Genomic DNA, 52831 nt, shown 5'->3' with positions numbered 1-52831 from the left:
CAAAACTTTGCTAAAATACGCTCAGTCATTGATACAACTATAAAAAATGGCCTAAATGTATTGGAAGCATTGGTAATAATAGCTAAATTTGAGTTTGAATTATAAACTGATTAGTTACAAAAAATTATAGATTTTAAAGAAATCATAGACGTTTCACTTTTGCATAGCTACAACCCAAAACTGAAGGAAGAACAATCAAAACAAAATCTGTGACCCGAGCGATAGCGAATAGGCGAAGCAATCAGTGGCAAAAAAAAAAGTCCCGATTACTCGGGACTCTCTATATTCAAAACGATTAAAAGATTATTTCTTTTTCTCGTTTTTTTCCATTTTGGCTTTCAAACCAGCAAGAATATCATTGGCATCACCAAGAGTCGAAGCTGGAGCATTTGTATTTGCCGCAACTGCTTCTGCAACAGCTTTCACTGCTTTTTCTTCTTCTTCACGGAAGATAGCGGTATGAGATGCTACAACTCTTTTGAATTCTTTGTTGAATTCGATTACTTTGAAATCAGCAGTTTCGCCTTTTTTCAATTTTTTACCGTCTTCTTTTTCAAGGTGACGAGTAGGAATGAAAGCAACGATATCTTCACCAAATTCTACAGTAGCTCCTTTGTCAACAATTTCAGAGATTTCACCTGAGTGGATAGTTCCCACTGCGAATGAATCTTCGTATTGATCCCAAGGATTAGCAGTAGTTTGTTTGTGACCTAAAGATAATTTACGTCCATCAACATCTAATTCTAATACCACTACGTCAAGTTTTTCACCAACATTTACAAATTCAGATGGGTGTTTGATTTTCTTAGTCCAAGAAAGGTCAGAGATATAAATCAATCCGTCGATTCCTTCTTCTAATTCTACGAAAATTCCAAAGTTTGTAAAGTTTCTTACGATACCTACATGTTTAGAACCTACTGGGTATTTAGAAGTAATATCAGTCCAAGGATCTTGCGACAATTGTTTGATACCTAATGACATTTTACGATCATCTCTATCTAAAGTTAAGATTTGAGCCTCAACAATATCACCCACTTTTACGAAATCTTGAGCAGAACGTAAATGAGTTGACCATGACATTTCAGAAACGTGGATCAAACCTTCAACACCTTCAGCAACTTCGATAAATGCACCGTAATCAGCGATAACTACTACTTTACCTTTTACTTTATCACCAATAGTTAAATTAGCATCAAGAGCATCCCAAGGGTGAGCATTCAATTGTTTCAATCCTAATTGGATTCTTGTTTTCTCATCATCAAAATCAAGGATAACCACATTCAGCACTTGGTCTAATTCAAGAACTTCAGATGGGTGGTTGATTCTTGACCAAGAAAGGTCAGTAATGTGGATCAATCCATCAACACCACCAAGGTCAATAAACACACCGTAAGAAGTAATGTTTTTAACAACACCTTCTAATACTTGTCCTTTTTGTAATTTTCCGATGATTTCTTTTTTCTGTACTTCAATATCCGCTTCGATAAGCGCTTTATGAGATACAACAACATTTTTGAATTCGTGGTTGATTTTTACCACTTTGAATTCCATGTTTTTATTTACATATACATCGTAGTCTCTAATTGGTTTAACATCAATTTGAGAACCTGGAAGGAAAGCTTCAATTCCGAAAACGTCCACAATCATACCACCTTTAGTTCTGCATTTTACAAAACCAGTAACGATTTCTCCTGTTTCGTTAGCCGAAATAACTCTATCCCATGATTTGATAGTACGTGCTTTTCTGTGAGATAATACCAATTGACCTGTTTTATCCTCACGGATATCAATCAATACTTCTACTTTGTCACCTACTTTAAGTGCTGGATTGTAACGGAATTCGTTCAATGAAATAACACCTTCCGATTTTGCGTTGATATCAACGATAACGTCTCTATCTGTAATTCTAACAACGATACCTTCTACTACTTCTTCTTGATCTGTCGCGATAAAAGTTTTTGAAACTAGGTCTTCGAATTCTTGTAAGTTTTTCTCATCTACGGCATCAATACCTTCTTCAAAGTTGTGCCAGTTAAAATTTGCTAAAAACTCTTCTTGTAATTTTAATTGTTCAGACATGCTGATTAAAAATTTGTATTCTGCATTTTCTCGAGTTTCATAACGTGCTAGAAAACAACAGAAGTTGTTTGTATAATTAGTTTTTACCTAAAGGAAACTCTTATTCACCAAAAGGTGTGCAAAAGTAATTCTTTTATTTTGAACTGCAAAATAATTTTCCAGAGATAATCTATTGATTTTTAGGAGCAAGACTTTTTGTGGTTTTTATGAGCTCTGCTCCCGCTTTACGTTGCAATCTTGTCATTGCGAGCTTGCGCGGCAATCTCACTATAACAAGGATTTCCTCTGCAATCGGGGCTATTTATGACTTATAGGATTTCAACACCTTAGCTAAAGTATAAAATTTAAGCAAAGGTTCTTTTCATTAAAACCGATTCTCGATATATTTTTTGTTCAGTTATAATCCGCAAAAAACACTCAAATTGTCGTTTTTAATAATTACACCCAATTAGTTATTTTATTAATGAATTTTGTAATGATTTATCCTTACTTTAGGCAAATAAATTTCAGTAACTAGAATAAGGCAAAGTCAGCTAATTCGATTGGAGTTTAGCGTTAACGAGAAAAATATATTTTTAAGTAATTGACAAAGAAAAAAACGCAACATTACAATAAAAGATGAACGAAATTGCAACAAAAATAACTTGGTTAAACCTGCCAATTGACAATCCAAAACGAATTGAAATTGACTTGCAATTTACAGAAAAGCTGTTTTCTAAATTGACAAATGGACTTATTCCAAATCAAATGGAAGACAAATGGTTTATCTATTGCGAAAACAATTGGCTACACTTTCATCGTTCTTGGACAGGTTTTGGGATTTACAAAGCACCCTTAATAAAACAGAAAAATGGTTATGCTATTAAAGAATTTTGGGCTGAAAGAAATCAGGACAAGTACAATAACAAAGAGGACAAAACCGACATTGAACAGATTTCATTTTTAATTGCAAGAGGCCTTTTAGGAATAGATGCAAATGAAATATTCGTCAACCAAAATATCAAATCCGAATCGGATATAATCCAAGGTTGGAGCACTTTTGGCAATATGCTTTTCACCAATCAAGGAGTAGATTATACAAACAAAATTAAATCTGTTCTTTTTGGAGTGGCTGTTGGCGACGCACTTGGAGTGCCCGTTGAGTTTAAAAATAGACAAACTATAAGTGCTAATCCAGTAAAAGATATGATGGGTTACGGAACTTACAATTTGCCAGCAGGAACTTGGTCAGATGACAGTTCACTAAGCTTTTGCCTTGCAGAAGCTTTGACAAAAGACTTTGACTTGAACACTATCGGACAAAATTTTATAAACTGGTATTACAACAACTATTGGACACCTAGAGGAAATGTTTTTGATATTGGTATTGCAACAAGACAAGCAATTGACCGCCTTGCAAAAGGCGAACAACCAGAATTAGCTGGAGGTTTCGAAGCTTCATCAAACGGCAACGGTTCATTAATGAGAATTTTACCTTTGCTATTTTATTTGTTAGACAAACCCATTAATGAGCGATATGAAATAATAAAACAAGTTTCTTCCATCACGCACGGTCACATTCGTTCCGTAATTGCTTGCTTTTATTATCTTGAATTTGCTTTACACCTTTTAGATGGAAAAGATAAATTTGAAGCTTACAAAAAACTTCAAACAGAAATCACAAATCACCTACAGTCTCTTTCAATTAATCCAACTGAGGTAAATTTTTTTGATCGTTTGCTACAACAAAACATTCACGAACTGTCAGAAGAAAATATTTTTAGCAGCGGCTATGTGTTGCATACACTTGAAGCCAGTATTTGGTGTTTACTGACTACTGAAAACTACAAAGATGCAGTTTTGAAAGCTGTAAACTTAGGCGAAGATACGGATACAACAGGCGCAGTAACAGGTGGGCTTGCAGGATTGTGTTATGGACTTGATACTATCCCACCAAACTGGTTAAAACAACTCGCACGATATGACGACATCGAAAACTTGGCAGAACGATTGGGAAAGAATATTGCAAACCACTAATTATTGTTGCTCATCAGATTTAATACATAAACGAGATAATGAAATATAAAAACATAAGAGAAGAAGAACTTAAAAACAAAGTGGGTGCCGATTGGTTCAAGCAATTTGACACTACCGAAATCATTGGAAATATAGACTTTACCGTTTTTCCAAAACAAGACAACTTATTTGGAAGAACACCGCTTCTTTGGGCGGAAGCCAAAACTGGAAATTTTGACATTCCAACAATGTTTGTGCAACTGATTCTAACCATTGGAAAAGCAAGAACCTTTGACAAAACTTTACCTCCTGCTTTTTTAGGCGCTTTTGACTTTAAAAAAATTGCTTTTGTACCTTATATCAATGTTCAAGACATATTTTATTTGAACGACTTTAATTGGAATGTAGCACCAAGTAATCACGAAACCAAAGAGTTTAAACTCATTAAAGAACGAATTGAAACTATACTAAAACGAAATACTTATGTATATGATTTCGTAAAAGAGGATAAAGACCTTGTAACTTTCATCAAAAACAATGTAGCTAAAGCTACTACAACAAGTAAATTAAAAATTGACAAAAATAATTTCATTCCCATTTACTTACGTTGGCTCGAAATAGTAAAACCAAACATTGATGTCAATTGGGATGACTTAAAAAAGGCAAACATCTTCGATAATGACTTTTATCTTGCTGACCTTTTTGTGGACGACCGTGATACACAAAATATTGATGACGACCTTACCATAAGAGATAGTTTATTTGTGGTGTTTCAAAATCAAGGCTACAAAATAGCAAAAGAAAACATCAGGCAAATGTTTGATGCGACCATCAATTTAAAAAACAAAGAAACTTATCTGCAATTTTGGAAACGATACAAACGACCACCCATAAAAGAATTTCAAGACTACATAATCGAACGTCGAGATTTACTCGTTCAGCAAGATATTAGAGAACGAAAAGGAGCTTTTTTCACCCCTCGACAATGGGTTGAACTTTCACAAAAATACCTCACCGATTATTTAGGCGAAAACTGGCAAGACGACTATTACATTTGGGATTGTGCTGCCGGAACTGGAAATCTTTTGGCGGGTTTAACCAATAAGTATCACATTTACGCCAGTACATTAGACCAAGCAGACATCAATGTAATGCACGAACGTATCGACCACGGAGCCAATCTTTTGAAAAACCATGTGTTTCAATTTGACTTCCTGAATGACGATTTTACTAAACTTCCTCAAGGTTTGCAAGACATTATTAATGACGAAGAAAAACGAAAAAAATTAGTAATTTACATTAATCCGCCGTATGCGGAGGCCACATCATCAAAAACGGTAACTGGCACAGGAGAAAACAAAAGTGGTGTAACAACAAATTTTAAAATAAATGACCAACTAAAACCTAAAATTGGAAATGCTTCCAACGAAATTTTTGCCTTGTTTATGGCAAACATTTATGAAAAAATGCCAGGTTGCATCTTAGGTCAATTTTCAAAATTGAAATTTGTAAACGGTTCTAATTTTAAAAAATTTAAAGACTATTTTTTAGCGGATTATGTAAGTGGATTTATTGTTCCTGCCGAAACATTTGACAATGTAAAAGGCAAATTCCCTATTGGTTTCACTATTTGGAACACTAGCAAAAAATCAAAAATAGATATTATCGAAACAGATGTTTTTGATAAGAATGGAAATTTCAAGGGAACTAAAAATTTTTATGGAGATTTACCACATAGTATTAATAAATGGTTTGTTCAATTTCAAATTAAAACAAAAGAAAATATAGGTTTATTATCAAATTATCCTCCTGATTTTCAAAACCAAGCCAAGGTTTTTATAAAAATTAATCAAATGGCAAGAAGTGGTTCAATAAATATTGTAGCTACCAATATAATTCCGATTTCAATATATTTTTCAGTCCGTCTTTGCCTTGAAGCTACTTGGCTCAATGACCGAGACCAATTTTCATTCCCAAATGATGGTTGGAAAACTGATGCAGAATTTCAAAACGATTGTTTAGCTTTTGCACTTTTTTATGGTCAAAATAGAATTTCCAGTAGCGAAGGAATTAACCATTGGATTCCGTTTACTGAACAAGAAGTACATGCCAAAGAAAAATTTGCCAGTAATTTTATGACCAACTTTATCAATGGTAAACTAAAAGTGGAGCAAAAAACGGAACATTCTTTATTCGAAAATGAAGTACAAGTTGGGGTTTATGACAACCAACCAAAAGAATTTTCAGAAGAAGCTACAGCTGTATTCAATGCTGGGCGTGAATTATGGAACTATTATCATTCACAAAAAGAAGTAAACGTCAACGCAAGTTTGTATGATATAAGAGAGTATTTTCAAGGCAGAAACGATAAAGGCAGAATGAATGCAAGAAGTGATGATTCCAAGTATACTGAATTAATAAGTGAATTAAGAAGCAAGCTAAACATTTTGGCAGACAAAATTAAGCCCAAAATTTACGAGTATGAATTTTTGAAGGAGTAGTTGTCCAAGCTGGCTCAAGCAAAGCGAACAGGCGATGCAAATCAAATAATTTGCGCACGTTTGTTGAGATTCTTCCTTCGTCAGAATGACAAATAGCGCTTAACTTAATGACAGTGGCTGCACGAATCCTTACGTGTGGTAGTTCAAACAAAACTTAAGACTATGAAATTGAAAAATAAATATTACTCCATAATTTTTATCCCCCCGCTGCCGCACGAATCCTTTCGTGTGGTAGTTCAATCAAAACTTACCACTATGAAATTGAAAAGTAAATTATCAGCAATACTTTTTATCGTATTAGTTGCTTTTACAGCGAACGCACAGGACAAAATAAGAGTATATGTTCCTGCTGATACAATTCTTTATGCCCAAATTGAATCCATGGATAAAGTATTTTTTGATGCTTATAATAGCTGCGATTTAAAAAAACAAGAATCGATTTATTCCGATACCATTGAATTTTTTTACGACAAAGCCGGATTAATAAATTCAAAGTCTGAAATTATCTTAGGAACTAAAAATAATATTTGTGGTAAAGTAACTCGATATATAATTCCTGGAAGCATTGAAGTGTATCCTATACACAACTACGGTGCGGTAGAAATCGGATTTCATAGATTTTATAATAATCAAGAACCTGACGCAGCATCAAAACCAAGTAAGTTTTTTATCGTTTGGAAAAAAGAAAATGAAAACTGGACAATTACAAAAGTGGTTAGTCTGCATTAACAACAAGCCCGCTAGGCAATTCTGATGGCTATCGGAATTTCGGAGCAGAAGCCAATAGAAAAAAACTGTTCGCCAAATTTGACCAAGCAACCAAACCCCGCACGAGATGAATAACCTTTTAGGATCCAATCCAGACAAGCAAAAGTATGCTGAAAAGGCAGAAGACTTATTCAAAAGCCTACTCGAATGGTTACGAAAAAATAAGTCTTCTCATATAGAAGGTGTTGAAAAGAGAAAATCAATCTAAACAAGAAATACTAGCTTGATTTACATCCATTTTAGGAAAGTCCAATACTAGAAAGTCTCTATAAGACCTAACAAATCAAAAAAAACTGTAATAATCTCTACATAAGATTGTTACAGATTATTTATTATCACAAACCACAACTTCTAACATTTCGGGCTTCGTACATCGTCAATCGTCAATCGTACTTCCATCTTCCAACTATCATCTTACCACCTCTCACTTCGTACCTCGTACCTCGTATATCGTAAATCGTAACTCGTACCTCCTTCTTCCATCTTCCAACTCAAAACGTAAACCCTATCGACGTTATCACACCCCAGTCATTCAAAGGCTTGGCATCTTTAGAGGGCTGGCTATCGTAATTCTCATAAATTTGGAGATTGAGGTAGAAATCTTTGAAGAGTTCATATTTTGCTGCTAAATCATATTCGAGCCGGATTCGTCCCAAGTTGGTTACAGAAGGATACAATTCGACTCCAGAGGTAACATCTACTTTTGGGCTGCGGTATTTGAACCATTTGACTTGTGCGCCCAATAAGGCTTCTAAATTTTCGGAAGTTGTTGCGGTAGCAATAGTTTTTTCTTGATTGGCAACCAAGCCCCCCATTACATTAAACCGAACCGAATTCGTTCTCGAAACATCATACCCCATAGAGTAGCCAGCTTGAACCCTATAATCGAGGTCCAATTGCGTATTTTGTTGGCCTTGCACAAAGATATTACTTTGCCATTTATTGGGTAAATAATGACTCACTGCAAATCCAAGTGTATTATTTTTAGACATTGATGTTCCATCATCGGTCTGCAGACTTTCAAATTTAAGTTGAGTCGCATAGTATGTCGTTCTGTAAGTAACCTTTGTGTTCAAACTGTATTGAAAGACATTACTAGCTTTGGTGTAGGTCAACCCTAAATCAAAAGAGCCATCAATTTTTTGAAAAAAGGAACGTTTGATAGGGACAATCAAAACAATATCCCACAAACGTTTAGAAACAGTGTCCGTTACACTAATGATATCTACAGTCGACATCACATTTGATTTTTTCAAGCGACCAAAATACTTTTGCCCTGAATTAAGACGTATTTCGAAATACTTTGAAGAATGAATCGAATTGATTCTATCAAATTGAATACTGACGGTTTTCATCGCATCTGTACTCAAATTAAGCAACCCATATTCAAATTTCTTTAGCTCACCAGTTATTCTATCTCCATTTCTCATATAGATAGTATCATTCTTCTGCGCCTGAACGCTCAGAAAAGTGAAGCAAAAAAAAGAAAAATAAATAATAAAATTCTTTAACATTTACGAATAGCTGGATAAAAAAGCATTTCTCACTGCTTTGCTTGGATTAAATAAAATGTAAAATAACAAAAATATTATCAATATGTTGGAACATACATTTTACTTTTTACAAATGCACTTATATCATCTGGTCGATCAACAGTAGCCAACCCGCTATCAAAAATCAATGTGGCAACTTTTATGGCAACATTGACAGATACTTCTAAAATATTTTTCACACTGGGGTAAATCAATCCCATTTCAAAGTCTTTTTGACTAACTTGTTCGGCCACTGCTTCGGCTGCCGTAATAAACATCAAATCGGTGACTCTTTTAGCTTCGGTCGCAAATATGGCCAATCCCATTGCGGGAAAAATAAATACATTGTTTCCCTGACCTGGCGTAAAGGTTTTCCCTTCAAACTCGACAGCGGCAAATGGGCTTCCGCTAGCAAAAATAGCTTTTCCCTTACTCCAAACGTAAGCTTGTTCTGCTGTACATTCGGAATGCGAAGTCGGATTAGAATACGGAAAAATGATTGGTCTTTCATTGACCAAACTCATATTTTCGATAACTTGTTGGTTGAAGGCGCCACCCACAGTACTCACACCAATAATCGCCGTAGGTTTCACTTGAAGAATGGCTGTTGCCAAATCATTTGTTGGTTCTCCTTGATGAGAAAATTGTTTTTGATAATCGGCTAAATCGGTTCTGGATTGCACTAACAATCCGTTGATGTCAAACATCCAAATACGCTCTAAAGCCTCTTCCCTGCTCAATCCGTCTTTTTGGAATTTTTGAACTAACAAATCGGCGATTCCAAAAGCTGCAGCTCCTGCTCCAAAAAAGAGAAATTTCTGATTCTTGAAAGGTTTCCCCATCAAGCGGCTAATCGAAATAAATCCTGCTGTAGCAATCGCTGCCGTACCCTGAATATCATCATTATAGGTACATACTTTGTCTTTAAATTTATTAAGAATTCGGATGGCATCAACCCCTTTAAAATCTTCCCATTGGATGCAAATCTTTGGAAAAACTTCGTTAATGGCCACCACAAAGGCTTCGATAAAATCATCATATTCTTTGCCTGTGATTCGCTTTTGTTTCAAACCCGGATAGAGAGGATCGTTTAAAAAGTCTTCATTATTGGTGCCAACATCCAAAATTATAGGAAGTGTATGCTGTGGAGGAACACCAGCACAAGCGGTATACAACGCCAATTTACCGATGGGAATTCCCAATCCGCAAACACCTAGGTCACCCAATCCCAATATACGTCCTCCATCCGTTACAACCGTAAATCGAATATCTTCTTCGTGCCAATTTCTGAGAATTTCCTTGATCCGATCTTTTTGATGGATTGAAATAAATACGCCACGCACTCTTCTGGTAATATGTCCGAATTTTTCGCAAGCTTCGCCCACAGTTGGTGTATAAACTAATGGCAAAAATTTAGCTGGATCATTGCTAACCAAATTAAAAAACAAAGTTTCATTAGTTTCTAATAAATTAGATAAATAAATGTATTTATTGATGGGAGCGACAATCTGTTCCAATTGCTCATTGACGCGGAACATTTGCGTTTCAATCGTTTCGATTTGGTCTGGCAACAAACCCTCTAAACCGTATTGTTTTCTTTCTTCTAAAGTAAATGCCGTCCCTTTATTAAATCTAGGATCACGCATCATCAAATAACCTTTTAAATCTTTCATCTTAAAAAATTTATAGTAAAACACTACCCTTAACCAGTTGGGTGTAATCAGTTTATGATGATAATTTTTCGTCAGTTCGAGTGGTTTTCGTCAGAAAATTGTCCTTCGACTAGCTCAGGATGACAGAACAAGAAAAATTTCGTTAAAAACGATTCTCGATACACGTCACTTCGAGTAGCGAAGCGTATCGAGAAGTTTCGTTCATCCCGATAGCTATCGGGATCTCACAAAAAGCACTCGAACTGACGTTTTTAATAATTACACCCAACGGGTTAACCTTAAATATTTTTATTAAAGCCAAGATACAAATAGTATCCATAAAACAATCAATAATGGACCAAGAATTCCAACTAATACTCCGCCTTTCCTAAAATCCTTGATATCAAGCATACCTGTGCTATAGGCAATCGCATTGGGTGGTGTTGAAACAGGAAGAAACAAGGCTGTTGAAGCTGCTAAACCAATGATAAGAGCAACCTCAGTTTGAGCATTTACTAAAATAGCCATTCCTAAAGGAATCAACACTGTACTAGTTGCAGTGTGACTCATTACATTAGATAAAATCATCGTCATGAACGCAAACAAAAGCAAAAGAATGATTTCTTGAACCTCCATTTGTTTGATATAACCGGCATAATAATCTAATAAACCCGAATGCAGCAAGGCCAAGCCGAGTGATAACCCTCCTGCTACCAATAAAAGTGTATCCCAAGGAAGTCCTTGTACATCTTTGTTTTTTAGAATACCAAATAATGGAAAGAAAACCAAAGGGATTGCTGACACTGCTCCCACTTTTAAGCCGTGGAATGAAGTGGTCAACCACAGAAAAATCGTAATTGATATGATAACAATTACTGCAAATCGTTCTGTTTTTACTTGATTGGTTAACACCTCTTGTTGAACTTGAAGAAAATCAAGCGAAATGGCTTTGGTGTCTTTGATATAAACCAAAATCAATACAAAGCAACTTATAGCCGTCAAAACAAAAGCAAGTGGCAAACCATAAATCATCCAATCAAGGAATGAAACCTCGATACCAACATTTTCTAATGCACCAATAGCGATCAGATTGGGTGGACTTCCGATAATGGTTCCCATTCCACCTGTGGTTGCAGCAATAGGTACACCTAATAGAAAGGCTTTGGTCAGGGAAGATTCTTTTCCCAGGGAATTCAAAAGTGGCATAATCGAGGCAATAACCATAGCAGTTGTGGCTGTATTTGACATTAGCATCGAAGCTACCATCGTGGTCAACATCAGTCCAATGAGCAGATTTCTTGGATTGGAACCTGACATTCTCAAGGTAAATCGAAACAATGCTTCATCTAGTTTCGTCTTGGTCATAGCAGCAGCCATAAAAAAACCGCCAAGCATAAGCCATATTATACTACTGGAAAAAGTGGTGACATATTTTTCGATGTTCTCAGGTGCGGAGTTGAAATTTTCATTTCCCAGCGTAAAAACCAGATAGGCTATAATGAAAATGCTCACTGAAAATGCAGGAACAGCTTCGGTAAACCATAATCCTAAAGCAAAGAATAGTAGAAACAGAACATAGATTTGCGAATCATTAAATTCGGGTTCTTGGAGCAACCAAGTCAATCCTAGTGCAATACCCAATGATATTAGGAACAAATAAACGGATTTGTAGTTTTCCCAATTTCCGTTTTTAATTTTTTCTTGCATAACTGCAGATTTTTAGATGAATAATTTCATTTCAAAAGGACAATAATTCCGATTTTAAAGTATAAAATTAGCCAACTTTAAATAAAAAAACCAGAAGCAATTATTCTTAAGAGAACAATTAATGATACTAATTAAAATCAAAAAATGTTTACTTTCTTAAAAACCACTTCTGGCCTAACCAAACTAACCAAAATCCTTTCTTTTATTAAAATATGCCCAATGGTGCTATAAAACCAACTGAAATACGAGCGGTATTGTAATCCGCTACACCAAATCGAGTTGAAGCATAATCAGAATAATCATAGATACGACCTACAACATTGACAAAAAACTTCAAATTCAAATCTTTCCAAGGATAATATTCCACCGAAGGAATATATCCCCAAGCGGTTCGAATATGATTGTCTGTTTTCAAAGGATCTAAGTCATCATTTTGCCAATTTGCAATATCCATCATCCCAATCAAGGATAAATTAATTTTATCATTTAATCGATAATGAATGTGCATCCAATGCCCAATATACTCTGTATCTACTAATGCCCAAGGATAAAGCGAATCCGGAACTGTAGCGCTTACTATTCCAGTTCTGTCCAAGTCTTCAACACTCAACTTGAAATCATAAGCAACTACCAATTTGCCAAGGGTTAGTTCTTGACCCAACGCTATATAATTCATAAAGGTATTTTTCGCTTCGGTATGCAATGCATAGCCCCACATTGTTTTCAACTTTCCGTCAAAAAGACTTCCAGTCCAGTTGGCCACAAAAGCCAGTGGTGCTTTTGACTCCGTAAAATAGGGTTGTTCGCCATACAATTCTTCAAAAGTTTTGGTTCTAGAGTCCAATACTTGTAGGGTAAAGGAATTGTTTTTATTCACCTGATAGGTGGCTCCAACTCCTGTTAGAAAGTTATCGGCTTGCTCAATAATATCTGAATACTCATAAATTTCTATGGGATTATAATCGAACTCAAATCCGCCCCAAGCGGCACACATCTTACCAAGAGTAAAACTCAATTTCTTGGAGGCATCCACACGGATAAAAGCCAAATCAACGGAACGACTTAAATTATCAATAGATTCCGAAGTTTGTGCACGAGTATAGCGGTCACGGAAACGGAAATAGACTTTTTCGTGAACTTGCCCTTTAAACTCCAACCGAAACTGATTCATTTTAAATTTAGAAGCCGAATAATCACCATCTACAAACTCATTTTGCTCTGAAAATTGCATATTGGCAATCATACTCATATTTTTTAGCAAACCTTGCTTGGCAGCAGGAATTAAGGTTTTATAGGTGATTGTATCGCCCTCCTGCGTTTGTGCCTTTAGAGCTACTGGAAGCAAAACAACCGCTATTGCAAATAGCAAACTATAGATTTTTTTCATAACATTCTTATTTAGTTAGTACTCAATAAATAGTTTTTGTAAATCGTCTCTGCTTCTATTTTTTGATAAAGCCAACATTAGCAGTATTCTTGCTTTTTGAGGATTCAACTCATCCGAAGACACACTTCCGTAATCAGTATCAACAACTTCCCCTTTAATCAAAACGGCACCGATCGGAACTCGTGTTGCTCTTACTACTGGAATTCCTGCCTTCGTTGCTCTCTTCATTGCTTCTAAAGTTCCCGCATTCATATTACCATCACCAACACCTGCAATCACAATTCCTTTGGCACCAGCTTTAACCATGATATCAATCAAATCTGTGGACATATCGGCACAACCGTAAACAATATCAACTCTTGGCAATGATTTCAATCCATCAACTGAAAACTCACTATTGGTAGTATGACGACCAGATGGTTTGTGGAAGAATAAAACTTCACCAAAAATTACGGTTCCTATCAATCCTTCTTGTGGAGACTGAAAGGTGTGTACGGGTGTTGAAAACATCTTTTTCACATCTCTAGCAGCGTGAATGTCATCATTCATAACAACCATTACACCATATCCTTTGGCATTTGGATTAGCAGCCAATGCCACAGCATTATACATATTCAAAGGACCATCAGCGCTCAAAGCGGTGGAAGGACGCATAGAACCAGTTAATACCACAGGTTTGTCACTTTTTACAACCAAATTCAAAAAATAAGCAGTTTCCTCTTGAGTATCGGTTCCGTGAGTAATTACGATACCGTCAACAGCTGCACTTTTCAAAAGTTCATTGATTCGATTGGCCAAATCCAGCCAAACTTTCACACTCATATCTTGTGAACCGACATTGGCAGTTTGTTCCCCTCTTAAATTGGCTAATTTCCTGATATTAGGCACCGCATCTATCATAGCTTCAATTTTAACTTGACCAAAAGTATAAGCCGATCCAGTCGAACTTGCTCCTGCTCCTGCAATAGTTCCGCCAGTAGCAAGTATCACAATATTAGGGAGTTTGGCTTGTCCAAATCCCAAAATGCTTGCACAAAGCATTACAGCGATGAGTACGTTTCTAAAATTAAATTTCATTGTTTTCATAGTTTTAGTTTTTAATTAATGTATTAATAAATTTATTGTGGACTGGTCATTTTAATTGGATCCATAAAATCTTTAATCTGTTCTTCGGTGAGTAATTTTTTCTCGCGAATCAGTTCCAGAATTCCTTTATTGGTTTCCAAAGCTTCTTTGGCCAATTCCGTAGTTTTTTCATATCCCAAAATGGGGTTCAAAGCGGTTACAGTTCCCACACTACGTTCCATATAACGTTTCAAAGTGGCTTCGTTTACAGTGATTCCATCGATACAATTGGTGCGGAACAAAGGCATAGTTTTAAACAACAACGCTTGAGATTCGAAAATAGCCACAGCCACAACGGGTTCATACGCATTTAGTTGAAGCAACCCATCTCGTGAAGCGATGGTAACAGTGGCATCATTCCCTACAATTTTATAGCAAATTTGATTCATTAATTCGAGCATCACCGGATTTACTTTTCCGGGCATAATAGAAGAGCCGGGTTGCAAAGCGGGTAAATTAATTTCGAAAATACCAGTTCGTGGTCCAGAAGCTAAAAAGATGAGGTCACTACTAATTTTGGATAAAGTGACAGCGAAATTTTTCAAAGCCGAAGAATACATCACAAAACCTTGCATACTGGAAGTTGCTGCTATCAAATCGGAACTCAATTTCATTGGTTTTCCGGTAATTTTAGCCAATTGAACAGCACATTTCTCGGCATAACCTGGTGAGGCAGTAATACCAGTTCCAATAGCAGTTGCCCCCATATTTTCTTCATACAGATAGGATTCAGAATGAACCAACGCTTCAATAGCAGCGTCTAATTGGTGCCCAAAACCATGAAACTCCTGACCTACTGTCATTGGCACAGCATCCTGACCTTCGGTACGACCCATTTTGAGTACTTTGCTGTATTGATCTCCTTTTTTGTGAAATGCTGCCGCCAATGCTTTGGCTTCTTTGACTACTTTGTCATTATGAAGCAGAATAGCCACGTGAATAGCCGTTGGATACACATCATTGGTAGATTGTCCCATATTCAAGTCATCGTGAGGTTCAAGGTATTTGTATTCTCCTTTTTTATGACCTGTGAGTTCTAAACCTATATTGGCCAAAACCTCATTGGCGTTCATATTGGCTGAGGTTCCAGCACCACCTTGATAAAGGTCGGTCAGAAACTGGTCGTGATATTTGCCATCCATAACCGCTTTACAGGCTTTTTCAATGGCATCAAATCGGTCTTTTTTCATTCTGCCTACTTCAAAATTAGCTCGGGCTGCTGCCAATTTTACCATAGCGTACGCCTTTACATAATCTGGATAAAAATTAGTTTCTACACCACTAATCTGGAAATTCTCTAATGCTCGTGCGGTTTGTACACCATAATAGGCTTTGTCGGGAATTTGTTTTTCGCCCAACAAATCTTTTTCGATGCGAAACTGAGCAAAAGAACTGATTCCGAAAAAGAGAATCGTTGCTAAAAATAAAATTCTTTTCATGTTGTTAGTATTTAGAGATTTATAATATAATTGATTGTAAAATTAAACCCGCAATAACTGTCGCCACTGTAGTCACAATTCCAGGTAACATAAAGCTATGATTCAGCACGTACTTCCCTATTTTGGTGGTTCCTGTTCGGTCAAATTGTATAGCTGTTAGTAAGGTTGGATAGCCCGGTATAAAAAAGTGACCATTTACAGCTGGGAAAATACCTATCAAAAAGGCAGGAGCTATTCCTAAAGACAATCCCAATGGCATCAAAGCTTTTGTGGTAGCAGCTTGACTGAAAAGTAAAATACTCAGTACAAACAAAGCAATCGCAAAAGACCAAGGATAAGCGGTAACCAATTCGCCTAAAGTGTTTTTTATAATTACATAATTGTATTGCATAAAAGTGCCACTCATCCAAACCACACCAAAAACGGCAATGGTAGCTTGACCTGCTGAAGCAAAAAGACTAGCTTTAGTAACTTCGGATGCAGTAGTGTTGGCAAAAAGTATAATAAAACCAGCCGCAGCAAGCATGAGCATCATAATCATAGAAGGAATTTGAACTTGACCGGAAGCATTCACAGCAAAATTAGGTGTGAAGCCCTGACTCCCTGAAAATTCAGGTATTATGGAAGGAAAAGAACCCAGTAAAACAACCGCTAATACAGCCAAACCAAAAATCACAACCGAATTAACAGCTCCGGGTTTAAGTGCAATTTCAGTATCTTGTGAGGAACCAGTAATACTTTGAGCAAATACAGGATCTTGCATCTTTTCGATAAATTCAGGGTCTTCATCTAGTTCCTTGTCTCTTTTTAGAACAAAAAGAATTCCAACAAAAATACCTATCAACGAAGCAGGAATACAAATCATAAGGATGTCAGCCAATTTTATCCCACTCGAAACCAAAACCGTAAGCAAAGCAGCTGTTGCCGCCGAAACTGGACTGGAAGTAATGCCCATATGAGCCGCCGTAACACTCATACTCAAAGCGCGTTCTGGACGCACTCTGGCTTTTGTAGCAACCTCAGCAATAATGGGTAAAATGGAATAGGAAATATGGGCAGTTCCTGCAAAAAGAGTAAAAAAATAAGTGACAAATGGCCCTAAAATAGTAATTTGTCCAGGATGACTGCGTAGTATTTTGGCGGCTACATTAACCAAATAATCCATACCTCCCGCAGCTTGCAAAGCGGCTGCAGCGGTGACTACGCTCAAAATAATTAACATCACCTCAAGTGGAGGATCGGCAGGCTGCATTCCGAATACAAAGAGTAGAATTAAAAGCCCAATCATTCCCATCACACCCAGACCAATGCCAGACATTCGGGAACCAATAAAAATGCAGATTAATAAAACGGCAAGTTCTAAAAAAATCATTGAGTTCTTAGTTTTAGTAATTAATACTCTATTTCAATTTTATTTAATGGGGCTTCTGACAGATTCGCTTTTTTGAAAGTAAAAAATATTTATACGATTTATCTCAATTATATTACTATCAAATTTAAACAAAATTAAACCCTAAAAAAATACTTACTAATCCGTATATTTGTAAATTAGCTTTTTTATAAAATAAGCACAAACCATCAACCAACTAATAAATGACTGACAATTAATACTATAGATTATTTCACAAATTCATTGATGACTTTTTACCTATAGGCTTCAATGGAATCGATCCTAATGACCCTTTGTTATTTGATTTAGAGCAATCGACAAAAATCCATAATCAGTATTTCTTTGTTGCTGATCTTTTGCAGGGAAAGATTCTTTTTACAAGTAAGCGAAGTATGGATATGATTGGTGTTGATCCCAAAGAACTGAATCCATACCATAATATAGAAGCTGCCCATCCTGACGAGGTACATAGAAATACTAAGGGTTGGGCTAAGTTGATTTGTATTGCCAATGATCTTCTTGCTGCTAAAAGCGGATATTCATTATTTTCAACCAATATGAAATTACTAAATCCAGAGGGGAAATATTCTGAAACACTTTTTCAATGTTATTTATTCTATAGCGAAATACCCCATAAAACGTTATATATCCTGCAAGTTCACACCAACATTGATTGGTGTAAAAAGATCAAATACGGTTTTTATTATTATTCAGGAAACGATATTTCTCGTTTCAAATATCCAGATGATAGCCTGTTGAATGAAGGTAGTAATTTTACCAAACGTGAATTCGAAATCATAAAACTGATCGAATCGGGCATGAACACGGAACAGATTGCTGAAAAACTATTTTTAAGCATCTACACCATCAATACACATCGGGCAAACATTTTAAAAAAATCGGGCAAAGCCCATGTCTCGGAACTCATTTATGAATTGCTGGTGGAAGGAAAGCTTTAAAAGGCTAAAGTTTCAGAAACAAAAAATCCTCCAAGTTTTTGTTGCTCTTGAAGGAATTTAAATAAGTAATAAAAACGACTATTTTTTAGAAATCTAGCGCTATTAATCTGCGTGTGCTATACTCGAACTCATATAAAAGAACAATCGCAGAGTATGATTCATATCGTACTGATATCCGTTCGCTTTTTGCTGATAGACATTCATATAACCAAAATCAAAACTCAATTTAGGGTTGATCGTTTGTTTGATTCCAATAAAGAAACGGTTTTGATCAAAAGTATTGAGGACAATATCTTGCCCAAATTGAACCAACAATTCATCCGAAACCACTAATGATGGGGCTTTTTTATTCTTGAATACTGGGATAGTCGCACTAAGCAAATACCGCACTCGATTGGAGAATCTATTTTCGCCTGTTTCCACATCATTAATTATGATTTCTTGCCAGCGTTGCTCATTTCGAATACGTTGAAGTAGCGCTACATTGCCTTGTTTGGTAATCATTTGCACTTGTTGATACAGTCTGTTTTCGTCCGAGAAAGTGCTCCAAGTAGGATTTCTAGGCGCCAACCACATATGGGCATAGCCTCCAATAAATGAAAATTTCGAATTTGGAATATAAGCAATCCCTCCTCGTAAAAAGAAAAAATTATTGTCCTGAAAAAAATCATTGGTCCTGATATGTGCATCGGCCGCAACGCCCCAATGTTTGCTGAATTTAGTTACTGTATTCAAAGAAACCCAGGTCTGGAACTGCTCATTGACTTCTTTTGGCTTAACCGCCGGAGTTTGCGCTAAAAGCACTACTGGGAATAGTACGAATAGTATTTTAAGTATAGTTGTTTTCAAAATAGTTGTGTTAGTTGTGATTTTTAATTTCGACTGCAAATTTACTTTTTTGATAGGGCGAGTACAAGTTTTAGACAGTCTAAAAAGGACTAAAAACCTAATTTATTTTTATTCTACTTAGGCCTAAAAGTATAAAAAACAAGACAACAGCCCTATCACTATTTGGGCGATGACCGTAAGTTATAAATGGATGCTAAAATCTTAAATTAAACCTTACTACTCCCTAGTAAAAGGGCTGTCAAGTTTAAAAACACGACAACTTTAAACCATTTAATCAATTTTTTATATATAAATAGTAGATTAAATTATTTATTTTATATATTTTTTTAAGATTTAAATCTCTTAGTTATATTAAAAATTGTAACTTTGCTACAATCAATATGTACTGTTATGATAGATTTAGATAGAGTTGTTAAGAACAATATTGAAGAAAAATGGAATTCTGGGAAAGTATTAATTCTGATAGGACCACGCCAAGTAGGAAAAACAACACTTCTTCGCTCGTTATGCGAACGAGAAGGAAATTATTTATTTGTAAATGGTGACGATACTGAAGATCGATTATTGTTTGAAAATGCAGGCGAAAACAAACTCCGCAATATAATTGGCAATTATACCACTGTTTTTTTTGATGAAGCGCAACGTATAACTAACATTGGATTGGTTTTAAAAATTATTCACGATCAAATCCAAAATGTGCGATTAGTAGTAAGCGGTTCATCAGCTTTAGAAATTGCAAATCAAATAAACGAACCACTAACAGGTCGAAAATGGGAATACAATTTATTTGCTTTTTCTTGGCAAGAATTAAAGACTCATTTTGGCTTTATTCAGAACCATAAAAACATACCATTATATCTCATTTATGGAACTTATCCTGAGGTAATCACAAATCCAAATGAGGCTGAGAGCTTGTTGAAACAAATAGCTGGCAGCTATTTATACAAAGATTTATTGCAGTTTCAAGGCATTAGAAAACCCGAAGTTTTAGATAAATTACTGTTGGCTTTAGCTTTGCAGCTTGGATCAGAAGTTAATTATAATGAACTTTCAAGAACCGTAGGTGTAGATAGAGCAACGGTAGAACAGTATATTTCGTTGTTAGAAAAAGCGTACGTGGTTTTTAGAGTTTTGCCATTAAGCAGAAATAGGAGAACAGAAATGAACAGTTCACGAAAAGTATATTTTTATGACAATGGGATTAGAAATACTATTATTGGAAATTTTAAATCGTTAGAATTCAGACAAGATGTAGGAGCGTTATGGGAAAATTTTATGATTTCTGAAAGAACAAAATTGTTGAATTATAAAAAATGGCACGGTAGAAGCTATTTTTGGAGAACCTATCAGCAACAAGAAATTGACTGGATAGAAGAAATAGATGGAGAGTTTTCGGCAATTGAATTCAAATGGAATGATAAAAATAGAAACAAAAAATTTTCTAAAACTTTTTTAGAAAATTATGCCATAAAAACAACAATGGTAGTTACTCCAAATAATTGTGATGATTTTTTAGAATAATAATCTAGCTGCTTTTAAACTTAATTAGGTACATCAAGCGATAAAAAAAACGGTCACCTAAATGATGACCGTTTGCTAATTATTCGATTGAACAGAGTAAAACCAAACAGAATTATATTTCAATCTAATAGTACGACTTCGTTTGTCAAGCTTTAAAGCGTCCATACTCTCCCTCGTAGCGACTCCTCTGGAGAGACAAATAGTCTTTTATTTTTGGACTATTCTAGCTGCTTTTTCGGGATAACTATTTTTACAATGTATATTCTTTACTAAAAACTCCTTGGCAAATTTTCTATATTACTTCGGAAAAACAAAATTCACCACGGCTCTCACTCCAAAATTAGGTCTTCCACTAGCAGGCATCGACACTGGAATACGAGTAACAATAGTATTTAATTAGTCTTTTTCAACAAGAGCAATTTCATATTTATTTTCCCCATCCACTTCTACTGGTTGGTAATAGGTTTCTCCAAATTTCACATAAGTGACATCTCCTATTTTTACTTCTTCACCACCTTCTGGTAATTGATCTACAATAGTTCCCGCAGTAGGTTCTACGACAGTGTAGCCTCCATCTGATTTTTCATAATAAGTACCTCCATAATAATAATTATTAACGGTTCCGGTATTGACCGTTTCTGCACCATCAGGAATATTGACGACAGTTCCTCCTACTGGTGCTGCAACGGCAGTATAGCCTCCATTACCAGCTTGATACCATACTCCATTATCATAATGATAAGGATCGGGTTGATTGGCAACACTAACTACAACTGCTGTAACGGCTAAAGTGGCTACAAAAAATCCCCATGGATGCCAAACTGGACCCCACATAAAGGGACGATACGGATGATAGCGATAGGGGTGATAGCAATTATAACCATAACCGCCATAGTGATAAGGCGCTCTATTGTAACGAATATTATTATTACGTCGAACAGAAGTGTTGCGACTGTTGTTTATTTTAATGTCTTTGCTTCTATCCACATTAATATTTACATTATTGTTTTTAATGTTTTTATTGTTGCTACCTATATTATTGGTGTTGCCTATTTTATTGTTATTCCCAATATTTTTTTTGTCACCAATATTCTTATCACCAAGTTTAGAATCATTTCTTGAATTATTATTTCCTAATTTAGGAATGTCATTTGAATTATTATTCCCAATATTAGGTCTATCGTTTGAATTATTATTTCCAATTTTTGGTCTATCATTAGAATTATTTAAACTATAGTTATTCTGTGGTGATCGCGAAGGAGATTTCACACTCCCTCCATTGATGCTTCTATTTCTAGTTTGCGCACCTCCTCCAGAGGGAGCTCTTGATGCAGTTTGTCTCGATGGCGATGGTCTAGATGCCGTTTGCCTTGATGGGGATGGCCTTGAAGCCATAGATGCTCCACCTCCACCACGATTTCCACCACCGTGTTTTCCTCTTTGTGCCAATGCTTGTTCAGTTGTTAACAAAAGTGATGTGAAAAAAATTACTAAAGTTAAGACACGATATATTTTTGTTTTCATAGTTGTAAGTTTTAGTTTTTTGATTTAGATACTATTGTGATTTGTTTTGCCCCAGGAGGTGGAAGAAAATTAAACATCGAATCTGGGAAAACTGGGTTTATTTTCCAACCGCTTAAAGTACCTTCATATTGTGGTGCACCTTTTTTATTTTTGTATACATAAACAAATTTCATTGGCAAATTATAGGCATCATTGCTGATCCAAAATTGAAAGTCAAAATCACTACCGATGGCTAGTATATGAAAACATTCTTTTCCATTTACAACAGACTTTCCTAAATAGCGTATTTGACTACTGTTAGCAATCAAATCATCAGTAAATGCTGGATAAAAGAAGTCGGCTGCAGGAAATTCAAAATCATAATCGGCATTTACTTTATCAATAGTTTCTATTATATTATCTGGTGCTTCAATAATGGCATAATTGTTTTCATCATGCGAATAATAGGCCAATTGAGTTCCGTTGTACATATAACTTTGGTGTCCTTTACTGCCGTTTTTGTTAACTAACATTTTATTCGGACCGACCATATACACCTCATCTTCGCTGAATTTTTTTGACATACTGTTGTCTTCACGATGGAAATCTTCTCCAACATTTAATGTATAACTACACGATTGAAGCTCTCCAATAAAAACACTCATACGATCCATAAGAAGTAAAGCAACCGAATCGGATTTGGCTGGCTGAGCATAACCACTTAACGTAAAAAGTGATAATCCAAAAAGTAAAATTTGTTTTTTCATAATGTATTAATTTAGAATATTAAAATTAGAATTTATTAGTGCATTTATTGTTAATTATTACTGTTTTTATTCTTTTTTTGTCGAGATTGTCGTTTTCATTCCTTTGCCTGATAGCAATATAGCATTTTTAAATTCTTTAGTAGTGATTTCTAGGATAGTAACATTTGTACTTTCCGCTATCCAAACTTCTCTATAATCAATATCTGGAGTTGAAGGTAAAAAAACAGTTGCTTTATATAGTTGGTTTTACCTGCTTGAAAAGTCTACATAAAGTTTGTTTTCTTTCTTCTTTTCTCTTTCCTCTTTCTTATACTCAATAAGTATATACTATCGAAATTATAATACAATTGAACATACAGATATAAGTCATTTACGAGTTCAAATTTTGCTGGAAAATAAAACGTACTCGACTCGAGGAAAAGATTATAATTTAATTTTCAGCATTAATCGGCATCTGGTGAGTCGTTCAACGGCTGATGTTTTTTGTGAGGGATGGTCCAACGTACATCCACTCTGTAAATGTTAGTCGTCCATTCTGGATTCAAATCCTTAGCTGCTCTATCCAACTGGATATGATAGACAAAATTCAAAGTCCACTGTTTATCAATAATATAACCAACACCAAAACGTTGACGAAAACGGTCAAAATACCCTTTTTCAAAGGTATAAAACAACTCGAAATCACTAATACCGTACCAAGAATTGGATTGCCAAGGATTTTTGCCAATAGGAAATTCAATAGCAAACCGACTTCGAATTCGGTTGTTTGTCTTATTCAAACTGTTATTATCGTAATTAAAATCACGCAACTCATATCGAGTCCAATTCGAAATATGAAGATTAGAAGAATTAGGCAAGTTAATTTTCCCCCCTAACACATATCGTATTTCTTTATTGTCATTATTCGCAGGAGAGTTATCGCTATTTAGTATTAAAAAAGACCCAGCCTGAAGTTGAAAATTATCTTTAAGTTTATAAACAAACAAACCAGGAAGTCCTATATAGGTTGAAATAATTTTGCTATCGGTATTATTGACATAGCCCAAATAAGTAGTGATATAAAAATCTTTACTAATGGGATAGGTAGGAACTACAATAAGACGGTATTCATTTCCAATTTTTTCTTGGGCTTGCACAGGATTTGAAAACAACAGGCAAGCCGTCAAAACAAAGCTTCCCAAAAGACATACCCTCCTAATTTTATCTTTCATATTAAATATATTTTTTACTTATTTATTTTTAAATGATGTATACTACTGAACTACTATTCTTCTTATTCGGTTCTTTTCTGAGCTGCTTTTCCTTTTCCTATCGGTATTCCAGCTGTTATATAAAACGACTGGTTGTAGTGCTTAGGACTTGTATCTCCCTTATTTACTGAAACTAAACCATAATAATAGTTAACTCCCAAATTCATTCCGTGCCCCTTTAGTAAGCGGTATCCAGTTCCCAAAGCTATTCCTACATCAATAACATGCAATTGGTCGCGAATATTAATTTTATAAGTTAGATTTTCGCCTTCATAATCACTTTTCAACTCATCATAGGCTTTACTTAATAAGCCCAACTGTACTCCAGATTTGACATAAATATTTTGATTTATTTTATATTTAATAGCTATCGGAACATTAAAATATTTGATTTTACGGTCAATCGTACCTGCAGCAAAAGCGGCATCCAAATTCGTATCGTTCAAAGGATAGATTGCCAATCCGTTAGCACCCATAGTCGATTTTACAATGACTCCTGTGCTAACCAGCCAAGACGGATTTTTAAGTTTATAATCAAAATAAAAACCAAGATTGAAATTAGCTCGTGAATCAGCTCCGCCAAGATTAGAAATGTTCGAGAAATTGACTCCTCCTTCTAAACCAAACTCAACTCTTGGAGAATTTAGCTTGTCGCCAAAGAGTAAAGAAATCAAAACTTGTGAACTTGCAGATTGCATACTGACAAGCAACGAAATAATTAGGTAAAATTTTTTCAATTATACAATACTTTAGCTACAATCCAAATCGGTATTGAAGACTGGTTAAAAATTGCTTGCGACTTCCTAAGAATCCATACTCCGCTCTTAACATAAAGTGTTTATTGTATTGATATTGTGATCCTAAAAGGAAATTCCAAGCATTTTGTGGTGCTTTTTCAAGTGAATATTGCACTGTCGATGATTCGGCAGTACTCAAAGCACCATCTATAGCTGCTAAAAAACTTCCAGCGGCATCAAGTGCCCGATTTGCGGTACTATATTTAGTAACATTCACGGGATTTGCTTGCTGTAAAGGGCTCAATCCATTCCACCAAGCATCAACTGCAGTTTGTTTCTCCTCAACTTTTAAAATGCCCTGATCTACTTTAGCCTGTGCATTGCCACCATAAATAAAATCAGACAATGGTAACGAACCAGCAGTACCACTTTTAAGATGAACTCTAAAGGCGCCAGCCCAAAAAGTTATGTTACTTTCTGGCTTATGTAATTTAAAAGACCTTCCTACTCTAGGTCCAAAAACAAAAGTCATAGCGGGTTTATCTAATTCTGCTAGATCTGTCCAAGCTACATTCATATCAAGTGCCAACCATCCGCCACCAATTCCAATTGTTGGAGTCAATCCCAACCCAAAGGTAGTACCATTAAAATTTGCCTTAGTACCAAAATCATATATTTCACTCCAATTATTATTGCCATCAGGAACCCATATTCCTGCGTCTATTGCGGTAGATGTGTTAACTTTTCCAAGAATTCCGTATACATTTAAAAAAGGAAGTAACCAAATATCAGGTCTAATGTTAATGGCCTCAGCTGCTGCTGTTGCAGTATTGAACCGTACAACTTGATCTAAATTGTATTGTTGTCCATTATTGAATCCAACATCCAAATTATTAATTACAAGACTTGATTCCTGCCAAAAATAATTGACAGAAACTCCTGCAGAATAGGGTAATTGATAGCCTTTTTGCGCCACCTTTTCGCCCCAAATTGGCAAAGAATAGGGGTAATCTATTGTTTTTAAACTATCTACTACTTGTTCATTATTTTTTTTAATTATCTTATTAGTATAGACTTGACTAAATGCTGGTATAGATCCCCATAAAAAAAGGAAAATTATAAACCTGAAGTTCAATCTGCTAGTATGTAGTTTCGGAAAATAGTGCATTGTTATATATATATATATTAAGTTATAAATAGGCATTGTAATTTTATTTTACTTTGGATACACAAAATTCACAACTGCCCTAATTCCAAAATCTGGTCTGCTTCCCGCTGGTATCGATACAGGAATTCGAGGCCCAATGGCTAACTGTACCATTTGTGTCCCGAGTTTTGTAATTCCACTTACAGTTGGGTTAAAGAATACAGCGGTAGTATTCCCTTCCCAATTTTGAGTTATTTCAAAATTCCCGCCTACTCCTGCTCCACTTTTCCAATTGTATACAAAAAACGGTTGCAGAAACATTTGATTCACATCGGCTCTGTCGTCATTACCGGCAATTGACCATATTTGGTTTACCAATGCTCCATAAGTCCAACCATTGGCTTGTTTCAAAATTACGGCTGTAGGACCTACTCCCAGTTTTTCGGTTCCCAATAATTTATCAGTAGCAGTGGGAACTAAAATTGCAGGTCCAACACCCCAAGTCAAACCATTTTTAGCTTCCGCAGGAGAGAAAAAAGCACTGATTACAGCATCGCTCAAACCAGTTTGTTTCACACCCGGCGCAATAATGTCCTGTTGGGTAACAATAGGAAGTACCACTCTACTTATCATATTCCATTTTTGAGAAATTGAAATCGGAATTACAGGTTGAAAATTCAAGGTGTTTCTGGAACCATTATAAGCACCAATCCCAACATCAGTATTGTTTTGAAAAGGCACACTAATAAGTGACGCAATAGGATTGGATAATTTCTTGGCCAAATCCGCTGCACTTTCGGCTGGTTTGTCTTGTGCTATTGCAGTTCCTATGGTAAGTAAAAATGCTGTAATAAGTAGCAGGACATTTAAGTTTTTCATTTTTGTTTTTTAATTTTAAAAACGGTTATCCGCGATTTATTAATCAGGAGATAACCGTTGATTTAGTTTTATTTATTATTTAACTTTCTTATCAGAATTTATTTTGGCAAAAGGGGGAACGTAAGTATCCGGTGTTCCCATCGAAATAAGTGGATATTGTTTGACACTCTGATCGAACTCACCTACTATTTTTAGCATAGGACCAACTACCCATGAGTCCGGAGTGGGCTTTTCCTCACGAGGGTCGGTAAATAAATTATATATCACTGGAACAGGATTCTTTACTGGTGGGTCAAACATATTGTCCTGACGGAGGAAGTGCATTTTCCAGTTGCGCCATTTTACTGCAGTAAGACGCTCAGCGCACCAGATTGGAAAACCTTCACGGGCTGACTTCTGAGTTTTGCCGAGAAAAAAGTCGGATTGATCATCACTATCCATTGGACGGTCGCTCGGTACTTTTGCTCCTGTAAATTTTGCAAGAGTAGCAAACATATCCACTCCATGTACAATTTCGTTATTGACATGTCCTGCACCAATTTTGCCGGGCCAACGAATGATAAACGGTACACGCATACCACCTTCCAATGCGGTGAAATAAGCACCACGCCAAGGTCCAGACCAGCCATCCCACGGTTTTAAAAATTCAGCACCGTTGTCGCTTGTAAAAATAAAAATAGTATTTTCTGTTTCACCTGCTTTTTCGACTGCATCAATAATTTGTCCAACATTAAAATCCATTTCTGCAAGCATATCTGCCCAATCGCCATTGCCTGTTTTACCTGAAAAAGCAGGATTTGGCAAAGTTGGCAAATGAGGTTGTGTCAGCGCAACATAAGTAAAGAAAGGATTGCCTGATTTGGACTGTTTTTCAATGAAAGCAATAGACCGCTTAGTTATTTCAGCATCAATAATTCTTCGTTCATCAACATTATATTGTTTTAAAGGGGTGCTTTTCTCTCCTTTTTTGCCTTCCATTGTCATTTCGGCTGGCATTATATCGGGCGACCATCCTGTAGCAGTAGGCCAAAGAGATTCATCAGTCGTACGTGGAATACCATACCATTCGTCAAATCCTTGATCATTTGGCAAACGACCATCGTGGCTGCCCAAATGCCATTTACCATAATATCCTGTAGAATAGCCAGCCTCAGATAATGCTTCTCCTATAGTCACTTCCCATTGAGTAAGACCATCTGCCACACCACCAAAAGGAACAGAATGTGTTCCTGAACGAATCGCCCATCGTCCTGTCATTAAACTAGAACGACTTGGAGTACATTGCGCCTCCATATTCATATTAAGTAATCGCATTCCTTGTGTAGCAAGCGCATCAATGCGGGGAGTTGCAGCACCGCGAGTAAGTCCTCCTCCATAACAACCAATTTCACCATAACCAAGGTTGTCGGTTAGAATAAACACGATGTTTGGTTTCTTATTTTGTTGAGCCGATACAAATAAACTTAATAGCATAACTATAAGTAATAGTGAGGCGAATTTAGTTTTGTGTTTCATTTTTTGTTTTTTGTTTTTATTAAAAAAACGGTCACCACAACTATGACCGTTAATTATAAATCTACATAACGAAAAAGCTTAGTCAAAAATAGTTATTCTTTACTAAAAGCTCTGGCAGCTTCTCTTTCTAAATCAAGGTATTGTTCTTTTCCAGTGTTTACTGTTACAAAATTAATTTCTCCGCCTTCAAATTCTCCAGGCGAAGCGTATTGTTTACTTACAGGATCTCCACTATCAAAACCTACACAAAGTCCATCACCTACAAGGGTAAACTTCCCTACTTGTGCAGTCATAGCACCAGTGGCCACTTGTTTGTCATTGATATACAATTTAGTAGTTCCCATTGATTCTCCATGTGCACCTGCTTTTTCTTTGGTAAATTCAACACCAAAAGTGTATTTTCCTGGTTTCAATGTTTCTGTTGAAACTATTTGTTGCTCAGTAATACCAAGGAAATTATAAACATAATACAACTTGTGGTCTTTTATAAACAAGCTATGACCTCCAAAACGAGAACCGTGAGCAAAAATAACGCCCTGAGCATCAGCTTTAATTTCAACGTTAGAAATGATTTTAAAAGATTTACCTCTAACATTTACTGCAACCGCTTCTGGAACTTGACTAGTATGTGGATAATAGGTATAGCTATCTTTCTCTACTTCTTCAGTTGGACGTGGCAACGTAATAATTTGCATAGTAGTTCGGTCATCTAGCGGTAATGCATTGTTTTTCTTGGCTTCCTCCAACCATAATGCTTTCATAGACTCCAATTTTTCAGGAAATTTTTTGGCTAAATCTTTTGATTCAGAACGATCTGCTTCTACATTATATAATTCCCATTTGTCTTGGTCAAATTTACCTTTATCTGTTAATGGTGCATGTACTGCAACGGCTTTCCAACCATCTTGCCAAACCGCACGAGTACCTAACATAGAGAAAAACTGTACATGTTTTTGGGTTGGGTCGTTTGGTTTAGCATCAAAACTATATTTCATAGAAACTCCTGATAAAGGATATTGTTCTACTCCTTTATACACTTTTGGCATTTCCAATCCACATATTTCTAGAATGGTTGGAACAATGTCAACAGCATGATGGTATTGGTTACGTACTTCGCCTCGGGCTTTAATTCCTTTTGGCCAAGTAATAGTCAAGGGACAATCCGTTCCTCCAGCATAATTGGAGTAGCGTTTAAACATTTTAAAAGGAGTTGACAAAGCTGCTGCCCATCCTGTTGGGTAATGCTCGTAAGTATTTGGTCCACCCAATTCATCAATCAATTTCATATTTTCGGCTAAATCATCTGGGAAACCATTGAAGAATTTATTTTCATTAACAGAACCGTTTGGCGTTCCCTCACCCGAAGCTCCATTATCGGAAGCATACATAATTACGGTGTTTTCATATTGGCCTGTTTTTTTCAGATAATCAACAATACGACCAATCTCCACATCAGTATATTCAGAGAAAGCAGCATACACTTCACACAAACGAGAGAATAATTTCTTTTCATCAGCAGATAATGAATTCCAAGGACGCACTGCATCGGCAGGATTTGCCATATTTGCTGGCATTGGATTCCATTCGGTAAGTGTGGTTCCTTTTGGTAAAATCCCCTTTTCAATCATTCGAGGCAATACCCATTTGCGATACGCTTCATATCCATCATCAAATTTGCCTTTGTATTTCGCTATATATTCTTTTGGCGCTTGATGAGGAGCATGGTTTGCTCCGGGACAATACCACATAAACCAAGGTTTCGATGGGTTGGCCGATTTTTGATCCCCAATCATCTTGATGGCTTGATCTGCTAAATCTTTAGACAAATGATAGCCTTTTTCTGGGCCATAAGGCGCTTCAATGGCATGATTATCTTCGGTCAAGTCAGGATAAAACTGATTGGTTTCTCCACCAATAAAACCATAAAAACGGTCATATCCTTGTTGTAGTGGCCACTGACTTTTATTGGCTCCAGCAGACAAATCTGTTTCTGGCACATTGTGGTCTTTTCCTAACCAAAAAGTGCTCCAACCATTATCATTTAATATTTGCGCCATAGTAGCTGCTTGAGCTGGCAATTGACCGCTATAACCAGGGAAACCATTGGCTCCCTCTGTAATAACTCCCATACCATTAAGTGTGTGGTTACGCCCTGTGTTGATACAAGAGCGAGTGGGAGAACAAAGCGCAACTGTCTGCCATTGGGTATAAGTTAAACCATCGGCAGCCAATTTATCCATTGTTGGCATATTAATTCTTCCACCATAAGGTGACCAAGCCGCTAAACCAGTATCATCGTATAGTATAAATAAAATATTGGGTGAACCCTCTGGCGCTTTTTTGCGAGTGTAAGGTCCCCAATCTGGTTTAGAATCTCTTACATCGAGTTTGATGTCGCCCTTGAAAGCGGGTGTTTGTGCTTCAACACTAAAAGTGATTAGTGTCATTATTGCAAGAAGCAACGAATTGATTTTTGATTTAAATTTCATAAATAGGAAGGTTTAATGGTTTAGTAAACAAAAATACTTTTATTTTAAAATTTCAGTTGAACTATCATTTTTATAAAGTTTCGATTTGCACATTTCGAAACTAAAAAATTGGCAAATTAAGGTATCCCCTTACTGGCACTTGACTTTTTAGGTTTGAAATATGCTCCAGGAGTTTGATTGGTTAATTTTTTAACCCCTCTGATAAAAGCTGGTTTTGAACTAAATCCGCATTCAAACGCAAGTGTTTCTAATGTTTTATTCAATAATGCACCATTATTTATTAAAGTTTGCATGTGTTGGATTCGATACTCATTGATAAAATCATTGAATCGTTGTCCTGTGTTTTTATTAATTAATAAACGCAAATGATGAACTGGAATAGTAGTGGCACGAGATAAATCGAAAATGCTCAAATCGGGATTGAGATAAACTGCAGATTGAATAATATAATCGTTAACTTGAATTTTATATTCATTGAGCAAGGGTGGACCTATTCTTTCTTCAGGAATTTCATTTTTGACCAAAGAAGAATTTAAAAGAATTGTGTCATTTTTTTTCTTTTTTACCTCTACTTTAATATTTTCAAGTCCAGATAAAGTACTAAGGGTCAGTTTTGGCAAACCATACAATATTTCAGGATGAAAAAGCAAATAATAATTTGAAATTATTAAGATGGTTATAAAAGTAAGATTCAATGACAAGGATCTGATTTCAGAAGGAATAAAAGTGAATGTTAATGTCTCAATAACAATAAGACCAAGCATTCCATTTATAATAGTGAAAATTTTTAACCATTGTAATATCTTATTAAAATACAATTTATTAGACAAACTCATAATTATTTTAGATTTCTGCAGCATCCGCCACATAGCAATAGCATATACAATGCCAATAAAACCCCTAATTATATTATGAATAAATGGAGGTAACCACCCTTCGTTGTGGGCATACATATTGATGTCAAGATTATAGATATTGTTGATTACAGCAATCTTTTCGGGATTGCTTTTTAAATAAAAAGGAGTCATTTCGATTAAATGAACCAAGGCAGGGGTAAAATGAAGGTAATCCGATTTTTTTAAGCTAACGCGATCGGTTACTATCAATTTAACATAAAGATAGGCTGCAGGAAACATAAGATAGTACACTGGACTGGGCAAACGAAACAAGAAGGGCACTTTTAGAATAAATTTGGTTTCAACGAGGCAAATTATTATAGAACCAAAAGTAATTCCCAATAAATTGGTGGCAAGTAGAAATTGGGTTGATCTAATTATGTCATTTCTCAATATTAAAATTAAAATAACGGTTAGGCCATTTATAGCAAATAACAATAAAAAAAACCAACTTAATTGAGGGGCTTCTAACAGCATATTTCTTTTTTAAATGACCGTTTATTATAAAAAAAAAGTAAATTTAATTAAATGTAGTTATAATACACTAAAACAATGTTATTTTAATATGAATTCTCCCATTTCAAATGCATTGACCGCCATTCAAGTTCTTGGTTACAAATCTAGTTTATGATTTTTAAAAACACAAACGGATCAATTATTTCAGGACTGCTCAAGTTTATGGATACTGTATGGATAGTGTATGAAAAATGTTGTCTAACTTCAACCAATTTTTATTCTAATGTCACTAGAAATTTTCACCATTAAAAAACCAAATCGATTTTAAGATAACTTTAATTCTTTGCATCTTTTTAATGATTAATATTGTAAAACAATCTAATCTAAATACTATGAAAAAAATAATCTTATCCATCGTGCTGTTAATCGCCATTATCATTGGTTGTAAAACAAAAGGCAACTCCAGTGATTCCAAAAAATTAAACTTGACTTTCGAATCCAAAAGTAACAGCAACGTTACAGGAACTGCCTCCTTTACTGAAAAGAAAGGGAAAGTTACTTTTATTGCCAAAATTTCAGGATTAAAACCAGGAGTTCATGCCATTCACATCCACGAAAAATCAGATTGTAGTGCTGCTGACGGAAGTTCGGCTGGAGGACATTGGAATCCAACTTTCAAAAAACACGGGCAATGGGGAGTTGGCGAATACCACAGAGGTGATATTGGCAATTTCATCGCCGATGAAAAAGGAAACGGAACCATAACCTTGACCACAGATGAATGGACTATTGGTGGCGAAGACGAAACTAAAAACATTCTTGGAAAAGGATTAATTGTGCATCAGGGTGCCGATGATTTCGTTTCTCAACCCGCCGGAAATGCCGGAGCTAGAGTTGCTTGTTCGGCAATTATAAAATAAGTATTTAGAACGAAGTGTTAAATGCTTAACGTATGCTTTTCAATACAGAACTAATTGGTTTTTAAAATCTGTTAGCTCTGTCGCTTTCCAGAACTCAATTTTACAGTAACACTCTAAAACATAGAGAAATTACAAATGCGGTAAAAACTAACTCGTTAAATACATAAGAAGTTTTTATTAACAATAAATCAATTTCAAAACCCGCAAAAAATCATAGCTTTGCAATTCAAAACAAAGTAATGATTAACCCATCAGCATCCGGTTGGATAGACAAATTTTTCCTGAAACAAAAATCCTCTCTGTTTACTGCTGAGATGCAACCGACTATATTCTACAAAAAAGTCAGGGAAACAGGCTTTATTTATGGTCACATCGTTTCTTTTGACACCTCATTTTCAATAAATTCAAAAGGCTGGCTTCAAAACGAAATTTCAAAACTAGCGCTGCTCAACACTTTGTATGGCATTTATGAATTAAGTAATCCCAAAAGCAATCCTGAAAACTTTATTTCAGAAGCAGTTGATTTCTACAACCAAATGAATCCTCAGGGTTTTAGCTTATTTAAAAAAATAATGCCTGATGACACCATATCAATAGCCTTAGAAAAAATTATCGATAGTCGGGTTCAAACCAATATCGATATTATCAACAAAAACTTTTCGCATATTGTTACAAATGCCTTGCTATTCATTGATGTTTTGGCTTTTCGCCAATATTTGATTCACAGAGAAATTCCAGAAAAGTATTTAAAAAAAATAGAGGAAGCCATTATCAGCATCGTATCATTGGCGTTGAAAACCAAAACTACAAAATCGAAATACGACGATTTATTGATCAAACTTTTTGAATCATCGGTTCGCTACAGTAAATTTTCGAAAGTAGATGTTCAATCACAGGGTTTCGGAATGGACGAACTGAAATTAGATTATTTTACAAACGAATTAGAAAAGCAGTATTTAATTGATATGGCCGGAATGGCGTTGTGGAGTGATGGAATTATCGAAAAAAACGAAGCCTATTTTCTCTATAAATTAGCGGAATTAATTGAGGTTCCAGATGATTTTGTAACTGAAAGTATCTTTAAAACAAATGAATTTATTACAAAACATCAAAAAAACATTCCTTATTTCAATTACTCAAATCCCGTAAAACATTTCTATGACCAGACCACTCAAACGGTTGTAAAACTCATCAACCGTAATAAAAACCGTTTGGTAAAAGAAATTCTTGAAAGCAAGGAATTGATGGTGCTACTTGCCTATTCTACTCGTAGAGACTTGAGTGAAAAAGAAAAGAAAAAGGTACGAAAACAACTTTTAGATATTTGTAAATCAATCCCATCATTGGCTATATTTTTACTGCCTGGTGGTAGCTTATTGCTGCCTATTTTTATCAAATTTGTCCCTACTTTATTGCCTTCGTCTTTTAATGAAAATCTAGAAAGCGAGGATTAATACATCTTCTTAAGATTTAAATACAAAGCAAACGCTTTTAAAAAAGAAAAAAAACAGCCACGAATTACACAATTTACACTAATTTACAAGAAAAGCAAGAAAATTCTTGAGAATTAATTTTGACTGTTTATGAATTTGTGTAATTCGTGGCTAAAAACATTTAAACGGGTTTACCCTGGATTTAAAAATAAAAAGCCACAAATTCATCCCCATTGAGGTGAAATTGTGGCTACTATTTTTTATAAAAGTATTTAAAATTTAAGTTGATAAACATCTGCAAGATCTTTATCACAACTAAAATTAACATTCAAATCGGTTACATATCCCGAATTCAATCCGTAAACCCAACCGTGTAAATATAATTCTTGTCCTTTTTTCCAAGCAGATTGAACAATCGATGTTTTGGCCAAATCATAAACTTGCTCTTTTACATTCAATTCAACAAAACGATTAAATCGCTCTGTTTCGTCCTCAATGGCATCTAATTCTTCGTGATGAAAACGGTATACATCCTTGATATGTCGAATCCAATTATCGATCAGACCAACTGAGTCATTCCCCATTGCTGCCTTGATACCTCCGCAACCATAATGCCCACATACTAAAACGTGTTTTACTTTCAACACATTGACTGCATAGTCCAAAACACTCAACATATTCATATCCGAGTGAATCACCATATTGGCAATATTTCTATGAACGAAAGTTTCTCCTGGTTTTGCACCAATAATTTCATTAGCAGGAACCCTACTGTCGGAACAACCTATCCAAAGCAATGGCGGCTTTTGACCTTTTGCCAAATCTTTAAAAAAATCTGGATCAAGTGCCAATGAATCTTCTACCCATTTCTTATTTCTTTCTAATATTTTTTCATAGAATTCGCTCATAATCTTAAAGTATTAATTGATTTAGATTTTACCAAAAATAGAAAAATAGATTCAATAAAATTCCTAAATATTTTTATAAATGTTTTATTCTTGTTGCCAAGCTTTCAGCATCCAAATGGTTTTTTCTTGTTCAACTATAAAATCACCCATCATCGAATTAGTCCCTTCGTCCTCTATTTCACCAGATTTCTTCAATATAACTCTTTCGATGGCAAGCAGTTTAGACAAAGAGGACACAATCAACTCGATAGCTTTTTCATCGTTATGAATGTTTTTTCCAACCTCAAGTTTATTGTTTTTGATGTAATCATCAAAAGTGTGAAGCGGAACTGCATCCAATGTCAAAATACGCTCGGCAATCAAATCAATCTTCAATTGACTGTCATTATACAATTCCTCAAACTTCAAATGCAAATCGAAAAATCGTTTTCCACGAATATTCCAATGTAGTCCTCTAAGATTTTGATAATATATTTGAAAATTAGCTAATAACACATTCAGTTCTGCAGCCAAAACTTCGGCTTCTGCACTCGGTAACCCAATACTATTCAGTTTCATACTTTTTACTTTTAAGTTATCTTTTAAAATTACAAAATAAATGAGGATATTAACTATAAATTAAATTGATTGTTTTTATATTTGCATCACAAAATACTATACAATGACAATTACTCAACTTCAATATGTCTTGGCTGTAGCCGAATATAAAAATTTTACGCTTGCTGCCGATAAATGTTTTGTTACCCAACCCACGTTGAGTATGCAAATTCAAAAAATTGAGGAAGAACTTAATATTTTGATTTTTGATCGTAGCAAAAAGCCGATTCAGCTGACCGCAATTGGTCAAAAAATAGTGGAACAAGCCAAAAACATTGTTAATGAAGCTGGCAAAATAAAAGATATTGTCGAATATCAAAAAGGTTTTATCGGTGGAGAATTTCGAATTGGTATTATCCCGACCATCATGCCTACCATTTTACCGATGTTTTTGAATAATTTCATCAAGAAATATCCAAAAATCAAACTCATCATAGAAGAGTTAAACACCAACGAAATTATTACACGTTTAAAGAATGGTCATCTCGACGCAGCGATTGCCGCTACACCATTAGAAGACGAAAAAATAAAAGAAATCGTCCTGTATTACGAGCCTTTTGTAGCTTATATTCCAGACAATCATAGTGTTTCGAATAAAACAGAAATAGAAATTTCCGATTTAAATATTGATGAAATTTTGCTATTGCAAGACGGTCACTGTTTTAGAGATGGCATTCTAAATTTATGCAAAAACCAGAAAATGGGAGCAAAAAACTCATTTCAATTAGAAAGTGGAAGCTTTGAAACCCTAATAAAACTAGCAGATGAAGGATTAGGAACTACGCTACTTCCCTATTTACACACTTTGGATTTGAGTGAAAAAAACAAATTGAAATTAAGACAATTCAAAGAGCCAAAACCTGCGCGAGAAGTCAGCTTGATTTATCCGCAAAGCGAATTGAAAATACATATTATTGACGCACTTCGAAACACTATTTCCGGCGTTGTCAAAGGGGCAATCGCATTTCAAAATGTGCAAATCATTAGCCCAATTCAAAAAAAATAATCCACTATAAACAGGAAGTCCATAGGTTTGGTTTGCAGACTGAAAGTCTGCCAGATTGTAATGCTTAATTTTTTTACCACAAATTAGAACAAATTACACAAATTAGCACAAATCAATTTGTGAAAATTTGTGTAATTTGTGGTAAAGTTTTTAGAACCTGAAAGGGAAATGTACTAAAACTGCATAGTTTTTAACTTTATTTGAGACCAATAAAAAAAAGGCTACTCTTTCGGGAGCAGCCTTTATAATTTATTTATTTACAATAATTAAACATTGTTTCAATTCTGGTTTTTCGATCGTGAAGTCTAATAACCATTCTCGTAATAACTCCATTTCGTAGGGCAACAATGTTTTTATTGCTTTTTCTAATTCTTTACAAAAAAGTGAAACGTCAAAACTCACTCTTTCTAGTACCGACTTAGTGTATTCAAACATTACTTTAGACATATTTATAATAAAAATTTAGGGTTAGAACTTAGTATTATAACGTTGTAAATTTAGAAATTAATTCGCCTTAAAAATTAAATTTAACAATGAATTATGAAGTTATTATTAACACCTAATAAACAGGCAGTTTAAACATAAAAACTATTTAATAGCACGAAACATTTCTCTTTTTCCTGGAGCTCCTTCCAATTTTTCGACCCTAAAACCCGCTTCAATCATATTTCTTTTGATGACTCCTCTAGCAGCATAAGTAACCAAAACACCTTTATTTTTCAATGCTTTGTGCATAATATGAAAAATCTCAGCAGTCCATAATTCGGGTTGTACATCATATCCAAACGCATCAAAATAGATTAAATCAAATTTTTCGACATCATCAATCGCTGCAAAAAACTGTTTTCTTTTGGTAAACACAAAATCTTCATTCAAGATAACTGCCTCACCCCAATTGCATTGATGTAATTTGTCAAAAACAGCCCTTTCGTTTTCAGCATTTAATTCGGCTACATAATTCATCATTTTTGCTTCTTCGATTGTAACGGGATAGGCTTCTACTCCAACATAATCAATTTTCTGATTGAATTTGGGATATTCCAAATAAGTAATAAAAGCATTCAACCCTGTCCCAAAACCAATTTCTAAAATGGAAACCGTCTCATTCTCGAACAAAGAAAGTCCTTTTTTAATAAAAACATGTTGCGCTTCTTGGATAGCTCCAAATCGAGAATGATAACATTCATCCCAGTCCTCGATATGAATCGTGGTAGAACCGTCGCGGGTTTGAATTATATTTCTTTTCAAAATAACAGTTGAATTTTAGTTGTATGATCTTCAAAAGGCCAAATTTAATACAAAGGCATTTATGTATAACCACCATTGCATCTTATTTATTAGATATTCCATAAATTCAACTCCTGATTTTCAGTTTTTTTTTCACTATAAATAAATCTCAGTAAAATGATATAAGTACTATTTTTTTAATAAGGAAATTGATGTTTTTTATTTAATTTTGCAAAACGAAAATTTATTTCTCACCATCTTTCTTTACACAATATTTTAATAGAATAACAAATTATGAGTGCAACACAAACCAATAAAATAGAAATCATTAAAGCTGCAACTTCAAAGATTAAAGATGTAGATTTTGACAATTTGCATTTTGGAGAAGTTTTTACCGACCATTTATTTGAATGTGATTTCAAAAATGGGGAATGGCAAAAACCAGTTATCAAACCTTATGCTCCCTTTTTATTAGATCCTTCGGCAAAAGTTTTTCATTATGGACAAGCCATTTTTGAGGGAATGAAGGCATACAAAGATGATAATGACGGTATTTGGTTGTTTAGACCTGATGAAAATTACAACCGTTTCAATCATTCGGCAACAAGAATGGCCATGCCTGCAGTTCCTGAAGAAATTTTTATGGAGGGCTTACATCAATTACTAAAATTAGATGAAGCTTGGATTCAAAAAGGAAAAGGTAACACGATGTATATCAGACCATTTATGATCGCCACTGGAGCGGGCGTAATTGCCAATCCATCGGATGAGTATAAATTTATGATTCTATTGTCACCTGCAAAATCTTATTATTCAGGCGAAGTTAAAGTCTTAATAGCAGAACATTTCAGTAGAGCTGCCAATGGTGGAATTGGAGCTGCAAAGGCAGCAGGGAATTATGCTGCGCAGTTTTACCCAACCAATTTAGCTAACAAAGCTGGTTTCCAGCAAGTAATTTGGACCGACGATGCGACGCACACCAAATTGGAAGAAGCAGGAACAATGAACGTGTTTTTCAGAATAAACGACACTTTAATGACTGCTCCTACGAGTGAAAGAATTTTAGATGGTGTGACTCGCAAAAGTCTTATTGATTTGGCAAAACGCGAAGGTATCAACGTAGATGTTCGTCCTGTTTTGGTTTCTGAACTTGTTGAAGCTGCCAAAGACGGAAGTTTGAAGGAGATTTTTGGAGCCGGAACAGCTGCAGTAGTGAATCCAATCATCGGATTCTCTTATCAAGATGTGTATTACGAATTGCCAAAATTAGAAAATTCAGTAGCTGGTCAACTTAAAGAAAAACTAACCAACATTCAGCACAAATTGGCCGAAGATACATTTGGTTGGACTGTTCAAGTATAGTTTACAGTGGTCAGTTCCGATAGCTATCGGAATTAGTGATCAGTGTTAGAACCTTAAAAGAAAGAGCGATTTTCAATTTTTGAAAATCGCTCTTTCTTTTTGCAAACCTGTAAAACTAAAAACTGAACACTGAACACTACTTCAGTATTTTAGAAAAATCTGGTTTAAAATAATTAGGTCCTTTCATTACTTTTCCGTCTTCTCGATAAATGGGCTGTCCATTTTCGTCCAATTTGCTCATATTAGATCGTTGAATTTCGTCGAAAACTTCTTCTATTTTATGTTGCAAGCCATGTTCAATGATGGTCCCACAAAGAATGTACATCATATCGCCCAAAGCATCGGCAATTTCAATCAAATCATTATTCTGAACTGCTTCAAGATATTCTTCGTTTTCTTCTTTCATCAAATTGAAACGAAGCGTATTTTTCGATTCACCCAAATCGGCTCTCGGGCTTTCGCTGTAACCCAATTTGAAAGCAGAATGAAATTCTTTGACGGCGTTGATTTGTTTTTGCATAATTATAGTTGATTAATTGAGTTGCAAAATAGTAAGATTTCCTAAACAAAACCCTAAATTTGCCAAAAAAATATACTATGTTTAGTCAAGGTCAAATGGTTTTTGCTGGTTTTTTTGTATTTGTATTCATCATCGCTATGATTTATGCTTACAGGAAAGATGCAAAATTGCACAAATTATTCTACAAAGGGAATTTCAAGATTTTGATTGGTTTTGCCCTTTTTATTGTGCTCTTGTTTGTGATAAAAATTTTCTTTAAAAGATAAGACCTCAGTTATTCCAAAAAAAGGAATCCCAATTAAGTCATCCTTTTTCATAAAAACTAATTGATTTTCTAAAGGTAAAAAACAGCAAGTCAAGCGGTATTCATACTTTTTTTGAGATAGTTAAACGTATTTATAAAATTTCTAACTTTACAACTGAATTTAACCTATCGATTATGAGAATTATAAAATACCTCTTTCTATTGTTATTACTAAGTTTAGTTACTTTATCTATATTTATAGCCACCCAAAAAGGAGCATTTACAGCCGAAAGAAGTAAGATTATCAATTCTCAACGAGCCTCTGCATATAGCTATACCAATGATTTAAAAAATTGGAAAGATTGGAATTCACTTGCGGCTAACGATGCGATGATAAACATTACCTACTCCAATAATACTATTGGTAAAGGTGGTTTTTGCTCTTGGAGCGGTAAAGAAGGCGCTGGAGAATTAAAAACAATAAACGCCTTTGAAAACGACAGCATACAGCAAACAATGACTTATGATGGCAATACAGCTGATATTGTCTTGAGTTTTAAGGACACTTTAGGAAAAACTAAAGTCACTTGGAAGGCAAAAGGAAGGATGAGTTTTACTTCAAAAGTATTGCATATTTTTAAGGGAGGTGGTGCCAACTTGTTTGGAACAATTTTCGAAAATAGTTTAGCAAATTTAGATAAAAGGTTAGACTACGAAATCAATACTTATGATGTAAAAGTGAATGGAGTTGTTCGTAAACTACAAGCTTTCTATCTTTCGCAAACTTTCACTAGTGAATTTTTGAAAATAAATAAGAACACTTCAATTGTATTTTCTAAAATCAATAGTTTTTGTAAAGACAACGATATTACCATTTATGGGAAGCCTTTTGTGATTTATCACACGTATGACACTGCCAATAAACTCGCCAAAATTTCGATTTGTATTCCTATTAAAGAACCAATTTTTACAACTGAAGGAAGCGAAATTCTATCGGATACCTTACAAGCATTCGATGCTGTAAAAACCACGTTGAAAGGTGATTATTCTCATACGAGCAAGGCTTTAGAAAAAACAGCAGAATATCTTAAAGCAAACAATTTAAGAACTGATCCAAAATTTTCTCGAATTGAGGTTTACACAATAGGTAAAACCCAAAGCAACAATCCTTCGAAATGGGTTACGGAAATTTACTATCCAACAAGACCAAAACCCATTTATAGACCGGCTGCTGTAACTCCTGCTACTACCGAAGAAACTGACACAAAACCTGTTGAAGAAAAAGAAATTCCTTCGGAGTTTTAATTTTTTCAGGATTGCAATTAAACCTTATGGAATAATTCCATTCTAAATCTAAAAAGTACAGTTTTGCAAGAGGAAAAGGAATTTATTCAGGAGCTTTTACATCCAAAAACGCAAAATCAGGCGTTTAAAAGACTCTTGAAGGAATATCAAAAACCGCTGTACAATCATATTCGTAATATTGTATTGAACCACGATGACACGGATGATGTTTTGCAAAACACATTCGTAAAAGTGTTTCAGAATTTGAACAAATTCAAAGGCGAAAGCAAACTTTTTTCGTGGATGTATCGAATTGCTACGAATGAAGCTTTGACTTTTTTGAGCCAAAAGGCCAAGAAAAGCGGAATTTCATCAGAAGCTTTGCAAAATAAAACCATTGACAATCTTAAAGCTGACATTTATTTTGACGGTAACGAAATACAAATAAAATTGCAAAAAGCAATCGTTTCACTACCTGAAAAACAACAACTTATCTTCAAAATGAAATATTTTGAAGAACTAAAATATGAAGAAATCTCAGAAATTCTTGGAACTTCAGTGGGCGCCTTGAAAGCATCCTATCATATTGCAGTAAAAAAAATAGAAGCCTTTGTAACAACAAATTAAACCTTATGACTAGGTTAGAGTCTTATGAATATGAAAACATTTAAATTAGATACCGAACCAAAGATTAAATCTGGTTTTACAACACCAGAAAATTACTTTGAAAATTTTTCGGAAAAAGTAATGCAACAATTACCCGAAAATGAACCGAAAATAATTTCTATTTTTGCTCGAAGAAAAACTTGGATGTACGCTGCTGCCGCAGTGCTGATAATTGCCTTAACTATACCTATGTATTTTACTTCCAGTACTCATTCTTCTGAAATTGATGATGCAACCATAGAAAACTATATCACATATCAATCCAATATTTCCGATACGGATTTAGTAAATCTTCTTGACAAGGAAGACCTTGATCAAATGAGTTCTGATATGAATATCGAGGACATCACAATTGAAGATGAACTTTTGGGAAATAAAAATTTAGAACAATATATATTAAACTAATAGAAAATGAAAACGAACAAACTTGTAGTAATCACCCTATTTTTACTTTCTGTCCAATTATTTGCTCAGCCTAGATTTGAGGAAAAAAAAGAGCAAATTAGAAGCTTAAAAGTGGGCTTCATCACTACGGAATTGGCTTTGACAGCAGATGAAGCTACTAAGTTTTGGCCACTTTACAATGCTTACGATGACAAACAGTTTGAAATAAGGCATCAAAAAATGAAAGCTTATAAGGGCCGAATGGATGCTGATTTAAACAAGATGAGCGAAAAAGAAGCCTCTGCTTTACTCGCTCAAATGGAAAGTACTGAAGATGAATTGTATCACAGCAGAAAAAAGTTCGTCACAAGCCTGAAAGGAATTTTACCTTCAGTGAAAATAATTAAATTGAAAAAAGCGGAAGACGACTTTAATAAAAAATTACTTGAACAATATCGAAATAAAGGTCCGAGACGATAATAAGATACTTTTTTAAACATTTTACAAAGCCAAGAAATAGTTTCAACTGTTTCTTGTTTTTTTTTATTCCAAATCAAAAAAACATTCTCAACAAAAACAATTGATTTACAACACAATGTAGTTCTACCTACAAAATAATCAGCCACTATTTACACTAATGGCACAGTAATTGGATGATTGAAAACAAACAACTTAAAATCATCAATTATGAAAAATCCTTTACTTATTCTAGCACTCATTACCTCGGTATTTGCCATGCAGATACAAGGACAAAACAGAACTATTGTAAATGCTATGAATTCAGAAATTAGCGACAATTTGGATTTAAGAGTTGTAGCATCCCTATTTGGAGATTCAAGAAATCTTCAGGATTTTGAAAGAAGACTAAATGACCCAAAACTGCAGATATCGAATTTGGACTTGAATAATGATCGACAAGTTGATTATTTGAGAGTTATCGAAGCCGTAGAAAAAAGAACGCACATCATAATCATTCAAGCGGTACTTAATCGTGATTTATATCAAGATGTAGCCACTATCGAAGTAGAAAAAACGTGGTTAAACAACGTGAACATTCAAGTAGTAGGCAATCCTTATTTTTATGGAGCAAATTACATCTACGAGCCAGTATATTGCTATACTCCTATTATCTATGCTGATTTTTGGATGTCGAGTTATCGTCCGTATTATTCTAATTGGGGCTGGAACTATTATCCTAGTTATTATTACGCTTGGAATACCTATCCCTTATTTAGATACCGATACAACGTCAATATTTGTCTGAACAATTATAGCTATAACAATTACAATTATGTAAATCACCGCAGAAGCAGTTATTCATCAACCGCTTACAACAATCGTCGCGCCAACGGATACGAAAGACAATATCCTAACAATTCCTTTTCAAGAAGAAATACTTCGGTTAGTAATCGTTATGAGTTAGACCAAGTAAAAAATTCCAGAAGCACTAGTTCCAGAGATGCAATTGGATACAACCAAAACAGAACTGAAAATCTCAGAGATAATGGCAGTCAACGAACTGACTCTCGGAGAGATTATTCACAAAACCGAGTGGAAAATACAAAAGAATCAGCTCCTAAAAGAGATTACACTGAAAGCAGAGTAGAATCTTCAAGAGAACCATCTGTACAAAGAAACTACTCTCAAAACAGAGCTGAAACTCCAAGACAAGCTGCTCCACAAAGAGATTACACTCAAAACAGAGTCGAAACTCCAAGACAAGCTGTTCCACAAAGAGATTATACTCAAAACAGAGTCGAAACTCCAAGACAAGCTGCTCCTCAAAGAGAGTACTCACAAAACAGAGCGGAAACTCCAAGAGCATCAACTCCTCAAAGAGAATACTCTCAAAATAGAGCCGAAACTCCAAGAGAATCAGCTCCACAAAGAGTTGGATCTGCAAGGGAAAATAGTTCCTCTAGTAATTCATCTTCCGATGCTAATCCAAGTGCTCGCAGTTCCGGCAACAGAAGACTATAATTTCTTATCATATAGAACTAAAATCACGGTAGTTTCAACCGTGATTTTTTATTTTATTCATTATCATTAATTTATTTATTTTAAAACTGTAAATTTGTGACGTTTTTATATTTTAATATACATGAGTACTTCGCATAAAGACTTACACAGTAAGTTAACATTAGGTGGCCTATTAGTTTCATTAGGAATTATTTACGGCGACATCGGAACATCACCATTATATGTAATGAAAGCCATAATTGGGCTTCACGTGATCAATGCAGATATTGTTTTAGGAGGGATTTCTGCTGTTTTTTGGACACTTACTTTACAAACAACCCTAAAGTATGTACTAATCACCTTGAGTGCTGATAACCACGGTGAAGGTGGTATTTTTGCTTTGTATGCTTTAGTCAAAAAGACTAAAATTCAATGGCTAATCATCCCAGCAATCATAGGAGGTAGTGCTTTGCTTGCCGATGGAATTATCACACCTCCCATCTCTGTTTCTTCAGCGGTTGAAGGTATTAAGAATATTTATCCAAAAATAGATACAGTTCCTATAGTTATCGGAATTTTATTTATTCTGTTTACCATCCAACAGTTTGGATCCAAATTAGTGGGACGTTTTTTTGCCCCATTAATGCTTATTTGGTTTGGCATGTTAGGTGTTTTAGGCTTACTTCAAATTATTGAACATGTTGAAGTTCTAAAGGCATTAAACCCCTATTATGCATACAATTTACTAAGTATTCACCCTGAAGGTTTTTACGTTTTAGGGTTTGTTTTTCTTTGTACAACAGGAGCAGAGGCATTGTATTCTGATATGGGACATTGTGGACGAAAAAACATCAGAATCAGTTGGATTTTTGTAAAAGCTACATTAATATTGAATTACTTTGGTCAAGGCGCCTATTTAATTCATCACGAAGGAGAAACCCTTGTTAATTTAGGTGGCGAAAATGGGAACCCTTTCTATTTGATAATGGCAGATTGGTTTCAACCGTTTGGAATCGTAATTGCAACTCTCGCTGCAGTAATAGCATCTCAAGCACTTATTAGTGGTTCATTTACATTAATAAATGAGGCTATGCGTTTGAATTTTTGGCCAAAAGTAAAAATTAAATATCCTTCGGAATTAAAAGGACAACTATATATTCCGTCTATAAACTGGCTACTGTTTTTGGGCTGTGTGGGCGTCGTACTACATTTCGAAAAATCAAGTAATATGGAGCACGCCTATGGTTTAGCTATTATATTATGTATGATAATGACCACCATTTTACTCAATTATTATATGATATTAAAAAGAGTGAAACTGTACTTTATGATTCCGATAATCTCGATTTATCTTGCTATTGAATTTGGCTTCTTTATTGCTAATATCACAAAATTTGCCGAAGGTGGATATGTTACCTTAATGATTGCGTTTGTGTTAATTTCGATTATGACCATTTGGTATTTTGCAAAAAAAATCAACAAGAGCTACACCTCAATTGTTAATATTAATGATTACACAAAAGTTTTATTAGAATTAAGCGACGATTTATCTATTCCTAAATATGCTACTCATTTGATTTATATGACAAATGCAGGAACTGCCTACGAAATTGAGGAAAAAGTGATGTTTTCTATTTTAAGGAAAAGACCAAAAAGAGCCGATATTTATTGGTTTATTCACGTTAATATCCTGAACGAACCTTATAAAACAGAATACAAGGTTACCGAAATCGCTGAAAAAACGTTGTTCAGAATTGATTTCAATTTAGGATTTAGAGAACCGACCAAAATCAATTTAATGTTTAAAGAAGTAATTACAGATATGGTAAAAAAAGGTGAAGTAGATGTAACTAGTCGTTACGAATCTTTGAATAAAAACAATATCATTGGTGATTTCAAATTTGTTCTATCTGAAAAATATTTGTCTAATGATAGCGATTTGACCTTCTTCGAAAAGATAATTATGAATTCCTATTTCTTCATTAAAAAATTGAGTTTGTCCGAAGAAAGTGCCTTTAACTTGGATATTGGTTCAGTAAAAGTAGAAAAATTTCCAATGGTGCTTCATGCTCCGGAAAATATTGGGTTAACCAGAATCAAATAAAATTCAAATAAAAAAATTAAAAAACACTGCCACAAACAGTGTTTTTTTTTGTGCAAAAAATAGTATATCAACATTTAATCATTTAGTAGTACCTTTGCACCTCAATTATTAAAAATGAGATTACACAGAAATTTAGTTTACACCACCATCGACGCCTTAAACGCCATCTTCAACGAAGGCGAATATGCCGATAAAGTGGTAGCAAGATCACTTAAAAAAGACAAACGTTGGGGAAGCTCAGATAGAAAATTTGTTGCCGAAACCATCTACGAAATCGTTCGTTGGAAACGATTATACGCTGAAATTGCCGAAGTAAAAGAACCATACGACCGTGACAATATTTGGCGAATGTTCTCCGTTTGGGCTGTCTTGAGAGGCTACCCTATTCCCGATTGGCGCCAACTGGAAGGAACTCCGGAACGAAAAATAAAAGGCCGTTTTGATGAACTATCCAAAATAAGAACCCTAAAAGAATCGATCCCAGATTGGATGGATGAATTAGGTGTAAAAGAATTAGGAGAGAAGGTTTGGGCTAAAGAAATTGCAGCACAAAACCAACCTGCCAAAGTAATTCTAAGAACAAACACACTAAAAACAACCAAGGAACAATTGAGAGCCATTTTGATGGACTTGAATATTGAAACCGATTACTTGAAAGACCAACCTGATGCTTTGGTTTTGAAAGAAAGAGCCAACGTTTTCTTGACGGATGCTTTCAAACAAGGTCTTTTTGAAGTTCAAGATGCCAATTCTCAGCTTGTTGCTGCTTTCCTTGATGTAAAACCAGGTATGCGTGTGGTTGATACTTGTGCTGGCGCGGGCGGAAAAACATTGCATATTGCGGCTTTGATGGAAAACAAAGGACAATTGATTGCTATGGATTTGTATGAAAGCAAATTGAAGCAATTAAAATTGAGAGCCAAAAGAGATGGCGCTTTCAATATCGAGTATCGCATTATAGAATCGACTAAAGTCATCAAAAAACTGCACGAAAAAGCTGATAGAGTTCTAATCGATGCTCCTTGTAGTGGATTGGGAGTTCTAAAAAGAAACCCCGATGCAAAGTGGAAGTTGCAACCCGAATTCATCGACAATATCCGAAAAGTGCAGGCCGAAGTTTTAGAAAGTTATTCTAAAATTGTAAAACCAGGCGGAAAATTAGTTTATGCCACTTGCTCCGTTTTGCCTTCAGAAAATCAAGAACAAGTGAAAAAATTCTTAACTACCGAAATTGGTAAGCAATTCAACTTTATAAAAGACCAAAAGATATTGGCTCACGAGTCTGGTTTTGATGGTTTTTATATGGCTTTGCTAGAAAGAAAAGAAAGTTTAGAAGAGAAAAAAGAATACAGAGAATAGAGTATAGATTTTAGAATTCACAAAAAATCCTCGATAGTTCGAGGATTTTTTTTATGTCTATTCTCTATGTTCTATTCTCTTTTTAATCATTCATAGAAATCAAGAACTCTTCATTATTTTTAGTTTTCTTGAAACGATCGTTGATAAAATCCATCGCCTCTACCGGGTTCATATCCGAAAGATATTTTCTCATAATCCACATTCTTTGTAGTGTTTTGGCATCTAGCAATAAATCATCACGTCTTGTACTTGAAGAAGTTAAATCAATTGCAGGGAAAATACGTTTGTTGGCAATTTTTCTATCCAATTGCAATTCCATATTACCGGTTCCTTTGAATTCTTCAAAAATAACTTCGTCCATTTTCGAACCAGTTTCGGTCAATGCTGTGGCGATGATACTTAAGGAACCTCCATTTTCAACATTACGAGCCGCTCCAAAAAATCGTTTTGGTTTTTGCAATGCATTCGCATCAACACCACCACTCAATACCTTACCCGAAGCAGGTTGCACAGTATTATAAGCTCTGGCCAGACGTGTAATCGAATCTAAAAGAATCACAACATCGTGACCACATTCTACCAAACGTTTTGCTTTTTCGAGAACAATATTCGCAATTTTCACGTGTTCTTGTGGCTCTCTATCGAAAGTTGAAGCAATTACTTCGCCACGAACACTTCGAATCATATCTGTAACCTCTTCCGGACGTTCATCAATCAATAAAACAATCAAATAGGCTTCAGGATGATTGGCAGCAATTGCGTTTGCAATATCTTTCAACAACATTGTTTTACCTGTTTTAGGTTGCGCTACGATCATACCACGTTGTCCTTTTCCTATTGGCGAAAATAAATCGATAATTCGAGTTGAAATCGTACTTTGTCTTTCGGCTAATTTGAATTTTTCTGATGGAAAAACTGGCGTTAAATGTTCGAAAGAAACTCGATCACGAACAACTTGCGGATCGTGTCCGTTGATTTTCAAAACACGAACTAATGGAAAGAATTTCTCGCCTTCTTTTGGAGGACGAACCACCCCTTTTACTGTATCTCCAGTTTTAAGTCCAAACAATCTAATTTGAGAAGTCGATAAATAAATATCATCCGGCGAAGCCAAATAATTATAATCTGATGAACGAAGGAAACCGTAGCCATCAGGCATCATTTCGAGAACGCCTTCACTTTCAATAATTCCATCAAATTCAAAATCAGAATCTCTAAAGTTATTTTTCTTGTTTTTGAAATTTGGATTCACATTCCCGTTTCCATTTCCATTTGGCTGCGCCCTGTTCGGCTGCGCCTCGAGTCCATTTTGATTTTGGTTTTGGTTTTGCTTATTTAATTGGTTGGGATCTATCTTTTTTGCATGAGCTACAACTTCAACATTTTCGTTCGTTTGAGTAGTTTCGGCAGTTTCAACATTGGCATTTTCATCAATTGTTTCGGTAGATTCATTTTCTCCACTGGCTAATTTTGCTTCTTCTTTTTGCTTTTGCAAAGCCATTTTCTTTTCGTAGGCTGATTTATTAAATTTAATTACTTTACCTGGTTTCTTATCTGGTGTAGCTTCTTCAAAAACTTGCTCGTTTTTAACATCCGCAACAACTGGTTTTGCTACAATTTCTTCCTCATCAAACAAGGAGTTAGCAGCTTTCTTTTGGATAGCAGCTTTTTTAGGTGCAACAATTCTTGCTCTTTTGGGTTTCTCCCCCTCTAGCGCAGGTTCAGTGGGCTTAGCTACTGGATTTTTTTTGGTGCTTGAAGCCTGTAACTCTAGAATTTGAGCGATTAAAGCATCTTTTTTTAGCCCAGCAAATTTTATTGTTTTAGCAGCTTTTGCTATTTCTTGAAGCTCAGAAAGCTTCATTTCTTTTAATACAGAAATGTCAAACATAAATGTTCTATGAATTTAAATAATTTGGGAATACTATAAAAGTGTGAAGTATATTTTTTATTTTGAATTGACCGAAGAATGAAGTACTTACGGATTTGTTATGCAATATTACGAATAAATTTTGATGTACAATAGTATTTATTAAAAAGAAAATATATTTTTGTGCAAGAAATTGCGACAATGTTACAGAGAATTCAGACCATATATTTGCTTCTTGCCTTTTTAGTTACGGGTGTTTTACCATTTTTCATTCCGCTATGGGCAATGGCCGATGGTAAAGCGTATTTGTTTATGCAAAATCAACTCTATGTTGTTATCTTTGGATTAAGTACAACATTGTCTATACTAAGCATTTTTTCATATAAAAAAAGACAAAATCAATTTGTTATGGGCAGATTGAATATAATTTTAAATTTAATTTTATTAGGCTTATTTGTATATCGTTCGCTAAATTTATCTGGAGAAACAGCCACTGTTTCTGAGAAAGGTATTGGGATGTTTCTACCTATTGTTGCTATCGTGTTGTTAGTCTTAGCTAACAAGGCCATCAAAAAGGACGAAGATCTTGTAAAATCTGTGGACCGTTTGAGATAATCCTATAAACTTAGTTTATTAGTGCGAAGGAAACCCGAATGTAACAGTTCGGGTTTTTTTGTGATTTAAATTTAATAAATAAAAAATGAACAAATTATTTTATATTATTTATAATTCTTACTACAAAAATGGTGCATTTAAAGATGATATTCCTTCATTAACAGTTGGCGGTATATTTGTAGTTTTTTTCTATAGCGTATTCAAATTTTTTTTAATTTTAATTGAATGGTTCAATCCAATTTACTCAACAATGAAGTTAGGCAAAACATTTGTTTACATTAGTATTGGTTTGTATGGAATTTTGGTTTATTTTCTGTTCTATCATAAAAGGCGATATCGCTTCATATACGAAAGGTACAAAAATGACAAGTTCTTAAATAGTAAATTAGCTAAACGTATCGGTTTTTTTTTTGTAATTCTTATGATTTTGTCACCAATAATGATTGTAGCTGTAAAAACTAAAATTACCTATGGTTGGTGGATTAAAATTAAATAAACAAAACATAATATTACGGATTTTACCAAATGTACTTTCTTAGCAAGGGTTCAAATTAGTTTGAAGACTTACAGCGGTCTCGGGACGATGGATGCTTATCAAAGGTGATTTTGGAGAATGATAATAAATTTTAATTATAAAAATAAAGTAAAAATGAATAGATTATTTTATGTTATTTACAATTCTTATTACAAAGACGGAGAATTTAAAGATGATATTCCCTCGTTGACTGTGGGAGGAATATTTTTAGTTTCTTTTTTTTCAATTGGGCTTTCTATCTCGACAATTATTGGCTGGATTAATCCAGATTATGAAAAAATAAAACTCGGTGAAGTTTTTACTTTTTTTTCACTTTTTTTCTATGGAACCCTTGTTTACTTTCTTTTTTATCATAAAAAACGATATCGCTCCATTTACGAAAGGTACAAAAATGATGAATTCTTAAATAGTAAATTAGCGAAACGTATCGGTTTTTTATTGGTAATTCTTATGATTTTGTCACCAATAATACTTGTAGCTATAAATACTAAAATTACCTATGGTTGGTGGATTAAAATTAAATAAACAAAACACAATATTGCAGATTTTACCAAAAGTACTTTCTTAGGATAGCACAAATGCATTTTATCAAATGAAGTTTTGTTATAACCCAACAACTGAAAATTTTATGAAGATTTTTGTAGAAGGGGCTTTATTAGCTTTACCTCCACCAGCTTATGTAGGATATACCGCACTAGATACTGTGTATCAAAAGATCACTAATGGAGAATCATTTGCAGATACATTAGCCAGAAAAATGGCCGAGAAAAGTGCAGAACTGTTTGATTGCGATTTAGGTTCAGGTGTTTATGGTATTTTCCATTAATCTAAAAGATAACTATGTTTTTTTTCAAATATTTACTCGTATTGCACTATAAAATTTCTTATTTTTTTGCAAAGGTACAAACACCATCTATGGAAAATATTTGGGATTCTGGAACTAAAAGCAATATGTCTATATTTTTAGGTTTCTATATTATGGCGTTTTATGTCTTATTCTATAATCTTTTAGAAAAATTTTGTAATATAAGATATACATTGCTTGGCGATTACGGAATACTAGTATATTTCCTGATTTGTATCGTTATCTATTACAAATTAAATCTCACTTGGATTCGAGCTATTGAACTCACTACAAAACAAAAGAACATCAGTAGAACAATTCTACTGGTTTTGTTGTTAGCGCTCCTAATTAAAATTTATACATCTATAAAAAATTAAAAAAATGAATTATACAAAAATGATAAATAATTTTTATAGATACTTATGTTATATTGTTTACCAGCGAGCCTGCA

General features: G+C 34.7%; 45 protein-coding genes. 21 read left to right on the top strand and 24 right to left on the bottom strand.

The features are described 5' to 3' along the window. Window positions 1-303 precede the first annotated feature (303 nt). On the bottom strand, window positions 304-2079 hold the full coding sequence (rpsA, locus tag ACIQ1E_RS04050) for a 30S ribosomal protein S1 (RefSeq protein ID WP_396168919.1): 1776 nt from the start codon (window positions 2077-2079) through the stop codon (window positions 304-306). A gap of 618 nt (window positions 2080-2697) precedes the next feature. Between rpsA and ACIQ1E_RS04045 the strand changes: the two genes are divergently transcribed. The 3 genes from ACIQ1E_RS04045 to ACIQ1E_RS04035 all read left to right on the top strand — a co-directional run bounded on the left by ACIQ1E_RS04045 (window position 2698) and on the right by ACIQ1E_RS04035 (window position 7304). Beyond that, window positions 2698-4095 carry an ADP-ribosylglycohydrolase family protein gene (locus tag ACIQ1E_RS04045; RefSeq protein ID WP_396168917.1) on the top strand — a complete coding sequence of 466 codons (1398 nt, stop codon included), beginning with the start codon at window positions 2698-2700 and terminating at the stop codon, window positions 4093-4095. Between the two features lie 38 nt (window positions 4096-4133). After that, entirely contained in the window at window positions 4134-6575 is a 2442-nt protein-coding gene (locus ACIQ1E_RS04040) for a hypothetical protein (protein ID WP_396168915.1), read from the top strand. 255 nt (window positions 6576-6830) lie between these two features. Beyond that, window positions 6831-7304 (top strand): nuclear transport factor 2 family protein, encoded by a 474-nt coding sequence (locus ACIQ1E_RS04035; protein WP_396168913.1) that lies wholly within the window; start codon window positions 6831-6833, stop codon window positions 7302-7304. Between the two features lie 530 nt (window positions 7305-7834). On the opposite strand, the gene ACIQ1E_RS04030 is transcribed toward ACIQ1E_RS04035, so the two are convergent. From ACIQ1E_RS04030 to ACIQ1E_RS04000, 7 genes are all read right to left on the bottom strand, one after another. Then, on the bottom strand, window positions 7835-8773 hold the full coding sequence (locus ACIQ1E_RS04030) for a DUF481 domain-containing protein (RefSeq protein ID WP_396168912.1): 939 nt from the start codon (window positions 8771-8773) through the stop codon (window positions 7835-7837). A gap of 161 nt (window positions 8774-8934) precedes the next feature. Further along, on the bottom strand, window positions 8935-10548 hold the full coding sequence (locus tag ACIQ1E_RS04025) for an NAD-dependent malic enzyme (protein ID WP_396168910.1): 1614 nt from the start codon (window positions 10546-10548) through the stop codon (window positions 8935-8937). A gap of 291 nt (window positions 10549-10839) precedes the next feature. Next, entirely contained in the window at window positions 10840-12234 is a 1395-nt protein-coding gene (locus tag ACIQ1E_RS04020) for an SLC13 family permease (protein ID WP_396168908.1), read from the bottom strand. Between the two features lie 205 nt (window positions 12235-12439). Beyond that, entirely contained in the window at window positions 12440-13621 is a 1182-nt protein-coding gene (locus tag ACIQ1E_RS04015) for a porin (RefSeq protein ID WP_396168907.1), read from the bottom strand. 15 nt (window positions 13622-13636) lie between these two features. Then, on the bottom strand, window positions 13637-14707 hold the full coding sequence (locus tag ACIQ1E_RS04010; RefSeq protein ID WP_396168905.1) for a type II asparaginase: 1071 nt from the start codon (window positions 14705-14707) through the stop codon (window positions 13637-13639). Window positions 14708-14739: 32 nt separating this feature from the next. After that, on the bottom strand, window positions 14740-16185 hold the full coding sequence (locus tag ACIQ1E_RS04005; protein ID WP_396168903.1) for an aspartate ammonia-lyase: 1446 nt from the start codon (window positions 16183-16185) through the stop codon (window positions 14740-14742). A 19-nt stretch (window positions 16186-16204) separates the two neighbouring features. Continuing rightward, complete coding sequence (locus ACIQ1E_RS04000; RefSeq protein WP_396168901.1) at window positions 16205-17557, bottom strand: anaerobic C4-dicarboxylate transporter family protein; 1353 nt, start codon at window positions 17555-17557, stop codon at window positions 16205-16207. A 311-nt stretch (window positions 17558-17868) separates the two neighbouring features. Here ACIQ1E_RS04000 and ACIQ1E_RS03995 point away from each other — a divergent pair, with 311 nt between their 5' ends. Beyond that, complete coding sequence (locus tag ACIQ1E_RS03995) at window positions 17869-18534, top strand: LuxR C-terminal-related transcriptional regulator (protein ID WP_396168899.1); 666 nt, start codon at window positions 17869-17871, stop codon at window positions 18532-18534. A 102-nt stretch (window positions 18535-18636) separates the two neighbouring features. Here the strand turns inward: ACIQ1E_RS03995 and ACIQ1E_RS03990 are convergent, their stop codons facing one another. Further along, entirely contained in the window at window positions 18637-19383 is a 747-nt protein-coding gene (locus tag ACIQ1E_RS03990) for a DUF2490 domain-containing protein (RefSeq protein ID WP_396168897.1), read from the bottom strand. A gap of 390 nt (window positions 19384-19773) precedes the next feature. On the opposite strand from ACIQ1E_RS03990, the gene ACIQ1E_RS03985 reads away from it, so the two are divergent. Next, window positions 19774-20904, top strand: a complete 1131-nt coding sequence (locus tag ACIQ1E_RS03985) for an ATP-binding protein (RefSeq protein WP_396168895.1) — start codon at window positions 19774-19776, stop codon at window positions 20902-20904. A 396-nt stretch (window positions 20905-21300) separates the two neighbouring features. On the opposite strand, the gene ACIQ1E_RS03980 is transcribed toward ACIQ1E_RS03985, so the two are convergent. The 9 genes from ACIQ1E_RS03980 to ACIQ1E_RS03940 all read right to left on the bottom strand — a co-directional run bounded on the left by ACIQ1E_RS03980 (window position 21301) and on the right by ACIQ1E_RS03940 (window position 32480). Further along, complete coding sequence (locus ACIQ1E_RS03980) at window positions 21301-22428, bottom strand: DUF6515 family protein (protein ID WP_396168893.1); 1128 nt, start codon at window positions 22426-22428, stop codon at window positions 21301-21303. 11 nt (window positions 22429-22439) lie between these two features. Continuing rightward, on the bottom strand, window positions 22440-23174 hold the full coding sequence (locus ACIQ1E_RS03975; RefSeq protein WP_396168891.1) for a DUF2092 domain-containing protein: 735 nt from the start codon (window positions 23172-23174) through the stop codon (window positions 22440-22442). Window positions 23175-23617: 443 nt separating this feature from the next. Then, the gene (locus tag ACIQ1E_RS03970) at window positions 23618-24385 is read right to left on the bottom strand and encodes a DUF2490 domain-containing protein (protein WP_396168889.1); all 768 of its coding nucleotides are present in this window, start codon (window positions 24383-24385) and stop codon (window positions 23618-23620) included. A gap of 62 nt (window positions 24386-24447) precedes the next feature. Beyond that, complete coding sequence (locus ACIQ1E_RS03965) at window positions 24448-25161, bottom strand: porin family protein (protein WP_396168887.1); 714 nt, start codon at window positions 25159-25161, stop codon at window positions 24448-24450. 16 nt (window positions 25162-25177) lie between these two features. Continuing rightward, a complete protein-coding gene (locus ACIQ1E_RS03960) occupies window positions 25178-26329 on the bottom strand; it encodes a hypothetical protein (RefSeq protein ID WP_396168886.1) in 1152 nt (383 codons plus the stop codon). Between the two features lie 48 nt (window positions 26330-26377). Then, a complete protein-coding gene (locus ACIQ1E_RS03955; RefSeq protein WP_396168884.1) occupies window positions 26378-27187 on the bottom strand; it encodes a hypothetical protein in 810 nt (269 codons plus the stop codon). A 75-nt stretch (window positions 27188-27262) separates the two neighbouring features. Next, window positions 27263-28702 (bottom strand): arylsulfatase, encoded by a 1440-nt coding sequence (locus tag ACIQ1E_RS03950; protein WP_396168882.1) that lies wholly within the window; start codon window positions 28700-28702, stop codon window positions 27263-27265. Window positions 28703-28794: 92 nt separating this feature from the next. After that, on the bottom strand, window positions 28795-31191 hold the full coding sequence (locus ACIQ1E_RS03945; RefSeq protein ID WP_396168880.1) for an arylsulfatase: 2397 nt from the start codon (window positions 31189-31191) through the stop codon (window positions 28795-28797). 116 nt (window positions 31192-31307) lie between these two features. After that, the gene (locus ACIQ1E_RS03940; protein ID WP_396168878.1) at window positions 31308-32480 is read right to left on the bottom strand and encodes a helix-turn-helix domain-containing protein; all 1173 of its coding nucleotides are present in this window, start codon (window positions 32478-32480) and stop codon (window positions 31308-31310) included. A gap of 455 nt (window positions 32481-32935) precedes the next feature. Here ACIQ1E_RS03940 and ACIQ1E_RS03935 point away from each other — a divergent pair, with 455 nt between their 5' ends. After that, complete coding sequence (locus tag ACIQ1E_RS03935) at window positions 32936-33463, top strand: superoxide dismutase family protein (RefSeq protein ID WP_396168876.1); 528 nt, start codon at window positions 32936-32938, stop codon at window positions 33461-33463. Window positions 33464-33702: 239 nt separating this feature from the next. After that, a complete protein-coding gene (locus ACIQ1E_RS03930) occupies window positions 33703-34917 on the top strand; it encodes an LETM1-related biofilm-associated protein (RefSeq protein WP_396168875.1) in 1215 nt (404 codons plus the stop codon). Window positions 34918-35168: 251 nt separating this feature from the next. Here the strand turns inward: ACIQ1E_RS03930 and can are convergent, their stop codons facing one another. Continuing rightward, entirely contained in the window at window positions 35169-35804 is a 636-nt protein-coding gene (can, locus tag ACIQ1E_RS03925) for a carbonate dehydratase (RefSeq protein ID WP_396168873.1), read from the bottom strand. A gap of 84 nt (window positions 35805-35888) precedes the next feature. Then, the gene (locus ACIQ1E_RS03920; protein WP_396168871.1) at window positions 35889-36362 is read right to left on the bottom strand and encodes a Dps family protein; all 474 of its coding nucleotides are present in this window, start codon (window positions 36360-36362) and stop codon (window positions 35889-35891) included. A 103-nt stretch (window positions 36363-36465) separates the two neighbouring features. Here ACIQ1E_RS03920 and ACIQ1E_RS03915 point away from each other — a divergent pair, with 103 nt between their 5' ends. Then, window positions 36466-37407: a LysR substrate-binding domain-containing protein gene (locus ACIQ1E_RS03915; protein WP_396168869.1), complete on the top strand. Its 942-nt coding sequence runs from the start codon at window positions 36466-36468 to the stop codon at window positions 37405-37407. A gap of 249 nt (window positions 37408-37656) precedes the next feature. Here the strand turns inward: ACIQ1E_RS03915 and ACIQ1E_RS03910 are convergent, their stop codons facing one another. Continuing rightward, window positions 37657-37854, bottom strand: a complete 198-nt coding sequence (locus ACIQ1E_RS03910; protein ID WP_396168867.1) for a hypothetical protein — start codon at window positions 37852-37854, stop codon at window positions 37657-37659. Window positions 37855-37995: 141 nt separating this feature from the next. Beyond that, entirely contained in the window at window positions 37996-38655 is a 660-nt protein-coding gene (mnmD, locus tag ACIQ1E_RS03905) for a tRNA (5-methylaminomethyl-2-thiouridine)(34)-methyltransferase MnmD (RefSeq protein ID WP_396168865.1), read from the bottom strand. 273 nt (window positions 38656-38928) lie between these two features. On the opposite strand from mnmD, the gene ACIQ1E_RS03900 reads away from it, so the two are divergent. After that, the gene (locus ACIQ1E_RS03900) at window positions 38929-39996 is read left to right on the top strand and encodes a branched-chain amino acid aminotransferase (RefSeq protein WP_396168863.1); all 1068 of its coding nucleotides are present in this window, start codon (window positions 38929-38931) and stop codon (window positions 39994-39996) included. A gap of 136 nt (window positions 39997-40132) precedes the next feature. Here ACIQ1E_RS03900 and ACIQ1E_RS03895 read toward each other — a convergent pair whose 3' ends face one another. Beyond that, window positions 40133-40516 carry a hypothetical protein gene (locus ACIQ1E_RS03895; protein ID WP_396168861.1) on the bottom strand — a complete coding sequence of 128 codons (384 nt, stop codon included), beginning with the start codon at window positions 40514-40516 and terminating at the stop codon, window positions 40133-40135. A gap of 77 nt (window positions 40517-40593) precedes the next feature. Here ACIQ1E_RS03895 and ACIQ1E_RS03890 point away from each other — a divergent pair, with 77 nt between their 5' ends. From ACIQ1E_RS03890 to ACIQ1E_RS03855, 8 genes are all read left to right on the top strand, one after another. Beyond that, complete coding sequence (locus ACIQ1E_RS03890; RefSeq protein WP_396168859.1) at window positions 40594-40782, top strand: hypothetical protein; 189 nt, start codon at window positions 40594-40596, stop codon at window positions 40780-40782. A gap of 173 nt (window positions 40783-40955) precedes the next feature. Next, window positions 40956-42065 (top strand): transcriptional regulator, encoded by a 1110-nt coding sequence (locus tag ACIQ1E_RS03885; RefSeq protein WP_396168858.1) that lies wholly within the window; start codon window positions 40956-40958, stop codon window positions 42063-42065. Window positions 42066-42128: 63 nt separating this feature from the next. Next, window positions 42129-42671, top strand: a complete 543-nt coding sequence (locus ACIQ1E_RS03880) for an RNA polymerase sigma factor (RefSeq protein WP_396168856.1) — start codon at window positions 42129-42131, stop codon at window positions 42669-42671. A gap of 30 nt (window positions 42672-42701) precedes the next feature. Next, window positions 42702-43115 carry a hypothetical protein gene (locus ACIQ1E_RS03875; protein ID WP_396168854.1) on the top strand — a complete coding sequence of 138 codons (414 nt, stop codon included), beginning with the start codon at window positions 42702-42704 and terminating at the stop codon, window positions 43113-43115. A gap of 6 nt (window positions 43116-43121) precedes the next feature. Further along, window positions 43122-43574, top strand: a complete 453-nt coding sequence (locus ACIQ1E_RS03870) for a sensor of ECF-type sigma factor (protein WP_396168852.1) — start codon at window positions 43122-43124, stop codon at window positions 43572-43574. A 207-nt stretch (window positions 43575-43781) separates the two neighbouring features. After that, entirely contained in the window at window positions 43782-45074 is a 1293-nt protein-coding gene (locus ACIQ1E_RS03865) for a hypothetical protein (RefSeq protein ID WP_396168850.1), read from the top strand. A gap of 121 nt (window positions 45075-45195) precedes the next feature. Next, a complete protein-coding gene (locus ACIQ1E_RS03860) occupies window positions 45196-47157 on the top strand; it encodes a KUP/HAK/KT family potassium transporter (protein ID WP_396168849.1) in 1962 nt (653 codons plus the stop codon). A 114-nt stretch (window positions 47158-47271) separates the two neighbouring features. Further along, complete coding sequence (locus tag ACIQ1E_RS03855; protein ID WP_396168847.1) at window positions 47272-48516, top strand: RsmB/NOP family class I SAM-dependent RNA methyltransferase; 1245 nt, start codon at window positions 47272-47274, stop codon at window positions 48514-48516. Between the two features lie 82 nt (window positions 48517-48598). Here the strand turns inward: ACIQ1E_RS03855 and rho are convergent, their stop codons facing one another. Continuing rightward, window positions 48599-50407, bottom strand: a complete 1809-nt coding sequence (gene rho, locus ACIQ1E_RS03850; RefSeq protein WP_396168846.1) for a transcription termination factor Rho — start codon at window positions 50405-50407, stop codon at window positions 48599-48601. A gap of 180 nt (window positions 50408-50587) precedes the next feature. Here rho and ACIQ1E_RS03845 point away from each other — a divergent pair, with 180 nt between their 5' ends. The 4 genes from ACIQ1E_RS03845 to ACIQ1E_RS03830 all read left to right on the top strand — a co-directional run bounded on the left by ACIQ1E_RS03845 (window position 50588) and on the right by ACIQ1E_RS03830 (window position 52362). After that, entirely contained in the window at window positions 50588-51001 is a 414-nt protein-coding gene (locus ACIQ1E_RS03845) for a DUF4293 domain-containing protein (RefSeq protein ID WP_396168920.1), read from the top strand. Window positions 51002-51086: 85 nt separating this feature from the next. Then, window positions 51087-51497: a hypothetical protein gene (locus tag ACIQ1E_RS03840; RefSeq protein WP_396168845.1), complete on the top strand. Its 411-nt coding sequence runs from the start codon at window positions 51087-51089 to the stop codon at window positions 51495-51497. A gap of 153 nt (window positions 51498-51650) precedes the next feature. Beyond that, window positions 51651-52061, top strand: coding sequence for a hypothetical protein (locus tag ACIQ1E_RS03835; protein WP_396168843.1), 411 nt, complete (start codon window positions 51651-51653; stop codon window positions 52059-52061). Window positions 52062-52128: 67 nt separating this feature from the next. Next, the gene (locus ACIQ1E_RS03830; RefSeq protein WP_396168842.1) at window positions 52129-52362 is read left to right on the top strand and encodes a hypothetical protein; all 234 of its coding nucleotides are present in this window, start codon (window positions 52129-52131) and stop codon (window positions 52360-52362) included. The last annotated feature ends 469 nt before the right edge of the window (window positions 52363-52831 follow it).

The organism is Flavobacterium sp., assembly GCF_044348915.1.
Classification (GTDB): domain Bacteria; phylum Bacteroidota; class Bacteroidia; order Flavobacteriales; family Flavobacteriaceae; genus Flavobacterium.
Note: the sequence above shows the minus strand (reverse complement) of the source record. Positions and strands in the feature narration are given on the sequence as shown.

Excerpts from the sequence above, each read along its gene's own strand:
- rpsA (WP_396168919.1), bottom strand. The coding sequence starts at position 2,079 with ATGTCTGAACAATTAAAATTACAAGAAGAGTTTTTAGCAAATTTTAAC.
- ACIQ1E_RS04045 (WP_396168917.1), top strand. The coding sequence starts at position 2,698 with ATGAACGAAATTGCAACAAAAATAACTTGGTTAAACCTGCCAATTGAC.
- ACIQ1E_RS04040 (WP_396168915.1), top strand. The coding sequence starts at position 4,134 with ATGAAATATAAAAACATAAGAGAAGAAGAACTTAAAAACAAAGTGGGT.
- ACIQ1E_RS04035 (WP_396168913.1), top strand. The coding sequence starts at position 6,831 with ATGAAATTGAAAAGTAAATTATCAGCAATACTTTTTATCGTATTAGTT.
- ACIQ1E_RS04030 (WP_396168912.1), bottom strand. The coding sequence starts at position 8,773 with ATGAGAAATGGAGATAGAATAACTGGTGAGCTAAAGAAATTTGAATAT.
- ACIQ1E_RS04025 (WP_396168910.1), bottom strand. The coding sequence starts at position 10,548 with ATGAAAGATTTAAAAGGTTATTTGATGATGCGTGATCCTAGATTTAAT.
- ACIQ1E_RS04020 (WP_396168908.1), bottom strand. The coding sequence starts at position 12,234 with ATGCAAGAAAAAATTAAAAACGGAAATTGGGAAAACTACAAATCCGTT.
- ACIQ1E_RS04015 (WP_396168907.1), bottom strand. The coding sequence starts at position 13,621 with ATGAAAAAAATCTATAGTTTGCTATTTGCAATAGCGGTTGTTTTGCTT.
- ACIQ1E_RS04010 (WP_396168905.1), bottom strand. The coding sequence starts at position 14,707 with ATGAAAACAATGAAATTTAATTTTAGAAACGTACTCATCGCTGTAATG.
- ACIQ1E_RS04005 (WP_396168903.1), bottom strand. The coding sequence starts at position 16,185 with ATGAAAAGAATTTTATTTTTAGCAACGATTCTCTTTTTCGGAATCAGT.
- ACIQ1E_RS04000 (WP_396168901.1), bottom strand. The coding sequence starts at position 17,557 with ATGATTTTTTTAGAACTTGCCGTTTTATTAATCTGCATTTTTATTGGT.
- ACIQ1E_RS03985 (WP_396168895.1), top strand. The coding sequence starts at position 19,774 with ATGATAGATTTAGATAGAGTTGTTAAGAACAATATTGAAGAAAAATGG.
- ACIQ1E_RS03980 (WP_396168893.1), bottom strand. The coding sequence starts at position 22,428 with ATGAAAACAAAAATATATCGTGTCTTAACTTTAGTAATTTTTTTCACA.
- ACIQ1E_RS03975 (WP_396168891.1), bottom strand. The coding sequence starts at position 23,174 with ATGAAAAAACAAATTTTACTTTTTGGATTATCACTTTTTACGTTAAGT.
- ACIQ1E_RS03970 (WP_396168889.1), bottom strand. The coding sequence starts at position 24,385 with ATGAAAGATAAAATTAGGAGGGTATGTCTTTTGGGAAGCTTTGTTTTG.
- ACIQ1E_RS03960 (WP_396168886.1), bottom strand. The coding sequence starts at position 26,329 with ATGCACTATTTTCCGAAACTACATACTAGCAGATTGAACTTCAGGTTT.
- ACIQ1E_RS03955 (WP_396168884.1), bottom strand. The coding sequence starts at position 27,187 with ATGAAAAACTTAAATGTCCTGCTACTTATTACAGCATTTTTACTTACC.
- ACIQ1E_RS03950 (WP_396168882.1), bottom strand. The coding sequence starts at position 28,702 with ATGAAACACAAAACTAAATTCGCCTCACTATTACTTATAGTTATGCTA.
- ACIQ1E_RS03945 (WP_396168880.1), bottom strand. The coding sequence starts at position 31,191 with ATGAAATTTAAATCAAAAATCAATTCGTTGCTTCTTGCAATAATGACA.
- ACIQ1E_RS03935 (WP_396168876.1), top strand. The coding sequence starts at position 32,936 with ATGAAAAAAATAATCTTATCCATCGTGCTGTTAATCGCCATTATCATT.
- ACIQ1E_RS03930 (WP_396168875.1), top strand. The coding sequence starts at position 33,703 with ATGATTAACCCATCAGCATCCGGTTGGATAGACAAATTTTTCCTGAAA.
- can (WP_396168873.1), bottom strand. The coding sequence starts at position 35,804 with ATGAGCGAATTCTATGAAAAAATATTAGAAAGAAATAAGAAATGGGTA.
- ACIQ1E_RS03920 (WP_396168871.1), bottom strand. The coding sequence starts at position 36,362 with ATGAAACTGAATAGTATTGGGTTACCGAGTGCAGAAGCCGAAGTTTTG.
- ACIQ1E_RS03915 (WP_396168869.1), top strand. The coding sequence starts at position 36,466 with ATGACAATTACTCAACTTCAATATGTCTTGGCTGTAGCCGAATATAAA.
- ACIQ1E_RS03910 (WP_396168867.1), bottom strand. The coding sequence starts at position 37,854 with ATGTCTAAAGTAATGTTTGAATACACTAAGTCGGTACTAGAAAGAGTG.
- ACIQ1E_RS03900 (WP_396168863.1), top strand. The coding sequence starts at position 38,929 with ATGAGTGCAACACAAACCAATAAAATAGAAATCATTAAAGCTGCAACT.
- ACIQ1E_RS03895 (WP_396168861.1), bottom strand. The coding sequence starts at position 40,516 with ATGCAAAAACAAATCAACGCCGTCAAAGAATTTCATTCTGCTTTCAAA.
- ACIQ1E_RS03890 (WP_396168859.1), top strand. The coding sequence starts at position 40,594 with ATGTTTAGTCAAGGTCAAATGGTTTTTGCTGGTTTTTTTGTATTTGTA.
- ACIQ1E_RS03885 (WP_396168858.1), top strand. The coding sequence starts at position 40,956 with ATGAGAATTATAAAATACCTCTTTCTATTGTTATTACTAAGTTTAGTT.
- ACIQ1E_RS03875 (WP_396168854.1), top strand. The coding sequence starts at position 42,702 with ATGAAAACATTTAAATTAGATACCGAACCAAAGATTAAATCTGGTTTT.
- ACIQ1E_RS03870 (WP_396168852.1), top strand. The coding sequence starts at position 43,122 with ATGAAAACGAACAAACTTGTAGTAATCACCCTATTTTTACTTTCTGTC.
- ACIQ1E_RS03865 (WP_396168850.1), top strand. The coding sequence starts at position 43,782 with ATGAAAAATCCTTTACTTATTCTAGCACTCATTACCTCGGTATTTGCC.
- ACIQ1E_RS03860 (WP_396168849.1), top strand. The coding sequence starts at position 45,196 with ATGAGTACTTCGCATAAAGACTTACACAGTAAGTTAACATTAGGTGGC.
- ACIQ1E_RS03855 (WP_396168847.1), top strand. The coding sequence starts at position 47,272 with ATGAGATTACACAGAAATTTAGTTTACACCACCATCGACGCCTTAAAC.
- rho (WP_396168846.1), bottom strand. The coding sequence starts at position 50,407 with ATGTTTGACATTTCTGTATTAAAAGAAATGAAGCTTTCTGAGCTTCAA.
- ACIQ1E_RS03845 (WP_396168920.1), top strand. The coding sequence starts at position 50,588 with ATGTTACAGAGAATTCAGACCATATATTTGCTTCTTGCCTTTTTAGTT.
- ACIQ1E_RS03840 (WP_396168845.1), top strand. The coding sequence starts at position 51,087 with ATGAACAAATTATTTTATATTATTTATAATTCTTACTACAAAAATGGT.
- ACIQ1E_RS03835 (WP_396168843.1), top strand. The coding sequence starts at position 51,651 with ATGAATAGATTATTTTATGTTATTTACAATTCTTATTACAAAGACGGA.
- ACIQ1E_RS03830 (WP_396168842.1), top strand. The coding sequence starts at position 52,129 with ATGAAGTTTTGTTATAACCCAACAACTGAAAATTTTATGAAGATTTTT.